The 57,671-nt window shown below is 52.8% G+C and carries 54 protein-coding genes (2 of these 54 cut by a window edge); 42 read left to right on the plus strand and 12 right to left on the minus strand.

Features of this window, described 5'->3' with window-relative positions; genetic code table 11:
- Window positions 1–18, plus strand: partial view of a Crp/Fnr family transcriptional regulator gene (locus EYC87_RS01690; protein WP_007227278.1) — the 3' end only. It extends 630 nt beyond the left edge of the window; 18 of the gene's 648 nt are visible here — the last part of the coding sequence; its start codon lies beyond the left edge, outside the window; it ends in the stop codon at window positions 16–18.
- Window positions 19–93: 75 nt separating this feature from the next.
- Here the strand turns inward: EYC87_RS01690 and xseA are convergent, their stop codons facing one another.
- Window positions 94–1,464: an exodeoxyribonuclease VII large subunit gene (gene xseA / locus EYC87_RS01695; protein WP_279251332.1), complete on the minus strand. Its 1,371-nt coding sequence runs from the start codon at window positions 1,462–1,464 to the stop codon at window positions 94–96.
- Between the two features lie 81 nt (window positions 1,465–1,545).
- On the opposite strand from xseA, the gene guaB reads away from it, so the two are divergent.
- Together guaB and guaA are read left to right on the plus strand one after the other, a co-directional pair.
- Window positions 1,546–3,015: an IMP dehydrogenase gene (gene guaB / locus EYC87_RS01700; protein WP_279251333.1), complete on the plus strand. Its 1,470-nt coding sequence runs from the start codon at window positions 1,546–1,548 to the stop codon at window positions 3,013–3,015.
- Between the two features lie 69 nt (window positions 3,016–3,084).
- The gene (gene guaA, locus EYC87_RS01705; RefSeq protein WP_279251334.1) at window positions 3,085–4,662 is read left to right on the plus strand and encodes a glutamine-hydrolyzing GMP synthase; all 1,578 of its coding nucleotides are present in this window, start codon (window positions 3,085–3,087) and stop codon (window positions 4,660–4,662) included.
- A gap of 278 nt (window positions 4,663–4,940) precedes the next feature.
- On the opposite strand, the gene EYC87_RS01710 is transcribed toward guaA, so the two are convergent.
- Both EYC87_RS01710 and EYC87_RS01715 read right to left on the minus strand, forming a co-directional pair.
- Window positions 4,941–6,167 carry an MFS transporter gene (locus EYC87_RS01710; RefSeq protein WP_279251335.1) on the minus strand — a complete coding sequence of 409 codons (1,227 nt, stop codon included), beginning with the start codon at window positions 6,165–6,167 and terminating at the stop codon, window positions 4,941–4,943.
- A gap of 5 nt (window positions 6,168–6,172) precedes the next feature.
- The gene (locus EYC87_RS01715; protein ID WP_279251336.1) at window positions 6,173–7,129 is read right to left on the minus strand and encodes a fumarylacetoacetate hydrolase family protein; all 957 of its coding nucleotides are present in this window, start codon (window positions 7,127–7,129) and stop codon (window positions 6,173–6,175) included.
- 249 nt (window positions 7,130–7,378) lie between these two features.
- On the opposite strand from EYC87_RS01715, the gene EYC87_RS01720 reads away from it, so the two are divergent.
- The 6 genes from EYC87_RS01720 (at window position 7,379) to EYC87_RS01745 (ending at window position 12,879) form a co-directional block, all read left to right on the plus strand.
- Entirely contained in the window at window positions 7,379–8,047 is a 669-nt protein-coding gene (locus tag EYC87_RS01720; RefSeq protein ID WP_279251337.1) for a TetR/AcrR family transcriptional regulator, read from the plus strand.
- Window positions 8,048–8,111: 64 nt separating this feature from the next.
- Complete coding sequence (locus tag EYC87_RS01725; RefSeq protein WP_279251338.1) at window positions 8,112–9,572, plus strand: coniferyl aldehyde dehydrogenase; 1,461 nt, start codon at window positions 8,112–8,114, stop codon at window positions 9,570–9,572.
- Window positions 9,573–9,747: 175 nt separating this feature from the next.
- Window positions 9,748–10,761 (plus strand): NADP-dependent oxidoreductase, encoded by a 1,014-nt coding sequence (locus EYC87_RS01730; protein WP_279251339.1) that lies wholly within the window; start codon window positions 9,748–9,750, stop codon window positions 10,759–10,761.
- Window positions 10,762–10,781: 20 nt separating this feature from the next.
- Entirely contained in the window at window positions 10,782–11,369 is a 588-nt protein-coding gene (locus tag EYC87_RS01735) for a carboxymuconolactone decarboxylase family protein (RefSeq protein WP_279251340.1), read from the plus strand.
- A 61-nt stretch (window positions 11,370–11,430) separates the two neighbouring features.
- Window positions 11,431–12,375, plus strand: a complete 945-nt coding sequence (locus EYC87_RS01740) for an alpha/beta fold hydrolase (protein ID WP_279251341.1) — start codon at window positions 11,431–11,433, stop codon at window positions 12,373–12,375.
- Window positions 12,376–12,585: 210 nt separating this feature from the next.
- Window positions 12,586–12,879, plus strand: a complete 294-nt coding sequence (locus EYC87_RS01745; protein ID WP_279251342.1) for a DUF1330 domain-containing protein — start codon at window positions 12,586–12,588, stop codon at window positions 12,877–12,879.
- Between the two features lie 124 nt (window positions 12,880–13,003).
- Here EYC87_RS01745 and EYC87_RS01750 read toward each other — a convergent pair whose 3' ends face one another.
- A complete protein-coding gene (locus EYC87_RS01750) occupies window positions 13,004–13,165 on the minus strand; it encodes a hypothetical protein (RefSeq protein ID WP_279251343.1) in 162 nt (53 codons plus the stop codon).
- 316 nt (window positions 13,166–13,481) lie between these two features.
- On the opposite strand from EYC87_RS01750, the gene EYC87_RS01755 reads away from it, so the two are divergent.
- Together EYC87_RS01755 and tadA are read left to right on the plus strand one after the other, a co-directional pair.
- Entirely contained in the window at window positions 13,482–13,643 is a 162-nt protein-coding gene (locus tag EYC87_RS01755; RefSeq protein ID WP_279251344.1) for a hypothetical protein, read from the plus strand.
- A 109-nt stretch (window positions 13,644–13,752) separates the two neighbouring features.
- The gene (tadA, locus tag EYC87_RS01760) at window positions 13,753–14,214 is read left to right on the plus strand and encodes a tRNA adenosine(34) deaminase TadA (RefSeq protein ID WP_279251345.1); all 462 of its coding nucleotides are present in this window, start codon (window positions 13,753–13,755) and stop codon (window positions 14,212–14,214) included.
- A 9-nt stretch (window positions 14,215–14,223) separates the two neighbouring features.
- On the opposite strand, the gene mltF is transcribed toward tadA, so the two are convergent.
- Window positions 14,224–15,651, minus strand: a complete 1,428-nt coding sequence (mltF, locus tag EYC87_RS01765) for a membrane-bound lytic murein transglycosylase MltF (protein ID WP_279251346.1) — start codon at window positions 15,649–15,651, stop codon at window positions 14,224–14,226.
- Between the two features lie 142 nt (window positions 15,652–15,793).
- Between mltF and purL the strand changes: the two genes are divergently transcribed.
- From purL to secF, 3 genes are all read left to right on the plus strand, one after another.
- Window positions 15,794–19,690 carry a phosphoribosylformylglycinamidine synthase gene (gene purL, locus EYC87_RS01770; RefSeq protein WP_279251347.1) on the plus strand — a complete coding sequence of 1,299 codons (3,897 nt, stop codon included), beginning with the start codon at window positions 15,794–15,796 and terminating at the stop codon, window positions 19,688–19,690.
- A 143-nt stretch (window positions 19,691–19,833) separates the two neighbouring features.
- Complete coding sequence (secD, locus tag EYC87_RS01775) at window positions 19,834–21,711, plus strand: protein translocase subunit SecD (RefSeq protein ID WP_279251348.1); 1,878 nt, start codon at window positions 19,834–19,836, stop codon at window positions 21,709–21,711.
- Entirely contained in the window at window positions 21,711–22,625 is a 915-nt protein-coding gene (secF, locus tag EYC87_RS01780; RefSeq protein WP_007227124.1) for a protein translocase subunit SecF, read from the plus strand. The genes secD and secF overlap by 1 nt, the downstream gene beginning before the upstream one ends.
- Before the next feature lie 41 nt (window positions 22,626–22,666).
- Here the strand turns inward: secF and EYC87_RS01785 are convergent, their stop codons facing one another.
- Entirely contained in the window at window positions 22,667–23,461 is a 795-nt protein-coding gene (locus EYC87_RS01785; RefSeq protein ID WP_279251349.1) for an inositol monophosphatase family protein, read from the minus strand.
- A 98-nt stretch (window positions 23,462–23,559) separates the two neighbouring features.
- Between EYC87_RS01785 and trmJ the strand changes: the two genes are divergently transcribed.
- From trmJ to EYC87_RS01910, 25 genes are all read left to right on the plus strand, one after another.
- Window positions 23,560–24,312: a tRNA (cytosine(32)/uridine(32)-2'-O)-methyltransferase TrmJ gene (trmJ, locus tag EYC87_RS01790; protein WP_279251350.1), complete on the plus strand. Its 753-nt coding sequence runs from the start codon at window positions 23,560–23,562 to the stop codon at window positions 24,310–24,312.
- Between the two features lie 105 nt (window positions 24,313–24,417).
- The gene (gene iscR / locus EYC87_RS01795; RefSeq protein WP_040539676.1) at window positions 24,418–24,891 is read left to right on the plus strand and encodes a Fe-S cluster assembly transcriptional regulator IscR; all 474 of its coding nucleotides are present in this window, start codon (window positions 24,418–24,420) and stop codon (window positions 24,889–24,891) included.
- A gap of 23 nt (window positions 24,892–24,914) precedes the next feature.
- Window positions 24,915–26,129, plus strand: a complete 1,215-nt coding sequence (locus EYC87_RS01800; protein ID WP_279251351.1) for an IscS subfamily cysteine desulfurase — start codon at window positions 24,915–24,917, stop codon at window positions 26,127–26,129.
- 18 nt (window positions 26,130–26,147) lie between these two features.
- Window positions 26,148–26,534, plus strand: coding sequence for a Fe-S cluster assembly scaffold IscU (gene iscU / locus EYC87_RS01805; protein ID WP_007227550.1), 387 nt, complete (start codon window positions 26,148–26,150; stop codon window positions 26,532–26,534).
- Window positions 26,534–26,860 carry an iron-sulfur cluster assembly protein IscA gene (gene iscA / locus EYC87_RS01810; protein WP_279251352.1) on the plus strand — a complete coding sequence of 109 codons (327 nt, stop codon included), beginning with the start codon at window positions 26,534–26,536 and terminating at the stop codon, window positions 26,858–26,860. Before iscU ends, iscA begins: the two co-directional genes overlap by 1 nt.
- Before the next feature lie 33 nt (window positions 26,861–26,893).
- The gene (hscB, locus tag EYC87_RS01815; protein WP_279251353.1) at window positions 26,894–27,433 is read left to right on the plus strand and encodes a Fe-S protein assembly co-chaperone HscB; all 540 of its coding nucleotides are present in this window, start codon (window positions 26,894–26,896) and stop codon (window positions 27,431–27,433) included.
- A complete protein-coding gene (gene hscA / locus EYC87_RS01820) occupies window positions 27,434–29,314 on the plus strand; it encodes a Fe-S protein assembly chaperone HscA (RefSeq protein ID WP_279251354.1) in 1,881 nt (626 codons plus the stop codon).
- A complete protein-coding gene (fdx, locus tag EYC87_RS01825) occupies window positions 29,311–29,649 on the plus strand; it encodes an ISC system 2Fe-2S type ferredoxin (protein ID WP_007227155.1) in 339 nt (112 codons plus the stop codon). The genes hscA and fdx overlap by 4 nt, the downstream gene beginning before the upstream one ends.
- Before the next feature lie 27 nt (window positions 29,650–29,676).
- Complete coding sequence (iscX, locus tag EYC87_RS01830) at window positions 29,677–29,871, plus strand: Fe-S cluster assembly protein IscX (protein ID WP_279251355.1); 195 nt, start codon at window positions 29,677–29,679, stop codon at window positions 29,869–29,871.
- A gap of 266 nt (window positions 29,872–30,137) precedes the next feature.
- Window positions 30,138–30,563: a nucleoside-diphosphate kinase gene (gene ndk, locus EYC87_RS01835; RefSeq protein ID WP_007227491.1), complete on the plus strand. Its 426-nt coding sequence runs from the start codon at window positions 30,138–30,140 to the stop codon at window positions 30,561–30,563.
- A gap of 13 nt (window positions 30,564–30,576) precedes the next feature.
- Entirely contained in the window at window positions 30,577–31,752 is a 1,176-nt protein-coding gene (rlmN, locus tag EYC87_RS01840) for a dual-specificity RNA methyltransferase RlmN (protein ID WP_279251356.1), read from the plus strand.
- A 5-nt stretch (window positions 31,753–31,757) separates the two neighbouring features.
- Complete coding sequence (pilW, locus tag EYC87_RS01845; protein ID WP_341474965.1) at window positions 31,758–32,522, plus strand: type IV pilus biogenesis/stability protein PilW; 765 nt, start codon at window positions 31,758–31,760, stop codon at window positions 32,520–32,522.
- Window position 32,523: 1 nt separating this feature from the next.
- On the plus strand, window positions 32,524–33,000 hold the full coding sequence (locus tag EYC87_RS01850) for a helix-turn-helix domain-containing protein (RefSeq protein WP_279251358.1): 477 nt from the start codon (window positions 32,524–32,526) through the stop codon (window positions 32,998–33,000).
- Window positions 32,997–34,127: a flavodoxin-dependent (E)-4-hydroxy-3-methylbut-2-enyl-diphosphate synthase gene (gene ispG, locus EYC87_RS01855; protein WP_007227443.1), complete on the plus strand. Its 1,131-nt coding sequence runs from the start codon at window positions 32,997–32,999 to the stop codon at window positions 34,125–34,127. Before EYC87_RS01850 ends, ispG begins: the two co-directional genes overlap by 4 nt.
- A gap of 25 nt (window positions 34,128–34,152) precedes the next feature.
- The gene (gene hisS, locus EYC87_RS01860) at window positions 34,153–35,439 is read left to right on the plus strand and encodes a histidine--tRNA ligase (RefSeq protein WP_279251359.1); all 1,287 of its coding nucleotides are present in this window, start codon (window positions 34,153–34,155) and stop codon (window positions 35,437–35,439) included.
- 23 nt (window positions 35,440–35,462) lie between these two features.
- Window positions 35,463–36,191 (plus strand): YfgM family protein, encoded by a 729-nt coding sequence (locus EYC87_RS01865; protein WP_279251360.1) that lies wholly within the window; start codon window positions 35,463–35,465, stop codon window positions 36,189–36,191.
- Window positions 36,192–36,194: 3 nt separating this feature from the next.
- Window positions 36,195–37,367 carry an outer membrane protein assembly factor BamB gene (gene bamB, locus EYC87_RS01870; RefSeq protein WP_279251361.1) on the plus strand — a complete coding sequence of 391 codons (1,173 nt, stop codon included), beginning with the start codon at window positions 36,195–36,197 and terminating at the stop codon, window positions 37,365–37,367.
- Complete coding sequence (der, locus tag EYC87_RS01875) at window positions 37,367–38,776, plus strand: ribosome biogenesis GTPase Der (protein ID WP_279251362.1); 1,410 nt, start codon at window positions 37,367–37,369, stop codon at window positions 38,774–38,776. Before bamB ends, der begins: the two co-directional genes overlap by 1 nt.
- Window positions 38,777–38,799: 23 nt before the next feature.
- Window positions 38,800–39,183, plus strand: coding sequence for a group III truncated hemoglobin (locus EYC87_RS01880; RefSeq protein ID WP_279251363.1), 384 nt, complete (start codon window positions 38,800–38,802; stop codon window positions 39,181–39,183).
- 322 nt (window positions 39,184–39,505) lie between these two features.
- Window positions 39,506–39,808, plus strand: coding sequence for a hypothetical protein (locus EYC87_RS01885; RefSeq protein WP_007227539.1), 303 nt, complete (start codon window positions 39,506–39,508; stop codon window positions 39,806–39,808).
- 15 nt (window positions 39,809–39,823) lie between these two features.
- On the plus strand, window positions 39,824–40,630 hold the full coding sequence (locus EYC87_RS01890) for a GIN domain-containing protein (protein WP_279251364.1): 807 nt from the start codon (window positions 39,824–39,826) through the stop codon (window positions 40,628–40,630).
- A 15-nt stretch (window positions 40,631–40,645) separates the two neighbouring features.
- Window positions 40,646–41,017, plus strand: a complete 372-nt coding sequence (locus EYC87_RS01895; RefSeq protein ID WP_279251365.1) for a GntR family transcriptional regulator — start codon at window positions 40,646–40,648, stop codon at window positions 41,015–41,017.
- On the plus strand, window positions 41,017–41,871 hold the full coding sequence (locus EYC87_RS01900; protein ID WP_007227392.1) for an ABC transporter ATP-binding protein: 855 nt from the start codon (window positions 41,017–41,019) through the stop codon (window positions 41,869–41,871). The genes EYC87_RS01895 and EYC87_RS01900 overlap by 1 nt, the downstream gene beginning before the upstream one ends.
- Window positions 41,871–42,935: a hypothetical protein gene (locus EYC87_RS01905; RefSeq protein WP_279251366.1), complete on the plus strand. Its 1,065-nt coding sequence runs from the start codon at window positions 41,871–41,873 to the stop codon at window positions 42,933–42,935. The genes EYC87_RS01900 and EYC87_RS01905 overlap by 1 nt, the downstream gene beginning before the upstream one ends.
- Window positions 42,936–42,948: 13 nt before the next feature.
- Entirely contained in the window at window positions 42,949–44,172 is a 1,224-nt protein-coding gene (locus EYC87_RS01910) for an Nramp family divalent metal transporter (RefSeq protein ID WP_279251367.1), read from the plus strand.
- 33 nt (window positions 44,173–44,205) lie between these two features.
- Here EYC87_RS01910 and EYC87_RS01915 read toward each other — a convergent pair whose 3' ends face one another.
- From EYC87_RS01915 to EYC87_RS01925, 3 genes are read right to left on the minus strand one after another with little or no spacing between them, the layout of a single operon-like run.
- Window positions 44,206–44,994 carry an alpha/beta fold hydrolase gene (locus EYC87_RS01915; protein ID WP_279251368.1) on the minus strand — a complete coding sequence of 263 codons (789 nt, stop codon included), beginning with the start codon at window positions 44,992–44,994 and terminating at the stop codon, window positions 44,206–44,208.
- The gene (locus EYC87_RS01920; RefSeq protein WP_007227136.1) at window positions 44,991–46,310 is read right to left on the minus strand and encodes an O-acetylhomoserine aminocarboxypropyltransferase; all 1,320 of its coding nucleotides are present in this window, start codon (window positions 46,308–46,310) and stop codon (window positions 44,991–44,993) included. The genes EYC87_RS01915 and EYC87_RS01920 overlap by 4 nt, the downstream gene beginning before the upstream one ends.
- A 25-nt stretch (window positions 46,311–46,335) precedes the next feature.
- On the minus strand, window positions 46,336–47,757 hold the full coding sequence (locus EYC87_RS01925; RefSeq protein WP_279251369.1) for an NAD-dependent succinate-semialdehyde dehydrogenase: 1,422 nt from the start codon (window positions 47,755–47,757) through the stop codon (window positions 46,336–46,338).
- A 142-nt stretch (window positions 47,758–47,899) separates the two neighbouring features.
- Between EYC87_RS01925 and EYC87_RS01930 the strand changes: the two genes are divergently transcribed.
- Complete coding sequence (locus tag EYC87_RS01930; RefSeq protein WP_279251370.1) at window positions 47,900–49,408, plus strand: BCCT family transporter; 1,509 nt, start codon at window positions 47,900–47,902, stop codon at window positions 49,406–49,408.
- A gap of 11 nt (window positions 49,409–49,419) precedes the next feature.
- Here EYC87_RS01930 and gcvA read toward each other — a convergent pair whose 3' ends face one another.
- The gene (gene gcvA, locus EYC87_RS01935) at window positions 49,420–50,358 is read right to left on the minus strand and encodes a transcriptional regulator GcvA (protein ID WP_279251371.1); all 939 of its coding nucleotides are present in this window, start codon (window positions 50,356–50,358) and stop codon (window positions 49,420–49,422) included.
- Window positions 50,359–50,746: 388 nt separating this feature from the next.
- On the opposite strand from gcvA, the gene EYC87_RS01940 reads away from it, so the two are divergent.
- A complete protein-coding gene (locus EYC87_RS01940) occupies window positions 50,747–51,775 on the plus strand; it encodes a hypothetical protein (protein WP_279251372.1) in 1,029 nt (342 codons plus the stop codon).
- Window positions 51,776–51,849: 74 nt separating this feature from the next.
- Window positions 51,850–52,914: a hypothetical protein gene (locus tag EYC87_RS01945; protein ID WP_279251373.1), complete on the plus strand. Its 1,065-nt coding sequence runs from the start codon at window positions 51,850–51,852 to the stop codon at window positions 52,912–52,914.
- Window positions 52,915–52,934: 20 nt separating this feature from the next.
- Here EYC87_RS01945 and EYC87_RS01950 read toward each other — a convergent pair whose 3' ends face one another.
- Both EYC87_RS01950 and EYC87_RS01955 read right to left on the minus strand, forming a co-directional pair.
- Complete coding sequence (locus EYC87_RS01950; protein WP_279251374.1) at window positions 52,935–54,428, minus strand: TIGR03032 family protein; 1,494 nt, start codon at window positions 54,426–54,428, stop codon at window positions 52,935–52,937.
- Window positions 54,412–57,671: the 3' portion of a choice-of-anchor Q domain-containing protein gene (locus tag EYC87_RS01955; RefSeq protein WP_279251375.1), read on the minus strand. It continues 406 nt past the right edge of the window; only the last 3,260 of its 3,666 coding nucleotides appear in the window; its start codon lies off the right edge, out of view; it ends in the stop codon at window positions 54,412–54,414. The genes EYC87_RS01950 and EYC87_RS01955 overlap by 17 nt, the downstream gene beginning before the upstream one ends.

Below are 57,671 nucleotides of genomic sequence, written 5' to 3' on the forward strand. Positions count from 1 at the left end.
TTGCCGGCTAAATACTAACGGGAAGTAAAATTAAAAGCCCCGGTCCGGTGATCGGGTTTTTTTGTCTGTTGTTTTACCGAGCCCAGCCGCGACTTACTCTTCTGCCTCTATTTGGTCGACTGTGACCCCAAGCCTGCCCTTGGCCAACCTTGTTTCCAATTGAGTGCCGACTTCGACCTCGCTGGCATCGGTTAAAACTTTGCCATTACTGTCGGTAACAATGGCATAGCCCCTGGCGAGGGTGCTCAGTGGGCTGAGAGAGTCGAGCATCTGCGCCAGATGGGCCAGGCGGCTTTTCGAGTCCTGGAGTTTTGACTGCATCGCCGCTTCCATGCGCTGTTGCAGGTTGCCCAGCTCCTTGCGCATTTGCACAATCCTGGGCAGTGGGGAATGGGCCTGCAGACGAGACTCCAGTAAAGCCAACTCGCTCTTTTTACGGGTCAACAGATTCTTCTGAGCCAGAATCAGCCGCTGTTCCAGATCGTCAAGGCGCTGCGACTGCTCGCGCAGCTGGGCTCCGGGGTGTTTCAGGCGGGCTCGCAAATGATCCAACCGCGTTTGTGCATCGGCTATCTTGCGTCGGATAAGGCGCACCAGTTCCGCTTCCAGTTTCGCCAAGCGCTCCATTTGCTCGCGCTGATCAGGGCTCAGTAACTCTGCCGCCGCGGAAGGTGTTGCTGCACGTTGGTCGGCCGCCATGTCGGCAATGCTGAAATCCACTTCATGGCCCACCGCTGACACAATGGGAAGTGCACTGTCGGCGATCGCTCGCGCCACGATTTCTTCGTTGAATGCCCACAGGTCTTCCAGTGAGCCGCCGCCGCGACCGACGATCAGGGCGTCCAATTGTATTTCTCCGGCCTCTTGCCAGCGATTAGCGCGGTTGATCGCTTCGGCAATTTCACCTGCGGCCCCTTCGCCCTGGACCGCTACTGGCAAAATCGACACTTCGATGGCGGGGCAGCGTCTTTTCAATACGGTGAGGATGTCGTGAATGGCGGCTCCGGTGGGCGAGGTGATCACGCCCAGGTGCGAGACGCTCTCCGGCAATGGCTTTTTGCGTTCAGGCTGGAAAAGACCCTCTGCCAATAGCTTGGCCTTTAATTGTTCAAAAGCCGCTTGTAGAGCGCCGGCACCTGCTTGTTCCATGTGCTCCACAAGGAGTTGGAACTCTCCGCGACCTTCGTAAAGGGAAACACGGCAGCGCATGCGGATGTGATCGCCGTTGCCGGGGGTGAAGCGCAGTCGCTGGTTGCGCCCTTTAAACATGGCGCAGCGGACCTGGGCATTGCCGTCCTTTAGCGAGAAATACCAGTGTCCGGAGGAGGGGGCTACGAAGTTGCTCACTTCGCCCTCAACCCAGACAAAGTCAAAATGACTCTCCAGCAGGCTTCTGGCTTGCCGGTTCAACTGGCTGACGGTCAGCGCAGGGGGCGATGTAGCGGTTTGGAATGAGTTAGACAACGAGAACTTCTATTTACGGACAGAGCAGCAAAAAGTTATAATTACACGTTTAACTCAAAGCTGCCAGCCGGAGACTCCTCAATGCTGCGAATTGCCCAGGAAGCCCTTACCTTCGACGATGTACTGCTGCTGCCCGGCTACTCGGAAGTGGTTGCCACGGATGTTTCGCTGAAGTCGAGGCTAACTCGTGAGATCGAGTTAAATATTCCGCTGGTATCGGCCGCGATGGACACGGTGACCGAGGCTCGCTTGGCCATAGCCATGGCACAGGAAGGCGGCATTGGCATCATTCATAAGAGCATGACAGTCGCTGAGCAGGCAGAGCAGGTTCGCAAGGTCAAGAAATACGAAAGTGGGGTGGTGAAGGATCCTATAACCATCGAACAGGGCGCTACCATCGCCGCTCTGATCGAATTGACAACCTCCCACGGAATTTCGGGTGTGCCCGTGCTCGATGGCGAGGACCTGGTGGGTATTGTGACTCGCAGGGACCTGCGCTTCGAATCAGACCACAGCAAACTGGTTGCCGACATCATGACGCCCAAGGAAAAGCTGGTCACGGTGAAAGAGGGTGCCGGCTCGGCAGAAGTTCAGGGATTGCTCCATCAGCACCGAATCGAAAAGATTCTGGTGGTGAACGACGCCTTTGACCTGACCGGCATGATTACAGTGAAGGATTTCGACAAAGCTGAGAATTTCCCCGATGCCTGTAAAGACTCCTTCGGTCAATTGCGCGTGGGCGCTTCGGTAGGCACCAGTCCCGACACCGATGATCGGGTAGAAGCATTGATCAATGCCGGTGTCGATGTGTTGGTGGTAGACACGGCTCACGGACATTCACGCAATGTTATCGAGCGGGTAAGAATGATTAAAAGCGCTTACCCGTCCATGCAGGTGATCGGTGGCAATATCGCCACTGGTGAGGCTGCAGTAGCACTGGCTGACGCCGGAGCCGATGCAGTGAAGGTCGGTATTGGCCCTGGCTCTATCTGTACCACTAGAATTGTGACTGGCATCGGTGTTCCCCAGATTACTGCTATTGCCAACGTGGCTGCAGCGCTTGCCAGTCGTGGTATTCCACTGATCGCAGACGGTGGTATTCGCTTCTCCGGTGATATCGCCAAGGCATATGCCGCCGGCGCTCATTCGGTGATGATGGGCAGTATGTTTGCCGGGACCGAGGAAGCGCCCGGCGAGGTTGAGCTCTATCAAGGGCGAACCTACAAGGCTTATCGCGGCATGGGTTCGTTGGGAGCCATGTCTCAGACCCAGGGCTCTTCAGATCGTTATTTCCAGGACTCCAGCAAAGGCGCCGAGAAACTGGTGCCAGAAGGTATAGAAGGCCGCGTGCCCTACAAGGGCCCGGTAACTGCAATTGTTCACCAGTTGATGGGCGGCGTGCGGTCTGCCATGGGTTACACGGGCAGCATCGATATGGATACCATGCGTAGTCAGCCAGAGTTTGTGCGGGTGACCTCTGCCGGCATGTCTGAAAGCCACGTGCACGACGTCTCAATCACCAAGGAAGCGCCCAACTACCCGGTGCGTTAACGTTATAAAGGATTTGCTCTCGAGGTGGGGTAACCCGCTTCGGGCTTAATATCCCATTCAGGAAATGCCATGAGCGCAGATATACACGCCCGGAAAATTCTCATTCTGGACTTCGGTTCCCAGTACACCCAGTTAATTGCCCGCAGGGTGCGCGAGGTGGGTGTCTACAGTGAAATCCGGGCGTTTGATATGAGCGATGAAGACATTCGCGAGTACAACCCCAGTGGCGTCATTTTATCCGGTGGCCCCGAATCAGTGGCGGCAGCGGATTCCCCGAGGGCGCCGCAGCTTGTTTTTGAATTGGGCGTGCCCGTTCTGGGTATCTGCTACGGGATGCAGACGATGGCCGAGCAATTTGGCGGTACTGTGGCCTGTTCAAATGTCAGCGAATTTGGTTATGCGCAGATTCGCCAGGTAGGCAATGGCGGTTTACTCCACGATATACGCGACCATATCGATGATCACGGCAAGGGTTTACTCGATGTGTGGATGAGTCATGGGGATAAGGTAGTGGGGCTTCCCGATGATTTCGAATTGATTGCCGAAACAGAAAGCTGTCCTATTGCCGGCATGGCCCACAAGGAAAAGCCGTTTTATGGTATCCAGTTTCACCCGGAAGTAACCCACACCGTGCAGGGTAAACGTATTTTCGAGCACTTTGTGCTGGAGCAGTGCGATTGCGAGCCTCTGTGGACTCCAGCCAATATTGTCGAAGATGCCATTGCCCGGGTGCGGGCAACCGTGGGCAGCGACAAGGTATTGCTGGGACTTTCAGGTGGAGTTGACTCGTCGGTCGTTGCTGCCCTGTTGCACAAGGCTATCGGTGATCAGTTGACCTGTGTCTTCGTTGATAACGGCTTACTTCGCCTGAATGAGGGCGATCATGTGATGGACATGTTTGCCAGCAATATGGGCGTGACGGTTATCCGTGCCGATGCCGAATCGCTTTTCCTCGGCAAGTTGCAAGGCGAGGCCGATCCCGAGAAAAAGCGCAAGATTATTGGCAATACGTTTATCGATATATTCGATGAACAAGCAACCAAGTTGCAGAGCGTTAATTGGCTGGCACAGGGAACAATATACCCCGATGTTATAGAGTCAGCAGGTGCTAAAACCGGCAAAGCTCATGTGATCAAGTCTCACCACAACGTGGGTGGACTGCCAGACGACATGAACCTCGAACTGGTTGAACCACTGCGTGAGTTGTTCAAGGATGAGGTCAGGAAAATTGGCCTGGAACTGGGTTTACCTTACGACATGGTTTACCGCCACCCTTTCCCCGGCCCCGGTCTTGGTGTGCGCATTCTGGGGGAGGTCAAAAAGGAGTATGCAGACCTGCTACGCGAGGCCGATGCTATCTTTATTGAAGAGTTGCGCAGTTCCGGCTGGTACGACAAGACCAGCCAGGCGTTTGCTGTCTTTCTGCCGGTTAAATCTGTCGGCGTTGTCGGTGATGCCCGGCGCTATGAATATGTCATCGCTTTACGCGCCGTTGAAACCGTTGACTTTATGACCGCTCGCTGGGCTCACCTTCCCTACGAGTTACTTGAACTGGTTTCCAATCGCATCATTAACGAAATTTCGGGCGTATCCCGAGTGACTTACGACGTCAGTTCAAAACCACCGGCGACTATTGAGTGGGAGTAGTCGCTTAGTTGTAAATTATTGATATATGGACTTCTGACAAGCAGACAGCATGGCGCCGCTGATCAAAATTTAATATTAAACCCAATCTCGACTGCAACCCTGGCTGAACGTACCTATTGACCATGGCCACAGCCATAACCGCAAATATAGCGCTATTAGTAGCAAACTCTGTGGTTTCATTACTTGGAATATTGCCGGTCATACGGCAGTTTTCTTGATCTCACTAAAGTCGGTTTTTTTGCCCGCTGTGTTTTTTATCTGAGGCTTGCAGAAAATTGCTATTGTTTAAATTTTGGCAGTTTCGCGAACAAAGCCGCCGATACGATCATAAAGGCTGCGGCTGTAAATAAAGATGCGGTATAGGTGCCAGTCGCATCACGCACCGCACCAAGAATGACTGGGCTAAGGCCCGTCGCGATTAAGAACGTGGAGTATTGCCTACCGTAGATCTGCCCATACGCATGTATGCCAAAATATCTAGCGACCAGATAGCCAATCAGATCAACTTCGGCGCCCACTGAAAACCCTATAACAAATGCAGCCGGTACAGCCACAGCAGATCCCAATAGCGCCAAAGCCAAAACGCCACAGATACAGGCGAAAAGAATGGCAATTGCTACCCGTGGCGCAAAGATGCGATCAACGGCAAAACCTACTAAGAGGCGGCCCAGTATCACGGCGATACCAATAACCCCTGCAATCTTGACCGCGGCATCTGTAGTGAAACCCACATCGAGCAGAATGGGTACAAAATGAATCATCAATCCGCCAAGCCCGAGAGACAGGCAGAATATTGCAGCCATGATGGTCCAGTAGGTGCGACTCGCCTTCGCGATTTTGAAGTCCTCGCTCGCTGCTTCTGTGTCGATATTCGTCGATGCTGAGGCGCCCTTGAGACGGGATAAAACGATCACAATGACAGCACCCACTACCAGGGTAAACAGGGCCATTGCATAGTAAGCGCCGCGCCAGCCGAACGCGTCGATAGCGTTACTGATCAAAGTTGGTCCAAACGTGGCTGCCAACCCTGCCCCCGAGAGTGCAACGCCAAGTGCCAGGCCTCGCTGTTTATCAAATACGGTATTGATCGCACGCGTATAAGCCAATGGTGAGGACGCGCTGCCAAGTATGGCCTGCAGCATTGCCAGCATGACAAAGGTAGCGATGGACTGAACGAACAGACCTAACAATACATAGGCGACGGACAGGCCCAATAAAGAAATCATAACGGGGGTTACCAAGCCGTACCGATCAACTATCGAACCTATAAATGGCAACACTGCAGCCAGTGCCAGGGTCGACCCCAAAATGCCAAGAGACGCCTGAGCCCGGGTCCAGCCAAAGTCGGCGATCCAGGCTTCAATAAATAATCCTTGGGTGTAAAAGGGCAGTGCGGACACACCCACGCCGATGCCTACCGCACAGACCAATACTAATAGCCAATGGTGAGAAAACTCGCTGCCGGTGTTTCGATCTTTAATCTCTTGGCTTTCTCGACTACTCATTGAAACTACCTCTTTATCACTTTGTTTGAGATGACACCGATTTTTTCAATTTCTAGCTCAACAACATCGCCATCATTTAAAAAGCGCAGATGCTCCAAACCACAGCCAAGACCGACCGTGCCAGAGCCGATTACCTCGCCGGGATAAAGGGTTTCGCTCATACTGATGTGGGCGATCATGTCTGAGAACTTCCAGTGAATTGTGTTGCTATTGCTATCGCACCAAGTCTCTCCATTGATGCGAGCCTGCATACGCAAGTTATAAGGATCATCGAGCTCATCCTTGGTGACGATAACTGGCCCAAGAATAATTGAATCGTCAAAGTCTTTGCTTTTGGCTGGCCCCAACATGCCTGGAGACTCGAGCATTTGAGCGTCTCGTGCTGAGAAGTCGTTATAAATTGTGTAACCAAATATATGGTCCTCAGCATTGTCTGTACTGATGTCTTTACCTTTTTTACCAATAACGCAGGCCATTTCTAACTCAAAATCCATTACCTCGGAATACGCTGGCCAGACAATGTCTTTGCCACTTGGTGCGACAGAAAAACGGTTGGCTTTGTAATAGAGGGGCTGTTGATACCAGACTTCGGGGGCTGCAAATCGACCACTCGCACGCAATTCTTGTTCAGTTTTCACGGGGTCATCCGCAGTCATGGCGCTCAGCTTAATGGCGCTTTCAAATGCATTTTTTAGATGCTCTTCGAAACCCAGGCAGTCACGTATCTGAGTGGGTATCGGCAGTGGTGCTAACCAATCCACGTGGTCAGATGGTGTGGAGACTGGTCTAGAAGCTAGCAGGGCATAGGCGCGATCAAGGGCCGGCTGACCGGCTTCTATAAATTGTTGCATTGAGGAAAAAGCTAGCGCCTTCGGCGCAGCAGCATTCAGGTTGACGACCCCGGTATCAGTCAAAGCGCCCAGGTATTCTTCGCCTTGCAGTTTGAAGGTGAGTAACTTCATTGTCTATCTCGCTATGCTTTGAGGCTGCGCTTGATCAGTCCGAGCTGCCTTATATTGATGTTATGTGCAGGTAAGTGACCTTAACTGAACGGTGGTCAGTATATAAATGAACGGCGGTCATTGCAATGTTAAATTGTTCCGTCTAAAATGACCATCGGTCAGCTATATTGATTTAGTGGTCAGCGAATGGCCGAGAGCTGTCGATCAATCTTAGCCAGGTATCCAAACGGAAACATTATGGAGACACCCATGAGTTCAGTCGTTGCGATTAATCAGCGAGCGAGAAGCGCAGCACAAAAGGCGCTGCGGCGACACGCAGTACTAGAGGCTGCTGAAACGTACTTTCTTGAGGTTGGGTATGAGGCATTCTCTATGTCCAAGCTAGCCAAGAATATTGGGTTAGCCAAGGGCACGCTGTACCTTTACTTCCAAACTAGGGAAGAGCTTTTCCTGACTCTTTATGAGCAAAGCCTGATTCGATGGAGTCAGGTTTTCATCGATCACTTATCTGATGCCATGACGAGTAAGGTGTATTCCCAAATATTATTTAGCACTGCCTCGGCAGACGGCACCTTCTTACCTTTACTGATCAGACTTGAACATATGATCGAACACAATGTTGCCATCCCCCGGCTCATCAGTTCTAAAAAGGTGTTCATAAATCAGGTGGAGGCGCTTGCTGCGGCCACGTCTATTTCACTCAGTTTGAGTGAAGCGCAAGCGATTGAAGTAGTAAAAACAATGGGCGTCCTTTTAATTGGTGCAGCCCAAGGGGATCAGGGTCCATCACTTGATCACGAAGAATTGCCTGAGGATGTTCAAAATCTTATCGCTAGCTTTTCGTCCGAGCCTCTGTTCATTAAGAATGCTGTTCGCATCATAGAGGGCATTCGCACGGAAGCGGTATCCAAGATTTAAGCGAATCAAGCTCCCTGGCCGCTGCCAAAATAGAACGACTGCATATCAACCAGAGAAAGAAATTATGAGCACAGCCAAACACCAAAACGTCACTGAATTAGATACTCAAAACCTGGAAGCACTAGTCGAACTGCAGAGAAGCAAGTTTCGTGCTGAGGGCGAAGTCACCTATTCGACGAGGATTGACCGTCTAAAGAGACTCAAAGCACTGATTGTTGAAAATAAAACGGAGTTCGCAAAAACAACAAAACGCGAATTTGGTGGGGCTCGATCCTATGAATTCAGTTTGTTTTCAGAATTTGCGTCAAAGGTCGAAGCGATCGACTATTCCATGAAACATTTAAAAGAGTGGATGAAGCCTGAAAAACGGAAAACTAATAAACCGATGAATTTTTTGGGCGGAAACAGCCAGGTTAGGCATTTCCCCAAGGGCGTTGTTGGCATCATTTCCCCTTGGAATCTGCCCTTTGGTTTGACTGTTGCGCCGCTTACAAGCGCGCTTGCTGCAGGTAATCGAGCCTTATTGAAACCTTCAGAGTTCGTTCCTGAAACGGCGGCATTGTTCGCCGAAGTTGTGCCCAAATATTTCCCAGAAGATGAAGTCGCGGTCGTAACTGGTGGCGCAGAAACCAGTCAGCGTTTTGCGGAATTGCCCTTTGATCATCTTCTGTTTACTGGGTCTACTAATATCGGCGCAAAAGTAATGCAATCAGCCTCAAAAAATCTCGTTCCCGTCACGCTAGAACTTGGCGGCAAGTCACCTGTCATTATTGGTCGTAGCGCAAAGCTTGATTTGGCCGGGACACGCCTGACATTCGGTAAGCTTTTGAATGGTGGTCAATTATGCTTGTCACCAGACTACGTTGTCGTGCCGGATGAGCTAGAGGAGCGGCTTATTGCACGGGTGGTTCAGGAAGTACAGTCAATGTATCCGAACATTACTGAAAATGAGGATTATGCGGGTGTTATCAACGAAAGACACTTCGCCAGGTTACAGAACTACATTGATGACGCAGTTGCTAAGGGAGCCAAGCTTACGATTGTTGGTGCTGACAAGACGCGTGCGTCTGAAGACAATCGTCGTATGCCCTTACATATTTTACAAAACGTTAATGAAGATATGTTGGTTATGCACGAGGAAATATTTGGTCCTATTCTTCCCGTACTGACCTACTCTGATGTGGCTGAGGTTCCAGATATGATTGAACCCCGTCGAAATCCGCTTGCCATGTATTACTTCGGTAAAGATAAGCCAGAGCAGGAGTACTTATTAAGTCATGTGCAAAGTGGTGGTGTTTGTATCAATGATATAACACTTCACTACGTACAAGAGGATCTTCCATTTGGTGGTATCGGTGCTTCTGGTATGGGTGCTTACCACGGTCCAGAAGGGTTTAGAGGCATGAGCCACGCCCGTGCGATTTATAGTCAAACCATGATCGACGTCTTGCCTATTATTGGCGCGCGTCCGCCCTTCGGTAAAAAGTTTCGCAAGAATATAAGCAAAATTCTTGGCTCAATCTAACTGTAAGCCCAGCGTATTTTGATCAGGCTAAACGGTTGAGCTTGATTTTCAACGCCATGAAATTGCCCCTGGTTTTATACCATCACGGCAGGTAACAAGTTTTTTGGCTGCCAAATAAGCACAGGTATCTGTAGACAGGAGAAGTAAAAATGAAAAGAGCATTGGGAGAGCTATCGTGAACATAAATCGACAATGGCTATTAGCCGAGAGACCTACTGGAATGGTTGGTCCGCATAATTTTAAGTATGCGGAAACCCCGATTCCTGAGCCAAAAAGTGGTGAGGTGCTAATAAAGAATCTTTACTTATCATTTGATCCGGCACAACGAAACTGGATGGTTGACCGTAAGGCTTATCTGCCGCCAGTGGCCATCGGAGAGCCTATGCGGGCAGGTTCTGTTGGCACAGTAATAGAGTCGCATAATGCAGATTTCCAAGTAGGAGATCTAGTGCAAACCACCGGCTATTGGCAAGATTATGTGGTTGCAGCCCCCGGCGAGGGCCCAATGGGTTTGGTTAAGTTGCCAGCAGGGGTCTCGCCTGAAATGATGCTGTCTGTGCTTGGTATAACCGGACTCACCGCCTATTTTGGCTTGTTGGAGATTGGTCAGCCTAAGGCCGGTGAAACCGTTCTTATTTCTGGTGCTGCGGGCTCTACTGGCTCGTTTGTTGGTCAGATCGCTAAAATTAAGGGTTGCCGTGTTGTAGGTATTGCTGGTGGTCCAGATAAGTGTCGGTGGTTAAAAGAGACTGCTGGCTTCGACGCCGTCATCGACTATAAAAATGAAGATGTTAATGCGCAAATTGCTCATCACTGTCCCGACAAGTGGGACGTATTCTTCGATAACGTAGGCGGCACCATCCTCGAGGCGGCCCTGGATCACCTTAATCTGCGTTCTCGCGTTGTTTTGTGTGGGAGTATTTCTGGTTATAACGCGACTGGACCGATACCTGGACCCTCAAATTTGTCGAACCTGACCATTAACCGAGCGCGAATGGAAGGATTCATTATTTTGGATTACATGCCGCGAGCGATGGAAGCTATTAAAGAGTTAATGGGCTGGATTTCATCTGGCCAATTAATTTATCAGGTCGACTTACAGGAAGGCTTTGAAAATATTCCTGCCACGCTACAGCGGCTTTATGCTGGGCAAAATCTTGGTAAGCAGCTCCTCAAAATAGACTCATAGAAACAAACATAAGGAATGAAATGACACACATCATACCTAAGCCGCGCGAGGAATTACCTGAGTTAGAGCCGATATTGCAAATGGTGGAGGCGTCTATGGGCTTTCTGCCAACGTCCATGATGACGATGGCGCATTGGCCAGAACTTACTCAAGCTTTTGGAGGGCTTGGTGCAACGATTCTGCACAGTGGCGAACTAGACGCTGGCCTAAAGCAAATGATTGCGTTCGCAGTAAGTAACGCAGCGGGTTGCCGTTATTGCCAAGCACATACAGCTAACTCAGCACAAAAAAACAATGTCAGCGAAGAGAAAATAAAAGCGGTATTTGAGTTTGAGAAAAGCGACTTGTTTTCTGACCAGGAGAAAGCGGCGCTTAGCGTTGCAGTGCATGCGGGCATGGTACCCAACGCGGTAGAAGCTGAGCACATGAGTGAGTTGTTAGCGCACTTTAGCGAAAAGCAGGCTGTAGAAGTTGTGGCGGTAATTTCGCTATTTGGTTTTCTGAATCGATGGAACGACACAATGGCAACTACCTTGGAAAACTCACCTAAGAGCTTTGCAAAGGACCAGCTCGCCGCGCACGGTTGGGTTGCAGGCAAGCACGAATAACCGGAGAGAGGTCGCATTTACAAAGGCAGCTGAACACTAATTATTTTGGTGTAAAAGTAATATGAAAAAACTTAACGTCTACGATCAACTCAACGCTGCTGCGCTGCTGTTGGTGTCACCCGAGTGGACAAAAGTGAAAGCAGCCCGTAAGTCGGCGGTATTGTTTGAATCGCCGGACATAACGATTCCAACTGAAACTCGGACAATAGCAAACCGCAATATTCGCCTTGCTGAATCCGGGCCAGCCGATGCACCGCTGGTGGTATTGCTCAGCCCGTTCCCCGAAAGTATTCTGAGTTTCACAGGTTCCTGGGAAGCACTGACAGAGAAATGTCATGTAATTGCCATCGACCTACCGGGATTCGGTGCTTCTGAAGGTGACCGCAAAGATATGTCACCTACCGCTCAGGGTGCTCATCTGGCTGCGATTTTTGATGAGCTTGATCTGTATGACATCCATCTGCTCGGGCCGGATGTGGGCATGGGAGCAGCGCTCGCCTATGTACTCAACCATAAACATCGCGTGGCTAGTTTACCGGTTGGGCATGGTGTCGGTGCGCCTGGCCCCTTCAAGCTGGCGTTTATGATCAATATGTTGGCCAAGTTTGGTTTCATGCGTTTCACTACAGGTTTGTTAGGTGCCGGGCCACTCATCGCTTTCTCGTCAAAACTCGGGGCTATCCGCCATCGGGCCAACGCTAGGCAAGTAGATGATTATAAGCGGGCTTACTCGGGGCGCGCCGCTGAGGTGGTTTATTGGTTTAAGGACTTTAGTTCCAAAGCTGCAGAGCTCGCAGGTCGAGTGAAAGAAATCGATATACCCACCTTGGTTTTCTGGGGTGAGCTCGATGTTATGTTCGACCCCGCTAATGCTGAATACCTCGATGCAGCCTTGCCGCAAAGCAAGCTACAAATTCTGCCGGAAGCAGGCCATCTTGCTTGGGCTGATCAACCAGAATTATTTGCCGATATGATTATTGATTGGGTAGACACAACGCATAGATAAGTTTGGTTTTATGTTTATAAAGCCATGACCAAGATAGAGATTGAGAGAAAGCGGGTTAAAGCCAGATGCATAGTCCTGTAAAAATGAAGAAACGCGATCACGCCAAGTAAGTTCGCTGAAAAATTTGCCCGCGAGGCTCTAGTTATCTGATTGATTATTAGTGCTCACGGTGGGCACTCAAAACTAACACAACATTAGGAGTTAAACAGAATGTCCGTTTATATCATTGCTAGATTTAAGATACATGATCGAAGTGAATACGATAAATACTCAGCTGGTTTCCCAGAGGTGTTCAAAAGGTTCGACGGCAAGTTGTTGAGTGTTGATGAAGACCCCATGGTTTTAGCGGGCACTTGGGATGATACAAGGTCGGTGATTATTGAGTTCCCATCAAAAGAATCTGCTTTAACCTGGATGAACTCCGACGACTATCAAGCGATCGCGAAACACCGTAATGCCGGAAGCACAGTAAGCTCTATATTAGTAAACGCACTAGATGCATAAAAAAGTGAAAGGTTGATCACAGCTATCGCTGCCTTCGCCACGACTGAAAAGGCATTTCGAAAGGGGGAGCTTGCAAGCAATCAGATTTTAATAGGTCATTCTTTTGGCCGGCTAGAATGTTTGTTCAAAGCATATCCAGCTTTTGGTTGACAATATGCTGACCTAGTGGGCGCTGGGCAGCTCTTTCAAATGCAGCATCAATCGCGCCAAATTGTTGTTGCACAACCGGGCGATAATTGGGGTGAGTAAAAATATGCAACTCACCTTCGTTCAGCGCCGCCACCAAAAAGTAGCCCCATAAGGGGCTCTAAAGTGTTATAAAATATTGATTATAATCGATTTTTAAGGTGCACGAAGAATCATCAAGTATGGTAAATATCCATATCAAGACGAAATTACCTTTCGAGGTACTCCGTTTTCAATTTAACATGCTAGTGTAAACGCCAGAATCTGGTTTTCCGAAGAATGCTTTGGCGAGCCGGCGAGGCAAAAATTGGCAGTGCCATCGTCAAGATCGGAAAAATAGCGCTCATAACCTACTGTTTTAAGTGAAGAGAGTATGTGGCTTTTCTGGAGTGGGCATAATTAAAGGAATAATTAACGTGAAGAAAATTATCATTACACAATCAATTCTGTGGGCAGCAGCCATTATCAGCACGGCTATCGTCGCTCCCAGTGAGTTCGGTTGGTTAATATTGGCTGTGCTGGCAACAACATCGATTGGCACCTTGAGACATGAAATCAACGCGATTAAAGATGAGTAAGAGGTGTGATAGTCCCGATAATATATGCGTTAAAAATGGTTCCTTGTTGCGCTTTCGTCAGTGTAAAAAAGGCCTGGTTTGAATAATTTTATTGAGTGGAAATAAAGCGGTGACCTCGACAGCAGAACACGAGCAGTGGATGCGCCGCGCCTTGGCGTTAGCCGATCGCGCTGGCAATGAAGGTGAGGTGCCTATCGGCGCAGTGATTGTAAAAGACGGGCAGCTGTTGGGGGAGGGGTGGAATTCTGTGATCGCGTTTAAGGACCCAACCGCTCACGCGGAGGTGGTTGCTATGCGGGATGCGGCGCAGATGACGGGTAACTACCGATTACCGGGTTCGACTGTCTATGTCACACTGGAGCCCTGCACTATGTGTGCCGGTGCAATGATTCATGCACGCGTCGCTGAACTGGTGTTTGCGGCCAAAGAGCCAAAAGCAGGGGTAGTTTGCAGCACCTGTAGCCTGTTGGATGAGCCTCGTTACAATCACCGAATACGGTGGCAGGGCGGTGTACTAGCCGAAATGAGCAGCGAGCGTCTGCAGGCTTTTTTCCGAGAGCGTCGGAAATAGTTTACTCGGCTATAGTGCCTGTAGCTTAAGCCCTACTATTACTGATGGAAGATAGTCTACTGTCTCGATGGGCGGCAAGGATTTACTGCGGGCGATATCCTGCCACTCCAGAATGCCCCGGTAGTGGCGAATGTTTTGCACGTAGGTTGCCGCTTCCTGACCGCGCGCATAACCGTGGCGAACCGTTTGGTAGTACTTACTGTTTTGCAACTGGGGTAGTCGCGGCATGACATCACTCCAGAGGTGCGGGTCACCCCCTTGGCGATCAGTCAGCAACCTTGCATCCTCCAGGTGACCGCGCCCAATGTTGTACGCGGCCAGCGCCATATAGGTGCGATCAGGCTCGTAAATATCATCTGGAAGGCGCCGCTTGATCTGCTTCAGGTAGCGCGCCCCTCCGCGCAGGCTTTGCCCCGGATCCAGCCGATCGATGACTCCTACTTCCTTAGCGGTCGGTACGGTAAGCATCATCATGCCTCGCACACCGGTAGGAGACTCAGCTTGCGGGTCCCAGTAAGACTCCTGATAGGCAATAGCGGCGAGCAGTGGCCATTCTATTTGGTACTCCAGGGCGACCTGTTCGATCAGTTGCTGATACTGCGGTAAGGTTTTGCGCATGTTGCGATTGAACGTGTGTGAGCCGATTCTGGAAACAGTTTGACTATGCCCAAAGTGCTCCTCTTTCATTTTTTCCAGTGTACCGTCCGCAGCCAATCGGTTGAGGAATTCATTTAGGGCAGCGAGCAGGCTGGCATTATCGGTCTCTGGAGGAAGATACCAGACCATGTCCTGACTGGACCCAAGGTCGAAGGCTACCTTGAGGCGCGGATAAAGGCTTTGCTGAACCTCAAATTCGTTGGAGTCAATGACCGCCAGCTCTGCGTCACCCGTGTTTACCAGCTCCAGTAGCTCCATGGAGTCGACCTCATCGACTTCGCGCCAGCTCAGCGTCGCAAAGCCTCCCTGTTTCAGTGCCTCCAGGGAACGGCTGTGGCTTGAGCCAGCCAGCACCACAATGGACATGTCCTCCACATCCTTTAGCTGGCGTGGCCGGTAGCTGCCCGCTCGATAAACAACTTGTGGCCGCAATTGGTAGTAGGGTGAGCTGTGCGGGTAAAGCGCCTCACGTTCGCCAGTTAATGATAGCCCTGCAGCGGCAAAATCAGCTTCTCCCCGGTCCAGGGTTACAAAAATATCGGCCAGGCTAAAGGCGGGTGTCATCACCAGCTCAACGCCCAGTTCGGCGGCAAACAGGCCAGCGAGGGTGAATTCAAACCCGGTAGGATCGCCCCTGTCGATGAAGAACGTGGTGGGGCTGTTGCGGCTGACAACCTGCAATTTGCCGCTCGCTTTGATGTGCTCCAGGCTGTCCTGTTTGGCGCAACCAGACAGCAGCACAGGCAGGCAGCAAACCAATAGGGAGAGGGCTCGAATCATTACTCTATTCTAGCGCTCTCACAGCGCTCGCAAAGGGGGAGAATTACCGTGGTAATGGACGCTGATTTCGGTTAACGGCATGGGCTCATATACAGTACAATACCGCCTCGATAAATCAGCCTCTTCTGGAGCAATCCAAAGCATGCTTACCCTGCGCGGCGCACCTGCCTTGTCAGCTTTCCGTCTGGACAAACTGGCTCGAAAACTTTCCGCTATCCACCCTGAGATCAAACTCCTGCACACTGAGTATGTGCATTTTGCTGACCTTGCAGAACCGTTGCCGGCAGACCGGGAGGCGATACTGGCGAAATTATTGGAATACGGCCCCACTATCAGCGAGGAGGGCCACGTCGCCCAGGGTAATAGCAGCGAGCTTTTACTGGTTACACCGCGGCCCGGCACGATCTCGCCGTGGTCCAGCAAGGCGACTGACATTGCGCACAACTGCGGTCTGGTCGAAGTAAAACGGGTGGAACGAGGCCTGCTGTATCAGCTGGCGCTTCCCGACGCTGTCGATGATCAAACGCACCGGGAAGTAGTCGATATGCTGCATGACCGGATGACAGAATCAGTATTCAATGATCTGGAGCAGGCCGCCCAGTTATTTATGCAGTCGGAGCCCGCTGCGCTCACCAGTGTGGATGTGCTGGCCGGCGGCAGAGAAGCCCTGCAACAGGCCGATAAGGCACTGGGCCTGGCGCTTGCAGAGGATGAAATTGACTATTTGGTAGCGAGTTTTACCGAATTGGGGCGTAACCCCAACGACGTGGAACTGATGATGTTTGCGCAAGCTAACTCTGAGCATTGTCGGCATAAGATTTTTAATGCCAGTTGGAGTATTGATGGGGAAGATCAAGAGCTGTCTCTGTTCAAAATGATCCGCAATACCAATGAGCAGGGCGGTGAAAACGTGCTCTCCGCCTACTCTGACAACGCCGCTGTAGTGGCAGGGCACCGGGCGGGACGTTTTTATCCCGACCCGGACAGCTGTGAGTACCACTTTTCTCAGGAGAATATTCACCTGTTAATGAAGGTAGAGACTCACAATCACCCCACGGCCATCGCTCCCTTTCCCGGAGCCGGGACCGGTTCCGGTGGTGAAATACGCGACGAGGGCGCCGTTGGCAGGGGTTCCAAGCCCAAGGTAGGCCTGTCGGGCTTTTCCGTGTCCAACCTCAACATACCGGGTTATCAACAGCCCTGGGACAGTGAGTACGGCAAGCCCGGCCGTATCGTTTCAGCGTTGGATATTATGCTGGAAGGGCCGATTGGGGGCGCCGCTTTTAACAATGAGTTTGGCCGCCCAAATCTGTGTGGCTACTTCCGCAGTTTCGAACTCGAGGCGCCCGGCGCCAGCGGCAATGAGATTCGCGGGTATCACAAGCCGATTATGATTGCAGGTGGCTACGGCAACGTGCGTGAAGAGCATGTGCAAAAAGGCGAGTATCGGCCCGGTGCCAAATTGATCGCGTTGGGTGGCCCGGCGATGCTAATAGGCCTGGGTGGCGGCGCCGCCTCATCGATGGCCAGCGGTCAGAGTGCAGAGGACCTGGATTTTGCCTCAGTGCAGCGCCAAAACCCGGAAATTGAGCGTCGCTGCCAGGAAGTAATCGATCGCTGCTGGCAGTTAGGCGAGGCCAATCCCATTGCGTTTATTCACGATGTTGGCGCCGGCGGTTTGTCCAACGCATTCCCGGAGCTGGTCAAAGACGGCAATCGTGGCGGCAAGTTCGAATTACGCAATGTTCCCAATGACGAGCCGGGTATGTCGCCGCTGGAAATTTGGTGTAACGAAGCCCAGGAACGCTATGTCATGGCGGTAGAGCCAGAGGACCTGGCTCGCTTTGAGGCGATTTGTGAGCGCGAGCGCTGCCCCTATGCTGTGGTTGGCGAGGCCACCGCAGAGATGCACCTGCAGCTGACCGATAGCCAGTTTGGCAACTCACCGGTAGACCTGCCCATGTCAGTGCTGTTCGGTAAGCCACCTCGCATGCATAGGGAAGTGAGCCGCCAGACTATTCCTGCTATACCTCTGTCGCTTGACCTCAGCGTTGAGGAAGCAGCGGCCCAGGTGTTGCAGCTGCCCACGGTGGCGAGCAAAAATTTCCTGATCACCATCGGCGATCGCACGGTAACCGGTATGGTGGCCCGTGATCAAATGGTCGGCCCATGGCAGGTACCTGTCGCTGATTGTGCTGTGACGACTGTGTCTTATGACTCTTTTGCGGGTGAGGCCATGTCAATGGGTGAGCGCACTCCGCTGGCGCTGCTCAATGGTCCCGCTTCAGGCCGCATGGCAGTGGCCGAGGCCATCACCAATATTAGTGCGGCCAGCATTGCTGATATTAAAGACATTAAATTGTCTGCCAACTGGATGTGTGCGGCTGGCTACGGGGCTGAGGACGAAGCGCTTTATGACACCGTCCGCGCTGTCGGCATGGAGTTCTGCCCGCAGCTGGGTATTACCATCCCCGTGGGTAAGGACTCCATGTCCATGCGCACGACCTGGCATGACGGTGAAGACAAGGCGGTGACTGCGCCCATGTCCCTGATCGTATCGGCCTTTTCGCCGGTCACCGATGCGCGCCTGTCGGTCACGCCTCAATTACAGTCAAACCCTGACGCCAGTCTGGTGCTAATCGACCTTGGTCGCGGTGCCAATCGCCTGGGCGGCTCTGCCCTTGCTCAGACTTGTGGACAGTTGGGCGATACTGCGCCCGATATGGAAAGTGCCCAGGACCTGAAAGCATTCTTCAACCTGGTGCAGGAAACCCTGCAAGCCGGTAAGTTGCTCGCTTACCACGATCGTTCCGATGGCGGCCTTCTGGTCACCCTGGCGGAAATGGCGTTCGCAGGACACTGCGGCTTCAATGTTGACCTCACCACATTGCCCGGTGACGACATTTCCCGCTTGTTTAACGAAGAAGCAGGAGCGGTATTGCAAATAGCGGAGGCGGACATGCCGGGCTTTATCGCCAGGGCTTCAGCATTGGGCCTGGAAGGCTGCACCCATGTTATCGGTAGCGCTGCCAGCGACGACTCCCTGCGGGTCTGCGACGGTGACCGCGAGGTTTTTGCAAACGATAGGGCGGCGATTCACCGACTATGGGCGCGCACCAGTTACGAGATACAGGCGCTGCGGGATAATCCACAGTGTGCCGAGGAAGAATTTAGCCGCATCGATCAGCAGGATGTTGGGCTTTCGGCGCACCTCAGCTTTGATCCGTCTGAGGATGTGGCAGCACCTTTTATTAATACGGGTGTTCGGCCCCGCATGGCGATATTGCGCGAGCAGGGTGTTAACGGACATGTTGAAATGGCCGCCGCTTTCCATCGCGCCGGATTTGCCCCTTTTGATGTCCATATGAGCGACATTTTGGGTGGCCATCAGTCTTTGGCTGATTTTAAAGGTCTGGTGACCTGCGGCGGTTTTTCCTACGGCGATGTCCTTGGCGCAGGCGAAGGGTGGGCCAAGAGTGTTCGCTTCAACGAGTCGGTGTGCGAGCAGTTCAGTGACTTTTTCCATCGGCAAGACAGCTTTACCCTGGGTGTTTGTAACGGTTGCCAGATGGTCTCTACCTTGAAGGATTTGATACCGGGGGCAGAGCATTGGCCGCGCTTCGTTCGCAATCGGTCTGAGCAGTTTGAAGCCAGGTTTGCTTTGGTGCAGGTGCAGGAAAGCCCTTCTGTTTTGCTTGCTGGCATGGCGGGCTCTCATCTGCCAATAGCCGTGGCTCACGGAGAGGGACGTGCTGAGTTCAGTGACGAACATGCAATCCAGGATTGCGAGGGCACCGGCACAGTGGCCATGCGCTATGTGGAAAACGACCTATCGGTAGCAAGCGCATATCCTGCGAATCCCAACGGCTCGCCCAATGGAATCACCGGTCTTAGCAGCCTGGATGGGCGAGCCACTATTATGATGCCTCATCCCGAACGCGTGTTCCGCACGATACAAAACTCCTGGGCGCCGACTGAATGGCCGGAAGATGCTGGTTGGATGCGTTTGTTCCGCAATGCCCGCACCTGGGTAAGCTAATGGCCGCCGGATCGTCCACTTGAAATAAGTGGCACCGGCCCCATCACTACCCTAACGGCCCCTTGTGGCGAGGAGCCGATTCCTTATAATGACGCCACTTTCGAATCGGGCCCGCTGCCCGCTTCCTTGACTGAGCTAAATACATGCTAAATAAGTATCCTCTGTGGAAATACCTGCTGGTGCTCTCCGTGCTGTGCCTGGGCTTTTTCTATGCAGCACCCAACCTTTATAAGCCCGACCCGGCATTGCAAATTACCGGCGAGAACAGCGCTCAGCTGATTGATAAGGGCACTCTGGTTAGGGCTGAAAAGGCGCTTGGTGAGGCTGGAATCGAGTATTTTGGTGAGACCATCGATAGCGATGGCCGCAACGCACTCATCCGCTTAAAAAATCAGGATAAGCAGCTGCTTGCACAGGCCAAGGTGTCTCGCGCTCTGGGAGACGGCTTCATCGTGGCCTTGAACCTGGCACCAACAACGCCCAGCTGGCTGAGCGATTTTGGCGCTCAACCGGTAAAACTGGGCCTTGATTTACGCGGTGGCGTGCACTTCAAACTGGAGGTGGATGTAAACGCCGCCATTGAGCGCCGCATGGAGTATTACCTCAATGCTGCCAAGCGCGCCTTGCGCGAGGCCCGCATTCGCGGCTACGTCAACGTAGACGACAAAGGCCGCCTGGAGACAAAGTTTAAATCAGAGAGTCTGCGAGAGCAGGCCCGTACCATCATTGCGGAAAATCACCCTGAGCTGGTGCTGGATCGTGTTGATGAGGAAGATAGCTGGAATCTGTATGGCGCTATGGCTGACGCTACCCGCAAGGAATTGGCAGATTATGCGGTCAGCCAGAACTTGACCACGCTCCGCAATCGAGTCAACGAATTGGGCGTGTCAGAGCCGCTGGTGCAGCGTCAGGGTCAGAACCGCATCGTAGTTGAGCTGGCGGGGATTCAGGATACCGCGGAGGCCAAGCGTATTCTTGGCAAGGTGGCTAATCTGGAATTCCGGATGGTGGCTAAGTTGGAAGCGGCATCCTCAGAGAAACAGCGGTTTGAGTACCGCAGCACGGATCGTGCGGGTATGAGCGAATGGCTGGAGCGAGAGCTGATTCTCACCGGTGAGCGCGTCACTAACGCCCAGGCCAGTTTTGACCAGAATGGTCAGCCCAATGTCCAGATCAGCCTTGATAGCGAAGGTGGGTTGCTGATGAACCGGGCTACTCGCGACAACATCAAGCGCCGCATGGGTGTGCTCTTTATCGAACGCAAGTACCGAACCCACTATGAACGCGGTGAAGACGGCGAAGAGGTTGCGGTTAAAGTACCTTACGATGAGAAGAAGCTGCTCACTGCGCCGGTTATTCAGTCTGCCCTGGGAGCCCAGTTTCAAATTACGGGACTGGATAGTCCGCTAGAGGCCTCTGAATTGGCCCTTATGCTGCGTGCCGGTGCGCTGGCCGCTCCGATTACCTTCGTGGAAGAGCGAACAGTGGGCCCGTCTTTGGGCGCCGAAAACATTCGTCTGGGCGTGAAGTCGGTGCAGATGGGTCTGGCTCTGGTGGTGCTGTTTATGGTGCTTTATTACCGCGTATTTGGCATCGCAGCGGTAGTTGCGCTGAGTTGTAACCTGGTGTTGATGATTGCCTTCATGTCCATGATTGGAGCAACCCTTACCCTGCCGGGTATCGCCGGTATTGTGTTAACGGTGGGCATGGCGGTGGACGCCAATGTGCTTATATTCTCTCGAATACGGGAGGAATCAAGGAATGGTATGTCGCCACAAATGGCCATCCACTCTGGCTTCGAGCGCGCCGTAGCAACTATTCTGGATGCCAACATCACTACCTTGATTGTCGCCATTATTCTTTACGCAGTGGGCACCGGACCGGTGAAGGGTTTTGCAGTGACCCTGTCGGTGGGCATTGTCACCTCGATGTTCACCGCCATTCTGGGCACACGTGCCCTGATTAACCTGATCTACGGCGGCCGCCGTGTTGAGAAGCTGTCAATTGGAGGAGGCGTCTAATGAAAATTATCGATTTCATGGGGCAGCGCAAAATGGCCCTCGTTTTCTCCGCCATTCTTTTGGCAATATCCATTGGCTCACTAGCGACGAAACAACTTAATTGGGGTCTGGATTTTACCGGTGGCACGTTGGTAGAGGTGCACTACAGCGAGACCGCGGATCTCACCGCAATTCGAAAAACATTGGGCGCCGAAGGTTACGCCGGCGCCATTGTGGTCAGTTTTGGTACTGACAAGGACGTATTGATTCGCTTGCCCAAGGGTTACTCAGACAGCGAAGGCGCTCAGCTGCTCGCCGGTTTGCAGCGCGCCTACAGTGGCAACGTGGAGTTACGGCGGATCGAATTTGTCGGCCCTCAGGTCGGTGACGAGCTGCGCGAACAGGGTGGCCTCGCCATGCTGCTGGCGTTGGGCTTGGTGATGCTCTATATCGCGTTTCGTTTTCAGCTCAAGTTTGCGGTAGGTGCGGTGGTGGCATTGGTCCACGACGTTCTGGTAGTGCTGGGGTTCTTCTCGGTTACCGGGGTCGAATTTGATTTGACCGTGCTCGCAGCGTTGCTGGCGGTTATTGGTTATTCACTCAATGACACTATCGTTGTGTCGGATCGCATTCGAGAGAATTTCCGCAAACTACGCAAGACAGATCCGGTCGAGGTGATCAATATTTCCCTGACAGAAACTCTTGGCCGTACCCTGGTAACGTCCTTGACGACAATGCTGGTGCTGGTAGCGCTTGCTGTGTTTGGTGGCGAGATGATCAACGCCTTCGCAATTGCATTGCTTGTCGGCGTATTCATCGGTACTTATTCTTCTATCTATGTGGCGGCAAATGCACTGCTGATGATGGGTGTGAGTAAAGAAGACTTGATGATTCCAGTGAAGGAAGGGGCCGAGCAGGAAGATTTGACTCCCTGAGGCGCGCTAACTAGCCTGGCTCGATCAAGCGCTCAGTTCGGTCAGCCGAGCAGTGGCTTGGTCGCCTGTAAAACAGCTTTGAAGCACTTGGGGCTGCCGCAAACGATATTCCCGGACTCCATGTAGCGATCCGAGGCATCGATATCAGCAATCAGGCCGCCAGCTTCCTTTATAAGGAGTGCGCCAGCTGCAATGTCCCACTGAGCCAGGCCAATTTCCCAGAACGCGTCCAGGCGTCCGGCGGCTACGTAGGCCAGATCAAGCGATGCCGCGCCAGCACGTCGGATGCCGGCACATTGTCCCGCCAGCACCTCCACTGACTTAGCGTAAGGCTCCAGTTTTTCCTCGCAATGGCCTTTGAAAGGAATGCCAGTGCCCAGTAGGGCGCCTTCCAGGCTGGTGCGATTGGAGACTCGAATACGACGGCCGTTGAGTTGGGCGCCGCGGCCACGGGAGGCAGTGAATTCTTCCTGACGAACAGGGTCCAGAACGACCGCGTGCTCTAGTTTGCCTTTGAACAGACAGGCTATGGATACCGCATAGTGCGGAATGCCACGAGTAAAATTGGTGGTGCCGTCCAGTGGGTCGATGATCCAGCGATAATCCGCGTTTTCATCGCCGGTCAGCCCAGTCTCTTCACCGAGAATTGCGTGATCAGGGTAAGCTTTTTGCAGGTGATAAATAATTTCCTGTTCAGCATTGATATCGACTTCGCTGACGTAGTCATTGACGCCCTTGGCCACGATGTCGAAGCGATCGAGATCATCGGAGGCGCGCACGATGTTTTCTCCGGCCTTGCGGGCGGCGCGCAGCGCTATGTTGATCATCGGTTCCATGGGGTCGTCCTTGGTCGGTCTCGGGCGCGCGATTATAGAGCAACTGCCGCAAAAAATCTGCTAAACTTCGCGCCCCAAAAAAGCGTCGTCTGTCTGTTATGAATCTCAACAATATTCGGATCGTTCTGGTAAACACCAGCCATCCCGGCAATATCGGCGGTGTGGCCCGTGCCATGAAAAATATGGGGCTATCGCGGCTGTATCTGGTCGAACCCAGGCAGTTCCCGGACGAACAGGCGGACTGGCGAGCCGCGTCTGCTGCAGATGTGCTGGATACGGCGGTGGTCACTGAGTCGCTTGAGGAAGCGATTGCAGACTGTCAGTTTGTGGTGGGTACCAGCGCTCGAGGCCGCCGAATATCCTGGCCGTTATTGGACCCCCGCCAATGCGCGGAGCGAATGGCGTTAGCTTCGAATGACGAGCAGGTGGCGGTGCTGTTCGGGCGCGAGGACAGGGGACTTACCAACGACGAGCTAAAGTTGTGCAACCTGCACCTCAATATTCCGACCTCAGAAGATTACAGTTCCCTGAACCTGGCGATGGCTGTGCAGGTCGTTTGTTATGAATTGCGCATGTTACTGAACAGCCCATTGTTGCCTAAAACCGAGGATGAGGAGTGGGATACACCATTTACCACCGGAGAAAACATGGAGCGCTTCTACTCACATTTGGAAGAGACGCTGACCGATATTGAATTTTTGGACCCTGCAGCACCCCGTCAGCTCATGGTGCGCTTGAGGCGTCTATACAGCCGGGTTCGCCTGGACGAAATGGAGCTGAATATTCTCAGGGGGATTCTCACTGAGACCCAGAAATGGGTCAGTAAGAGCAAAAAAAAGTTGCCCAAGTAAAGTCCGGGTTTGCGCTAAAGACCAAGTAAATCAGTTGGTTTTATAGTTGACCAAAATAGTAGGTTATTGCATAATTTCAGGCTCGGTATTAGAAGAGTTAGAGGTATGCGACTCACAACCAAAGGGCGGTACGCTGTGACTGCGATGTTGGACCTAGCGCTGCATGGCAGTAGTGGTCCGGTCAGCCTGGCCGATATTTCCGGGCGGCAAGATATTTCCCTGTCTTACCTTGAGCAGTTGTTTGCCAAGCTTCGCCGCAATGACCTGGTCACCAGCGTTCGCGGGCCTGGCGGCGGCTACCGTTTGAGTCGGCATACGGGTGAGATTTTCGTCGCCCAGATCGTCGATGCCGTGAATGAGGCAGTCGACGCGACCGGCTGTGGTGGCACCAGTGACTGTCAGCAGGGTGAAGTCTGCCTGACCCATCACCTGTGGTGCGACCTGAGCGACCAGATTCATGGTTTTCTCAGCCAGATAAGTCTGGCAAACCTAGTTGAGCGTAAAGAAGTAAAGCATATCTCTGCCCGCCAAGACGCGCGTGCGGAGCAGGACGAGGCGCTGGTGCTCAGCGAAGTCTGAGTGCAGTAACGGAGTTGTTAAAAATGCAAAAACCGATCTATTTTGATTATCTGGCCACGACACCGGTAGATCCTCGGGTCGTCGATAAAATGGTCCACTGCTTGTCGGTAGAGGGGAACTTCGGTAACCCGGCTTCCCGCTCACACCTTTATGGCTGGAAGGCGGAAGAGGCAGTGGAAAATGCCCGCCGCCAGGTGGCTGATCTGCTTAACGCAGACCCTCGCGAGATTGTGTGGACGTCTGGTGCGACCGAGTCCGATAATCTGGCAATCAAAGGCGTTGCTCACTTCTACCAGAAGCGAGGCAAGCACATAATTACTTCCAAAATTGAGCACAAGGCCGTTTTGGATACTTGCCGTCAGTTGGAGCGAGAAGGTTACGAGGTCACGTATCTCGATCCTAACAAACAGGGTCTGGTGACACCTGAAGCCGTCGCCGAAGCCCTGCGTGAAGACACCGTACTGGTGAGTATCATGCATGCCAACAATGAAATTGGCACGGTCAATGACATCGCCGGTATCGGCGAGGTCACCCGCAACGCCGGCGTGTTGTTCCATGTAGATGCTGCACAAAGCGCGGGCAAGGTTGAGCTGGATATGGAGGCCATGAAAGTGGACTTGATGTCCTTGTCTGGCCATAAAATGTATGGCCCCAAGGGAGTCGGAGTATTGTTTGTGCGTCGCAAACCTCGCGTTCGCCTGGAAGCTCAAATGCACGGCGGTGGCCACGAACGCGGAATGCGCTCAGGTACGCTGGCAACGCATCAAATTGTAGGCATGGGTGAAGCAGCTCACGTTGCCAACGAAGGCATGGCAGATGAAGCTGTGCGGTTAAAAGCCCTGCGACAGCGTTTCTGGGACGGAATAAAAGATATCGAAGAGGTGCACGTCAACGGCGACATGGATCAGCGTTTGCCTGGCGCTATCAACGTGAGCATTGCATTCGTGGAAGGCGAGTCGTTGATCATGTCACTGAAGGATCTGGCCATTTCCAGTGGGTCAGCCTGCACTTCTGCCAGTCTCGAGCCTTCTTACGTGCTGCGCGCCCTGGGCTTGAATGACGAGCTGGCGCACAGTTCCTTGCGCTTCAGCTTTGGCCGTTTCACCACCGAGGAAGACGTTGATGTGGCCGTGGCGCAATTGCGCGGTGCGGTCGGTAAATTGAGGGAGCTTTCGCCCCTTTGGGATATGTATCAGGACGGTGTCGACTTGAGCACCATCGAGTGGGCTGCCCACTAGCGGTAAAGGAGAAAAACCATGGCATATAGCGATAAAGTACTGGATCACTACGAAAACCCCCGTAACGTCGGCAAGATGGATGCTGCTGATGAAAGCGTAGGCACCGGCATGGTTGGCGCGCCGGCATGTGGTGACGTGATGCGCCTGCAAATCAAGGTGAATGACGAGGGGGTTATTGAGGACGCCAAGTTCAAAACCTACGGCTGTGGCTCTGCCATCGCCTCCAGCTCGTTGCTGACTGAGTGGGTAAAGGGTAAGAACCTGGACGAGGCCGAGCAAATTAAAAACACAGAGATAGCTGAAGAGTTGGCTCTGCCACCGGTGAAAATCCACTGCAGCGTGTTGGCTGAAGATGCTATCAAGGCAGCGGTAAAGGATTTACGCGACAAGCGAGGAAACGCTTGATGGGTAGTATCTCCATCTCTGAGTCTGCGGCACGACACGTGGCATCGCAGCTGGAAGGGCGTGGCAAAGGGCTCGGCATTCGCTTAGGGGTGACTACCTCTGGGTGTTCTGGTATGGCCTACGTTTTGGAGTTTGTCGATGAGCTGGCGGCCGAGGACGAAGTGTTTGAAAATCATGGCGTGAAGGTGTTTATCGATCCTAAAAGCCTGGTCTACCTGGATGGCACCGAACTCGATTTTGTGCGCGAAGGCGTGAATGAAGGCCTCCAGTTTCGCAACCCCAATGTCTCGGCAGAATGCGGTTGCGGCGAAAGTTTTACCGTATAATCCCCAGCCCGAAACCAAAGCGGCCACGGCGGCATGTCAACCCCTGACTTTACTCAGACCTATTTCCAGCTGTTTGATCTCCCGGTGCGGTTTGCGGTCGATACCGTCGCCTTGGGCGATGTTTATCGACAACTGCAGCGAGAACTTCACCCCGACAGGTTTGCCAGTGCGGCTAATCACGAGCAGCGCATAGCGGTGCAGTACTCGGCTTTCGTCAATGAAGCCTATGCGGTGCTCAAAGCGCCTTTGCCCAGGGCCTTGTATCTGCTTGAACTCAAAGGGATGAGTCAGGAGGAGATTTCCCGTCAACAGGTAGACGGCGGGTTCCTGATTGAGCAAATGGAGCTGCGCGAGAAACTGGAGACCATGCACGATCTGGTTGACCCCGACACAGTGCTGGATCATCTGGTCGGTGAAATTTCTGCCGATATCAAGTTGCATCACGCGGAGTTCGAAAGCGCTTACACCCATTCTGATTTGCCCGCTGCCGCCAGTGCCTGTGTAAAGATGCAGTATCTGGAAAAATTGCTGCAGGAAGCGGAGCAGATCGAATCAGATCTGATGGATAACTAAATGGCGCTATTGCAAATAGCCGAACCCGGCCAGTCCCCGGTACCCCACCAGACCAAGCGTGCGGTGGGTATAGACCTGGGTACGACGAATTCTCTTGTCGCCACCGTGCGCGGCGGCCGTTCCGAGGTGCTCTCCGATGCCGAGGGTCAGGCCATGTTGCCTTCGGTGGTGAATTACTCCAGTGCAGACGGCGCACGAGTAGGGGCGGTGGCTCAGGCTTTGTCCAGTGAACACCCTGCCGATACACTGGTTTCGGTCAAGCGCTTTATGGGGCGCGGCAGGGCAGATGCGCAACAGGAGGCGGAACGAGCTCATTATCAACTCGCTGACAATGAGGAAGGTATGGTGAGTTTTGTCACTACTCAGGGCACTGTCAGCCCAGTTCAGGCCTCGGCCGAAATTTTATCGGTCCTTGAGACTCGCGCCCGGGAGGCGTTGGGTGGCGAGATCGAAGGTGCGGTGATTACCGTGCCTGCGTATTTTGATGACGCCCAGAGACAGGCGACTAAAGACGCGGCAACACTTGCCGGATTGCCGGTCATGCGGTTGCTCAACGAACCAACGGCTGCTGCGGTGGCCTACGGCCTCGATTCTGGAGAAGAGGGCGTGATCGCGGTTTACGATCTTGGCGGTGGCACCTTTGATATATCGATATTGAAGCTGCATCGAGGGGTTTTTGAAGTGCTGGCAACGGGTGGAGATACCGCTTTGGGCGGCGATGACCTGGATGCGGCGGTCGCCGGCTGGGCACTGGAGCAACGACCCTGTGCCCCGTTATCGGGTGGCCAACATCGAGCCCTGCGGAGTATGGCCAGGAAAGCAAAAGAGGCGCTGTCTACAGGGAACAGTGTCGACCTGCCCATAGCCGAAATTGTGGCCGACGCCCAATCCCTAACCTTGTCACGCGTCGATTTTGAGGCGTTGATACAACCATTGGTAAAACGCACTTTGCGCGCCTGTCGTCGCTGTCTGCGTGATGCGGGTATTGCAGCAGTGGACAATGTGGTGATGGTGGGCGGTTCCACTCGAGTGCCATTGGTTCGCGCCGCTGTGGCGGACTTTTTTGAGCGCAAACCACTCACTGACATTGATCCCGATCGTGTGGTTGCGATGGGTGCAGCAATTCAGGCAGATATTCTGGTGGGAAACCGTCCGGAGGGCGATCTGTTGCTGCTGGACGTTATCCCGTTGTCGTTGGGCCTTGAGACCATGGGTGGCCTGGTGGAGAAAATTGTTCCCCGCAATACGACTATTCCTGTGACCCGGGCACAGGAGTTCACTACTTTTAAAGACGGCCAAACGGCGCTCGCGGTGCATATCGTGCAGGGAGAAAGAGAGCTGGTTTCCGATTCACGCTCCCTCGCTCGGTTTGAACTGCGCGGCATTCCGCCAATGGTGGCGGGCGCTGCGCGAATTATGGTCACGTTTCAGGTGGATGCAGACGGACTGTTGAATGTCTCGGCGCAAGAGGCGGCTACCGGGGCTGAAAGCAGCGTCACCGTAAAGCCCTCCTTTGGCCTCAACGATGAACAAATCACCCAGATGTTGCAGGCCTCATTCAGCCATGCTGCTGATGACAAAAATGCCAGACAGCTGGCGGAGCAGCGCCTGGATGCCGAGCAGTTGCTGGACGGCTTGGAGGCAGCCCTCGCAGCAGATGGCTCTGAACTACTCAGCCAGCCGGAGTGCGAGGCTCTGCATCGTCTGATGAAAGAGCTGCGTGAGCAGGCGGCCAGTGAAAGTATTGACGATATCCGCAAACTGACTGAGCAACTGGGTCGCGCCAGCGAAGCATTTGCCGCCAGACGCATGGACAAAAGCATTAAACAGGCCCTTTCAGGCGTGAGTCTGGAAGCGCTTGATCAGGAGGTAAGCGAATGACCCGCATAGTGGTCCTGCCCAACGAAAATTTGTGCCCCGAGGGTGCCGTCATCGAAGCCGATCCAGGCGAAACGGTCTGTCGAGCACTGCTGCGCAACCATATCGATATCGAACATGCCTGTGAGATGTCCTGTGCTTGCACGACCTGCCATATCATTGTGCGTGAAGGCTATGATTCCATTGAAGAGCCCGATGAGTTGGAAGATGATTACCTCGATATGGCATGGGGCCTGGAGCCCGATTCGCGCCTCTCTTGCCAGGCTGTCATTGCCGACGAGGACCTGGTGGTAGAAATTCCCCGATATACGATCAATATGGTGTCCGAAAGCCATTAAAGATCCCGCAACCACAGGGAGAAAACCATGCGCTGGACCGACATAAGTGATATCGCTATCGAACTTTTCGAAACACACCCCGATGTGGACCCCTTGGCACTCAATTTCGTCGATCTTCGTCAATGGGTGCTTGCCCTGCCTGATTTTGACGATGATCCCAATCACTCAGGTGAGAAGATTCTTGAGGCGATTCAGGCGGCCTGGATCGAAGAACTGGACTGAGCTTTCTGGTTCAGGTCAGCTCGGTTGCCCTCATCTCGATGGCCGAAATGGCGCCCGCGGCACACTCTGGGCGTGTGTATTTTCCCATCTTCGTTAAGTTATTGATTTAACGAAAGATTAATATCGTCCACATCGGAAGATCAGGGTGAAACCAACACCTAAAGTCCGTATAATTCCCCGGCTTATTTCGCACCTGTCTGGGCGGGGCCCAAAAGGCTATCCGCGGGGCAGTTGTTTATCCTTGAAATTCCAATTGGAGAACTCCCATGGCTGTAGAACGCACCCTGTCCATCATCAAGCCCGATGCTGTCGCCAAAAACATTGTTGGCAAAATTTACTCTCGCTTCGAGAGCAACGGTTTACACATCGTAGCTTCCAGAATGCTGCGCCTTTCAGACGTTGTTGCTGGTGGTTTTTACGGCGAACATCGCGAGCGTCCTTTCTTCAAGGACCTGGTTGAATTCATGACTTCTGGTCCCGTTGTCGTACAGGTTTTGGAGGGCGAAGGCGCCATCGCTAAAAACCGTGAGCTAATGGGGGCTACCAACCCACAGGAAGCCGCTGAAGGCACCATCCGCGCTGACTTCGCGTCCAGCATCGACGCTAACGCAGTTCACGGGTCGGATTCACCCGAATCGGCCGCCCGCGAAATCGCTTACTTCTTCGCTGCCAGCGATATCTGCGAGCGCTAGGAGCTTATAAGCCGTGACCAGCCTCATCGCCAGCACTGTAGACGCAACCCAGCAGGAGCCTGAAAAGGTGAATCTGCTGGGCTTGCCTCTGGCTGCGATGGAACAGTACTTCCTGGAGCTCGGAGAGAAGAAATTCCGTGCCCAGCAGGTATTAAAGTGGATTCATCACCACGGAGTCACGGATATTGATGAGATGAGTAATCTCGGCAAGGTCCTCAGAGAAAAGCTCAAGTCCGTTGCTGAGATTAAACCTCCCGAAATTGTGAGTCAGCATGATTCCAACGACGGTACCCGTAAATGGGCAATTCGGGTTGAAGGCGGCGGCCTGGTAGAGGCTGTTCTCATTCCAGACGGCAAACGAGCGACGCTGTGTGTGTCGTCGCAGGTCGGGTGTAGTCTGGATTGTAGTTTTTGTTCCACCGGCAAGCAGGGATTCCAGCGGGATCTCTCAGCCGCAGAAATTATTGGCCAGGTTTGGCTGGCGATTAAATCCTATGACGCCTTTCAGTCTGCCAAGGGTCGCATAGTCACCAACGTGGTGATGATGGGCATGGGTGAACCCCTGCTCAACTTTGACAACGTCGTCGCGGCCATGGACCTGATGATGGAAGACAATGCCTATGGTATTTCCAAGCGACGGGTCACATTGAGCACCTCTGGTGTGGTGCCTGCGCTGGATAAGTTGGCCAAGGTGAGTGAGGTTTCCCTAGCGGTTTCATTGCACGCTCCCAACGATGCGTTGCGCAGTGAACTGGTGCCAATTAATCGCAAATACCCCATCGCGGTGCTGCTACAGAGCGCTCGGAACTATATTGACGCCCAGAGCGACAAAAAACGTGTTGTTACTATCGAATATACCCTGATAGCTGGAGTGAATGACCAGCGAGAGCATGCTCAGGAACTTGCCCAGTTGCTCAAGGGTTATCCCTGCAAAATCAACCTGATTCCTTTTAATACCTTTGACCAGTCCGATTACCGTCGTCCCAGTGGTAATGCTGTATCCAGGTTCTGGCAAGTACTGGTGGATGCAGGATATATTGTGACTGTGCGAACTACCCGCGGAGACGATATTGACGCCGCCTGCGGTCAATTGGTCGGCCAGGTAGTGGATCGCACTCGCCGCAGCGAGCGCTATCGAGATGCTGCGCAACGACAAAACAATGATGTGCAATCGGGGCAGGGACAATGATGGGCATGGAGAAAGGAATTCGAATTCTGGCAACGCTGTTCATGGCATTGATGCTAAGCGCCTGCGTTACCACTACGGAGAGCGTTTTTACCGACAAAGCTGACCCGCAAAAAGCACTGGAGCGCCGGGTTGAGCTCGCGCGTAAGTACATTGGCGAAGGTGATTGGGAAAACGCCAAGCGCAACCTGAAGCTGGCTTACGAAATGGAGCCTAACAACGCTGAAGTGCACGAGGCTTTTGCACTGGTGTACCAGAGCACGGGCGAATTTGAGCTGGCCGAGCAGAGCTACAGAACAGCCATCAAACTGGATAGAAATTTCTCTCGCGCTCGCAACAATTACGCCACGTTCCTCTATTCGCAGCAGCGCTATGAAGAGGCAGCGGCACAACTGGAGTACGTGGTAAAAGATTCACTCTATAAGGCGCGGCCCCAGGCTTTTGTGAACCTGGGCCTGTGTCGCATTCAATTGTTTGACAATCAGGGCGCAGAGGAAGCTTTTCGTCGTGCCCTGACCATGGAACGCACCAATAGCATTGCCCTTCTGGAAGTTGCCCAGCTGCGTTTTGATGCAGGCGATGTCAAAAGTGCGGAATCCTATTACGACACCTATCGCCGGGTGTTAAGACAGCAATCCGCGCGTGGCTTGTGGCTGGGTATTCGGATCGCCAGGGAAACCGGCGACCGCGATGCCGAGGGCAGCTACTCATTGGCATTGGCTAACCTGTATCCAGCTTCGGCTGAGTACGAGGCTTTTAAGCGGACCAAGTGACGTGACCAGCGATGTGTTATCACAGGTAGATGCGTTTGTGACACCGGGAACGTTGTTGCGCAAGGCGCGACTGAACGCTGATTTTACCCAGCGGGAAGTGGAAGATCGGCTCAATTTGATGCCCGGCTATGTGGAGTTGCTGGAACGAGATGACTATCAGTCACTGCGCAGCCCTGCCTTTGCCCGCGGCTATGTCCGTGCCTATGCCCAGTTGATGAAACTGGAAGAAGCAGCAGTATTGGCGGCCTTTGATGAACAGCGCGAGACCTGGGAGCAGCAAAAGCAGCGAGTTGAGACCCAGTCACTGCAGCTTCAGAGCACTGGCGTGGGGGTGATTGTGGGTTTAGTGACGCTGCTTTTATTATTTTTTGCCCTCTGGTGGTGGTCGGGTCGCGATCAGGGTGGAGTTGAAGCTGCATCCCTGTATTACAGCGAAGTTACGGTAGCCGGAATCGATATCCCGGCAGGTGAACCATGAAAACTGAATCTCCGATCAAGCGCCGTGAATCCCGAAAAATTTACGTTGGCGATGTGGCCGTTGGAGGCGATGCGCCGATCAGCGTGCAGAGCATGACCAATACTGAAACCTGTGACGTGGCGGCCACGGTGTCTCAGGTTCAGGCGATTGCTGACGCCGGCGCCGATATTGTGCGCGTTTCTGTGCCCAGTATGGATGCGGCGGAAGCCTTCAAGCAGATTCGCGCGCAGGTCTCTGTGCCATTAGTGGCCGATATACATTTTGACCATAAGATTGCCCTCAAAGTAGCTGAGTATGGCGTCGATTGCCTGCGTATTAATCCTGGCAATATTGGTCGCGATGACAAGGTGCGAGAGGTGATCAATAGCGCCCGGGACAAAGGTATACCTATTCGTATTGGCGTGAATGCAGGGTCGCTGGGCAAAGAGCTGCAGCGTAAATACGGTGAGCCTACGCCGGAAGCATTGGTGGAATCAGCGATGCACCATGTTGATATTCTCGACAAGCATAACTACCCGGACTTTAAGGTCAGTGTAAAAGCGTCTGAGGTATTCATGGCGGTCGCGGCGTATCGCTTGCTTGCAAAAGAGATCGATCAACCCCTGCATCTGGGTATTACCGAGGCGGGAGGGTTGCGCGGTGGCACCGTGAAATCGTCCGTGGGTCTGGGAATGCTGCTGATGGACGGCATTGGCGACACTATCCGTATTTCCCTGGCAGCCGATCCTGTCGAGGAAGTGAAAGTGGGCTTTGATATTCTCAAGAGCCTGAAATTGCGCAGCAATGGCATTAATTTCATCGCCTGTCCGAGTTGTTCAAGGCAGAATTTTGATGTGGTAGGCACCATGAACTCGCTGGAACAGCGCCTTGAGGATATCCGTACGCCTATGGATGTCGCCGTCATCGGCTGTATCGTCAATGGTCCCGGTGAGGCCAAAGAAGCCGATGTTGGACTCACTGGAGCCTCGCCCAGCAATCTCATTTACGTAGACGGCGAACCCGATCACAAGATCAGCAACGAAGCGTTCATCGATCACCTGGAAGAGGTCATTCGTGACAAGGCGACCAAGCTGGAACAACAACGCGCTGAGGAAGCTGAAAAGCTAATCCTCAAGAGCCCGGCCTGAAGCGGCCGAATTTATTGGAGTAGTTGTGAGCAATATTCGAGCCATCCGCGGGATGAACGATATCCTGCCGGATGTAACACCCTCCTGGCAGTACGTGGAGACCGTGATTGGCAGCCTGATGGCCAGCTATGGCTACAGCGAAATGCGGATGCCTATCGTTGAGCAGACGGATTTGTTTCGTCGCGGAGTCGGCGAAACGACCGATATTGTTGAAAAAGAAATGTATACCTTCCTCGACCGAAACGAGGAAAGCCTGACGCTGCGCCCCGAGGGAACCGCAGGTTGCGTTCGCGCGGCCATCCAACACGGCTTGCTTAACACTGTTCAGCGCCTCTGGTACACCGGCGCTATGTTTCGTTACGAGCGTCCGCAGAAAGGCAGACAGCGGCAGTTCCACCAGGTGGGTGCCGAGGCGTTTGGGGTAGCCTCTGCGGATATGGATGCAGAGGTCATTCTGCTGACAGCCAGGCTATGGCGGGAGCTGGGTATAGCGGAAGATGTGCAGTTGCAGTTGAATTCCATCGGCAATGCGGAATCACGCAATGCCTATCGCGACGCACTCGTGGCCTACTTGCGTGAAAGAGTGGACGCGCTGGACGAAGACAGCCAGCGACGCCTGGCCAGCAACCCCCTGCGTATCCTCGACAGTAAGAACCAGGAGACACAGGCGGTGCTTGATGGCGCTCCCTCCCTGGTGGACTTTCTCGATGAGGAGTCCGCCGCCGACTTTAGTCGTTTGCGCGAGCTGCTGGACGCGGCGGGAGTTGCCTACAGCTTGAACCCCAGGCTGGTACGCGGCCTTGATTACTACAACAAGACTGTCTTTGAGTGGGTCACAGATCGGCTTGGCGCCCAGGGCACTGTCTGTGGCGGTGGACGTTACGATGGTCTGGTTGAACAGTTGGGCGGCAAATCTGTTCCCGGTGTGGGCTTTGCCATGGGTATTGAACGTCTGGTGCTGCTGCTTGAAGAATGCGGACAGTTACCGCCAGCAGAAGCCAGTGCCGATGTCTATGTGGTGAGCTTCGGTGATTCCGCCCAGACAGAAGCCTTGGCGGCAGCTGAGCAGTTGCGTGATGCCCTCCCTGGCCTCAGAATCGTGCAGCATAATGGCGGTGGCAGTTTTAAGAGCCAGATGAAAAAAGCCGATAAAAGCGGCGCTCGCCTGGCACTTATTTGGGGTGATGACGAAGTGGCCGCAAATACGGTTAGCATCAAGCCCCTGCGTGAGCAAAATAATGAGCGAGTAGGGCAGCAGTCGGTGGCCCGGGCCGAATTGGAACAAACCCTGCGGGCATTGCTCGCAGTTTGATTGGTTAAGAGGAAAAGTAGAACGTGGAACAATACCGTACAGAAGAAGAACAGGTTGAAGCATTGAAACGATGGTGGGACGAGAATGGTCGTTCCACGATGGTAGCAATTATCGTTGCCCTCGGACTTGGCTTTGGTTGGCAGGGTTGGCAAAAGTATCAACAGGATGAGCTGGAAGGCGCCTCGACGAGTTATCAATCTATGTTGCAGATGCTGTCTGAGCAGGACGATGAGGGTGCAGCCGCAGTCGCGGTAGACATCAAGAAAAACTACAGTCGCAGCACCTACGCGCAATTTTCAGCCCTTCATTTGGCTCGTATCGCCGTCAATGAAGGTGATCTCGCGACGGCTGAGTCGGAACTTCGCTGGGTATTGGGTCGCGCTGACAAGGGCAGTGATAGCGCACAGCTAGCTCAGCTGCGCCTGGCTCGTGTGCTGGCATCCGGAGACGATGCGCAGCAGGCCCTCACCATATTGGACAGTACTGACCCTGGTGCCTATGCGTCGGCTTACCAGGTCGCCCGAGGAGACATTCTATTATCACAGGGCCGCAGTGATGAAGCTCGGCAGGCGTACTCGTCAGCTTTGATGCTGGCATCCCGTGGAGAAGGCCAGGTGAATATGGCCATGCTGCAGCAAAAGCTGCAAAGCCTGAGTCAGCGAGCACCGCGAGAGTTGGCAGCTCCTCTGGAGCCCTCTGTACCTGCCTTGAGTGAAGCTCCGGCTGATACTGCCGATAGCGAAAAGGAGTAGTTTATGCGGCCCATGCAGTGGTTAATAACGATCCCCCTCATACTTAGCCTGGGTGCCTGCAGCACCGTTAAGGGATGGTTCGAGATGGACGATGACGATGACCCGACCGCGCCGGTTGAACTGGTTGATATAGAGCAGACGGTAAAAATCAAAAAGCTCTGGTCGGTAGGGGTTGGCGATGGACAGGGCAAAGGGCTTTATCGCCTGCAACCGGTAATGACAGGTGACACTCTTTACGCAGCTTCTGCAGACGGCGAAGTCAAAGCTATCGGCCGGAACAAGGGCAAGGCCCTGTGGAAAGTTGACCTGGAAACGAAGCTTTCTGGCGGTGTTGGTCATTACGGCGACGCGGTGTTTCTTGGTAGTTCTGACGGTTCGGTGTTGAAGCTGTCTGCTGCCACTGGCGAGCTGCTGTGGTCTACCCGATTGCAGGGAGAGGTGCTTGCGCCGCCGCAGGGCAATGGCCAGGTGGTCGTTGCACAAACCTATGACGGTAAGCTTCAAGGGCTTGATGCGGACTCCGGCGAAAAGCTGTGGACCTATGACAGTGACGTGCCGGTGCTGACAATTCGCGGTACTAGTGCGCCGATTCTGAATGGCAATACGGTCTACGCCGGCTTTGCTAACGGGAGAGTCGTCGCTTTTAACGCAGACACGGGCGGTGTTATGTGGGAGGTGCGTGTTGCGATCTCACAGGGGCGCTCGGAAATCGAACGCATCGTCGATGTGGATGGGCACATGGCCCTGATCGGCAATGAATTATATGCCGCGAGCTATCAGGGCAGGGTTGTAGCAATAGACGTGGCCTCAGGTCGAAAACTGTGGCAGAAGGACGTGTCCTCGTTTTCTGGAGTTTCTCAGGGCTTCGGCAACGTTTATGTCACCGATGAAGACGGCACAATAAGCGCTTATCTTCGCAATGGCCAGGGCCTCCGTTGGGAGCAAAGCGCTTTGGGTTACCGGGAATTGTCACGGCCCACACCGGTCAGTAGCTATGTGGCAGTGGTTGACCTCGAGGGCTACCTGCACCTTGTTTCGCAGGTTGATGGTGAGTTTGTCGGTAGGGTGAAAGCTGGAGGCGGTGGCGCGAGGGCCGATATGATTGCTAATGGTAACCTGCTGTACGTATTCACTAACAGTGGCAGCTTAATCGCCTATGAGATCACTGCAAAGTAATGATTCCAGTGATCGCTCTGGTAGGGCGCCCCAATGTTGGCAAATCGACGCTTTTTAACCAGCTGACGCGCAGTCGGGATGCCTTGGTCGCGAATTTACCCGGTCTCACCCGGGACCGTAAGTATGGCGAGGCAAGTCTGGGCTCGCGGCCTTATATGGTTATTGATACTGGCGGCATCAGCGGTGATGAGGATGGTATAGATTCAGAAATGGCAGACCAATCACTGGTCGCCATTGAAGAAGCTGACGCGGTACTCTTTTTGGTAGACGCCAGGGAGGGGCTTAATCCTGCAGATCAGGCTTTGGCCAAACACCTCAGACAACGCAATAAGTCATTTCATCTGGTCGTGAATAAAATCGATGGTCTTGATGCAGATATAGCTAGCAGCGACTTTTACGCTTTGGGTGTTGAGTCCATGTTTGCTATTGCTGCGAGTCATGGACGGGGTGTGCGCAACATGATCGGTGAGGTCATGGCGAACTTTCCCGAGGAAGAGCGTACAGAGGAGGATGAAGCCTATCCTAACAGCACCCGCGTCGCTGTCGTTGGCAGGCCCAATGTGGGTAAGTCCACGCTGGTCAATCGCCTGCTGGGTGAGGACAGGGTTGTTGTTTTCGACGAGCCTGGTACCACCCGGGACAGTATTTATATCGATTATCAGCGCGATGAGCAGGAATATACGCTGATCGATACCGCAGGCGTGCGGCGCCGCAAAAACGTGAAACAGACGGTGGAAAAATTTTCTATCGTTAAAACCCTCAAGGCGATTGACGACGCCCATGTTGTTGTTTTAGTCATGGATGCACACGAAGGTATCGTCGACCAGGATATGCATCTGCTGGGACACTGTATCGAGAAGGGCCGCGGCCTGGTATTGGCAGTTAACAAATGGGACGGCATTGAGCCGGATCAACGGGACTGGATTAAGAGTGAACTAGGGCGTCGCCTGGCCTTTGCAGATTTCGCGGACACTCATTTCATTTCTGCACTGCATGGTACCGGCGTAGGGCATCTCTATAAGTCGATTAATGCGGCCTTTGAGTCGGCTACCCGAGAGCTTTCGACTAACGCTCTGACCCGGATACTTGAGGGCGCAGTATTTGATCATGCGCCCCCGATGATAAACGGCCGTCGAATTAAAATGCGTTATGCTCATGCCGGGGGTCGCAATCCACCGCTGATCGTCATTCACGGCAACCAGACCGGAAAGGTGCCCACCAGCTATGCTCGCTATCTGGAAAAAATCTATCGCCGGGAGTTGAAGCTCGTTGGTACGCCCGTTCGTATAGAGTTTCGCACCTCGGATAACCCTTACGCAGAAAAGCGTAGCAAGCTCACCCAGAGACAGGTCCAACGAAAACGCCGGCTGACGTCGCACGCCAGCAAGAACAAGAAAACCAAAAAATAGGTTCGACTTTTCGGTGGCGGCATATGAGCGATGACCCCAGACCTGACCTAAACTGCCGCGAGAACGTAGAGCGGTTTGTCGACTGCTTTTATCAGCGCTTGCTTGCAGACGAGCAACTTGCACCTATTTTTCTCGACGTTGCCCGGATAGACCTCCAGGTACATCTCCCACTGATTAAAAGTTACTGGTGTAAATTGTTGCTGGGTGAGAATGCTTATCGAAGGCACACCATGAATATCCATCGCCAACTTCATGCCAGGCGCAGTCTGGGTTCTGCGGACTTTGAGCGCTGGTTGAACTTGTTTTGTGACACCTTGGATCGTTCCTTTACCGGGCCTTATTCTCAAAAAGCCAGGCGTATAGCGGGTGCTATAGCAGCTAACATGCAGCAAGGTCTATCTATTTAAATATCTAACCTATTGATATAGTTGAATAAATAAAATATTTGCTGTTTTCTTGTTGTGCAATCAAATTATGGTGTTATAGTTACGTATAACACCGTATCAGTGAGATTGTGAAAATGAGCTTCAAGCTAAGAAAACAAGTTTTAAACCGCAGGGACCATCGCATTATCGTGCACCTTGGGTTGCTACTGATTTGTGCAATGCTCAGCTTGGTGGGGGTGGGTGCACTGGCCTTTTTGTGCTTCCTGCCCGCTGCTGGCCTGGTTGAAGCTTTGTCAATAATCTCACCCACTCCAGCCACGCAACGCATATAGAGGGCCAGATTATGTTTCGTGTATTCATACTGTTATCACTGATTGTTATAGTCAGCACAGTGGTGAAGGCTGAGGTCGATCCAGGTCAGGTCAGCAGCATGGCCCTGGCACAGATTCAGCACTGTTTGGACTTGCGCGTCACTGGTGTGGCCTCGATGCCTGTAGCAAGCAATGAAATCGGCTTGTCCTTTCGTGGACTGGGTGCCACGCTGGGAATTGGCTTGATGACACTTCTCTTCTTTGTGCCCGCCGCATTGTTTTCCGAGTTCCTGATGCGCCGCGGTGAACAAAGCGACCAGACAGAGACGGCCTAAATAGAGGGAGCAACTATGAAAGCGTTAGCAATATCAGTAATGGCCCTGGCAAGTTTTAATGTGCAGGCGGAAACGCTGAGAGTCACGGATCTTGAGGTTGAAAACGTTTCAGTTCAGGGCAGTGTAGAGGTGCAGATTGAACAGGGGGAGACAACTGAACTCCTGATTCGGGGTGACCAGGACAAGCTGGATATGCAACCGTTTTATACTCGGGGCGAAACGCTGGTGCTTGGACATTCCGCGCAGCACAAAGGCACGAGTTTTTCTTCCGTCAAATACATGCTTACTTTGCCCGACGTTAATGAGATTTGGCTCAGTGGCAGCGGCGATATCTTTGTGAAACCCTTTGAAACCGACGAGCTCCTGCTAGCCGTTGATGGCTCGGGAGATATCAATTTGTTTTCTGTCGTTGCCAGAGAAGTTAAAGCCCGAGTACGAGGCTCAGGTGATATCAAGCTGGCGGAAGTAGAATCACCCAATGTTGAGCTACTGGTTGCGGGTTCTGGTGATGTGGCTGTTGGCAAGCTGACCGCAGAGGCGATTGAAGCCACTGTTAGTGGGTCTGGAGACATCAGGGTAAAAAAGGCGTCAACCAAAGTGTCTTCTATTGAAATTAATATAGCGGGCGGTGGCGAAGTTGATCTCAGCGCCGTGGCTGTCAGCGCTGCAGAAATTAATATCATTGGCTCGGGAGATGCTCGAGTAGGCGAGGTGAATGACCTGGAGGTCAACATTATCGGCAGCGGCGATATTTACTACGCTGGAGACCCAGACATTGATAGTAACGTACTGGGATCTGGCGACTTGAATCGAGAGCGGTAATCAGGAGACCAACCTGTGACTGTTGAATGGAACGATAAACAGCCGATTTACCGCCAACTGCGAGACTTGGTGGCCGAGCGGATTATGGACGGCAGCTTTCCCGAGGGCGAAGCCATTCCCTCGGTGCGTCAAGTCTCTGCAGACTATAAGATCAATCACCTGACAGTTGGTAAAGCCTACCAGGAACTGGTTGACGAGGGCTTGCTGGAGAAGCGCCGTGGTCTGGGCATGTTTGTGACAGTAGGAGCATGTTGTGCGCTTACGAGTAATGAAAAACAGCAGTTTATCGACGAAGAAGTGAGCGCATTCCTCGAAAGAGCGAAAGTGCTGGGAATGGATACTCAGGAGGTAGTGGGATTGCTACTGGAAACAGGGGGAAGACGCTAATGGACCATATTGTCGAAGCTAAGGGATTAACGCGAAAATTCGGCGACCTTAATGCTGTTGATCATGTTGATTTTACTATTCCCCCCGGTGCTGTGCTGGGGTTGATCGGTCCCAATGGTGCGGGCAAAACCACTTTGCTCCGGGCACTGTTGGGCCTCACGGAGTATCGGGGAGAATTGAATGTTCTGGGGAATAGCCCCAGGACCCAGCGTTCTCGCTTGATGGAGGAAGTGTGCTTTATCGCTGATACCGCGGTGCTTCCGCGGTGGATGCGCGTAGAGCAATTGCTCGATTATGCCAGCGGTATTCACCCCCGCTTTGATCGCAGTATCGCCCTAAGTTATCTCAAGGATACGGACGTGCGTCTTAACGGACGCATCAAAAATTTGTCCAAGGGTATGATGGTTCAGGTTCACCTAGCTCTGGTAATGGCTATCGACGCTCGCCTGTTGATTCTGGATGAGCCGACCCTGGGCTTGGATATTCTGTTTCGTAAGCGCTTTTTTGAGCAGTTGATATCGGACTATTTCGATCAGGAGCGGACCATCATTATTTCGACTCATCAGGTGGATGAAGTCCAACATATTCTCACTGATGTGATGTTTCTTAATCGCGGCAAAAAGATCTTGCAGCGCTCCATGCTGGAAATTGAAGAGCAATTTGTGCAGCTTAATGCCGTCGGCGATTCCGCTGCCAAGGCACAGGGTATTCCACATTTAGGCTCACAGAGCATTTTAGGTGGCAAAGCCGTTATTTATGAGGGCATTGAACGGGAGTCCCTGGCACCATTGGGTGAACTTCGAACGCCATCGGTGGCTGACCTGTTTGTGGCAATGATGGGAGGAGACAAGTAATGGCATCTACCGCTTCGCTCCGTCGATTTACCCTTCTGCAAAAAGAGATACAGGAGTACAAACTGTCGTTTGTGTGGACGCCTGTTATTGTCGCAGTGGTCCTCACCTTGCTGATGTTCGCCAGCGTGTTGGTGGCGGGCAGAATTTCCGCGATGGGAGACACTATTCTCGAGGTCATTATGGCAGAGAAAACCAATGTCTCTCCGACCATTACTATTAACATTGATGATACCGAGATTACATCGGGAGATTCCTCTGCCGCAGAACCGGTTTACGAGGTTGAAGTTGCCTCGGCCGATGATGCGCCCTCAGAGGAAGACTGGAACTTCTCACGAAGCTGGCGCTTCGAACCAGAAAAACGGGACAAGCCCGATTACGAATCATCAGAAGTTGGCAGCCTGAACCCGGTGTTGAATGTAATCAATGGATTTTTCCTGCTTCTGGGAATATGGGTCACAACCAGTTATCTACTGGGTTCTCTTTACAATGACCGCAAGGATCGCAGTATTCTTTTTTGGAAGTCGATGCCGGTGTCTGAGTGGGAGGAGGTGCTTACCCGGTTTATAGTGGCGCTGGTTGTTGTTCCCGCCTTGTACATTGGTGTCTCGATGCTATTGCAATTGTCTTTCGTGTTGCTGGCGATGCTGATGGTGTGGCGTATGGATATGGATCCCTTTGTCACGGTGTTGGCTAATATTCGTTTTGGTGATCTTTTACTGGATCAGGTCGGAGGCTGGCTGATGACAGCTCTCTGGGTGGCGCCAGTGTATGGCTGGTTTCTGTTGGCCTCTGCATGGGCCAAACGAGCACCCTTTATTGTGGCCGTTGCGCCCGTTATTGGCATTATGCTGCTGGAAGGTTTTTTGCTGGGAACCGATTATGTCTATGCCGCTGTGATTAGTCATATTCCTCACTATGTTGGTGGCGAGAGTGTGGTGGGCTTTTACATCAATGGCGTGTTTTGGCAGGAAGTGGATCTTTTCAGTATGTTTTGTGGCTTGGTTTTCGCGGCGATAACCCTGATAGGATCCATCTATTTGCGACGCTATCGATTTGACATCTGACGACAGCCTGACAGTGAGAGCAAAGCGCCCTGGTCCGTTTGGTCCGGGGCTTCTTGTTACTGCTGCTTTTATTGGTCCTGGTACGGTGACGACTGCCAGCATCGCCGGTGCGGGCTTCGGCTATGCATTGCTCTGGACGCTGTTGTTTTCGGTAATTGCCACCGCGGTCTTACAAGAAATGTCCGCTCGCCTTGGCCTGGTCACGCGCCGGGGCTTATCCCAGGCGATTCGCGAGACTTTTGCCGGACGCTGGTATGGCCCTCTGGCAGTTTTTCTGGTGGTGGCTGCGGTCGGCTTTGGGAATGCGGCTTACGAGGCGGGCAATATTACCGGTGCGGCTCTGGGACTGCAGGGTTTAAGCGGTATTCCCAGTGGGATCTGGGCACTGGCGGTTGGCTTATCCTCGGGGGCCTTGTTGTTAAGCGGCCGTTACAGTTTGATCGAACACGTGCTGGTCGCCCTGGTGTTGCTGATGAGCACGGTGTTCCTGTTAACGTTTTTGATGGTGCGCCCCCCGTTAGAAACGCTGGTCGCTGGAATGTTGCAACCCAGTTTGCCCGAGGGGTCTTTGTTAACTGCAATTGCGCTTATTGGCACCACCGTGGTGCCTTATAACCTGTTTTTACATTCCAGTGCGGTGCAGGAAAAATGGCGGGAAGACTTGCCGATTGCAGCTTCACTAAGGGCGGCGCGAGTCGATACCGGCTTGTCTATTGGTCTTGGCGGCTTGATTACTTTGGCGATTATGAGCACTGCTGCTGCCGCTTTTTTTGGTTCTGGTGCCCAGGTGTCTGCTGCCAATATTGCCCAGCAACTGGAGCCTTTGCTGGGCCCAGCGGCGCGCTACTTTTTTGCTGCCGGGCTATTTGCAGCCGGACTTAGCAGTGCCGTAGCAGCACCATTGGCAGCGGCTTACGCCGTATGCGGGGCCTTGGGCTGGGAACGTGAGCTGTCTTCCTTGCGCTTTCGTATGGTGTGGTTGCTGGTACTGGCCAGTGGTACTTTTTTTGCTGTGATTGGAACCAGTCCCCTTGCGGCGATACTTTTTGCCCAGGCTGCCAACGGTTTATTGCTGCCTGTTTGTGCCGTATTTCTGCTGCTGGTAATGAATCGCTCACAACAGTTGGGCGACTACCGTAATGGCATCGCCAGTAACGTGCTGGGAGCTTTTGTGGTGCTGGTGACCCTCGGGCTGGGCGGACTCAAACTGTTAAAGGTTTTCGGGTTGGTTGGTTAGCGCCTTGGGGTCCCAAAGCGCTGCGTTAAAACGCTAAAGTACTTTATGTAGCGCTGTTAACAGGGTGTTAGGCTCTTCCACCATAATGGTGTGGCCGGCGCCCGCTAACATGACGACTTCAACTTCGGGCAGGGCCTCTTGTAAGGGACGGGTACCTCGGCTGGGGGTCAGTCGATCTTCCACGCCCAGTATCATCAGCGCCGGACATTGCACTTCTTCAGCTCGGTCCAGTCCGGTGGTGTAATCGTTGCAGGCGTTCATGTCGTTGAATAACACACCCGGTGCCGCTCGTTCATAGAGGCGCAGGGTATTACCGATCATCCATATTCCCGAATTGCGGTTGCCGCCGTACTGGTGTCGTTTGCTGTAACCCCACTGGGTCAGCATGTCGAAAGCGGCGTGGTCGTTGTTGCGCGCGGCATCAAGTATGGCGTCGGAGACTGGCATCGGCGCAGTTGTTCCCACTAGCGCAATGGCCCTGATACGTTGCGGGTAACGCGCCGCGCACTCCAGTGACACCAGACTGCCCAGGCTGTGGCCAGCGAGCGCCGCTCGATCTATTTTCAGCGCATCGAGTAAATCTATTATCCACTCCGCCATAGCCTCAATGCTGGGGCGCAGTGCACCCGTTGAGCGACCATGGCCGGGCAGGTCGACGGCAACGACATTGCGTCCATGGCGGGCAAAATGTCGGGACGCCAGCGTCCACACGGTATGATCCATACCCGAGCCGTGGATGAACACCACGGTCTCCTTGTTTGGATCTATCTGCCGGTTGTTGGTGTAGCAATAGCTGCTATCGCTATTTACATCTGTCCTCATCGTTGACCCTCCTGTCGTTCCATGGCCTTGCCCGCTGCACGCAGCCCCTGTTTCAGGTCGCCTATCAGGTCATCGCAATCTTCCAGGCCAATGGAAAGGCGTATTGTGCCCTCGCTAATACCACCGGCCGCCAGTGCTGCAGCGTCCATACGATGGTGAGTCGTGCTCGCCGGGTGGATAACCAGCGACTTGGCATCGCCTACATTGGCCAGGTGAGAGAACAGGTCCAGAGCGTCGACAAAGGCAATGCCTGCACCGCGACCACCCTTGAGGTCAAAGCTGAATACGGCGCCACAACCTCGCGGAAGTAGCTCGCTGGCCAGGCTCTGGTCAGGATGGCCGTCCATTTCCGGATACGACACCTTAGCGACAATGTCCTGGCTGTGGAGGAATTCAACGATGCTACGAGTGTTCTGTACGTGACGCTGCATGCGCATCCCCAGAGTTTCTATGCCCTGCAGGATATGAAACGCTGAGGTAGGGCTCATGCAGGCGCCGAAATCCCGCAGGCCCTCTTTACGTGCTCGGGTAATAAATGCCGCAGGTCCAAACTCTTCTGTAAATACCATTTGGTGAAAACCGTCATAGGGTTCGCTAAGCGTTGGAAACTTACCCGAGGCCTCCCAGTCAAAGCAGCCGCTGTCTACCAGCAGTCCGCCTATCACCACACCGTGGCCACTGAGAAACTTGGTGGCTGAGTGCTGGATCAGGTCGGCACCCAGCTCAAAGGGTTTTATCAGGTATGGGGTGGTAAACGTTGAGTCCACCATTAGCGGCAGGCCTGCATCGTGGGCTACCGCTGCTACTTCAGGGATATTTAGCACATCCAGTCCGGGGTTTCCCAGGGTCTCGGCAAACACCAGCCGAGTATTGTCTTGTATTGCAGCTGCAAAAGACTGGGGATCCCTGGGATCAACGAAGGTGGTTTCAATACCGAAGCGGGGCAGGGTGTAGGCCAACAAGTTGTGCGTGCCACCGTAAACTGCAGCAGAGGCCACGATATGGGAGCCGGCACCCATCAGGGTGACGATTGCCAGATGCAGGGCGGCCTGGCCGCTGGCAGTAGCAATGGCTCCAACGCCGCCTTCCAGAGCGGCAATGCGTTCCTCAAGAACAGCATTGGTGGGGTTGCTCAGGCGCGAATAAACGTGGCCAGCGCGTTCAATATTGAAGAGCGAAGCCGCATAGTCCGAATCGGGAAAGGTGAACGAAGCGGTCTGGTAGATGGGCGTAGCGCGCGCACCTGTCGTCGGGTCAGGTTGGGCGCCAGCGTGCAGCGCCATGGTGTCCAGTCCAGGGTATTTAGGTCCAGCCATTTTTTTCTCCTATGCGGTGCGCGGTTTAAACGCTAAAGCCGCCCAGTTTGGTTTCCAGGTATTCCTCGATACCCTCGCGGGCACCCTCGCGTCCCAGCCCGCTTTCCTTCATGCCGCCAAAAGGTGCGGCGGCGCTGGTTGGGTTGATGTCGTTAATGCCGATAATGCCGAAGTGTAACGCTTCAAAACTGCGCACGGCACGAGACAGGTTTTGAGTGTAAACATAGGCGGCCAGCCCATAGCTGGTATCGTTGGCCATGGCGATAACGTCGTCTTCATCGTCAAAAGGCACCACTGCAGCTACCGGTCCGAAAGTTTCCTCGCGGTAAATCAGCATATCTGGAGTAATAGCACTGATCATCGTTGGTGCGTAAAAGTGTCCTTTGTCGAGACCTTCGCCCTGCAGGCGCTGCCCACCTGTATGCAATGTGGCACCCTTGGCCAGCGCGTCCTGCACCTGTTTATCCACTTTCTCTACGGCGGCTTCATTTACCAGCGGACCGATGCTGTTGGCAGGATCCAGCCCGCTGCCCGCACGCATTTTCTCGATGCGGGCCTGCAGGGTTTCAAGGAACGGATTGAGGATCTTGCGCTGCACGAAAATGCGGTTCGGACTAATGCAGGCCTGGCCCGTGTTCAGGAATTTCACCAGAGATAAGCCCTTGGCAGCGTGCACCGGGTCTGCGTCATCGTAGACTATGAAGGGCGCATGACCCCCCAATTCCATGGACACTCTTTTCAGCTGTGCAGCAGCATCGGTTGCCAGTTTCTTGCCGACCGCCGTAGAGCCAGTGAAAGTGAGTTTTCTAACGCTGGGGTTGGTACAGAATTCCTCGCCGATAGGGCGGGGGTCCGAAGCGGTGACAAGGTTGACCACGCCAGCAGGTAAGCCCACCTCGTGGAGAATTTCGTAGACGGCTATAGCGCACAGTGGTGTAGCTTCAGCGGGTTTGAGAACGACTGTACAGCCTGCCGCCAACGCCGGTGCCAATTTACGAGTAAGCATGGAAATCGGGTAGTTCCACGGTGTCACTGCAGCGACAACACCCACCGGTTGTTTTTGCACCAAAAAGCGCTGGTCGCTGCGGGCAGATGGAATGGTCTCGCCGTAGATGCGTTTTGCTTCCTCTCCAAACCAGAGCAAAAAATCGGCCGCATATTTCACTTCGTTCAGCGACGCCTTCAGTGGCTTGCCCTGTTCTTTTGTCATTAATTCTGCGAGTGCGGGACGGCGCTCCATCATGAGTTGGTGGGCCGCATACAGTTTCGCCGAGCGCTCATAGGCGCTGCTGGCAGCCCACGAGGGCAAGGCAGCGGTCGCTGCCGCAATGGCCGTCACCGCATCTTCCCGTTCACCGTTCGGGACTTCGCCTATGACCTCGCCGTTGGCAGGATTGTAGACAGGGAATGTTGCTTCCCTGGTTTGCCACTCACCGTTGATATACACGCCGTGCTCCTGTGCAAAAACACTGTAAATCTCGAATAAAATTCAAGCGCACTGAAGAAAAACTAAAGGCTATGCATTGCTTGCAGTGCGCGCGCAAGGATAGCATGATTGTTCGCCTGAACTGCAGGCTTGGAGTAGTTTCTTGGACGCCAATCTCGATAAGACTAATTTTACGGCGACGCTGTTTGTTATTTTTCTGGTTTCGGTGCCCCTGGTCCTGAACCCCGAGGGAGGCGCTGCGCTGGTGCAGCAAAGCTATGCGTTTATAGCCACCAACTTCGGCTGGCTTTACGCTCTTGCAGGCATTGGCGCCATACTGGTTTTAGCTTGGTTGGCCTTTGGTCGCTATGGCAAGGTTAGACTCGGCGCGGCGGATGAAACGCCGGAATACAGCACTTATAGTTGGATCGCCATGTTGTTCTGCGCAGGAGTCGGTGCAGGATTGATGTACTGGTCTGCGATTGAGTGGGCGTACTACTACGATGGCCCTCCATTCGGTGCTGAACCTCATTCAGTGGAAGCCGCCAAGTGGGCCTCGTCTTATGGTATTTTTCATTGGGGCTTCACCGCCTGGGCATTTTATTGTCTTCCCACGCTGGCAATTGCTTATCCGTTTTATGCGCAAAAAGTACCGGTGCTGAAATACAGCGTCGGCTGTCACTATTGGTTGGAGGGTAAAGAGGAGAGTTTGCCGGCTAGGGCAATGGACTTCCTTTTCATGATTGCCATGATCGGCGGCGCGGGCTCTTCGCTGGGTTTTTCAACGCCCCTTATTGCCGCTTTGATTTCTCGACTTACCGGCATTGAGACTGGGTTTGGTCTGGAGGTTGGCGTCGTCCTGCTGTGCGTTATCATTTTTGCTACCAGCGTGTATTTGGGGCTTGAGCGAGGCATTAAACGCCTCAGCGATATCAATATGTTTGTGGCACTGGTGCTGTTGGCGTTTGTTTTTGTTGCGGGTCCCAGCCTGTTTATTGTCAAAACATCGCTTAACAGTATCGGCACAGTGATCCAGAACTACGTGGCGATGAGTTTCTGGACGGATCCCTTCACCGAGTCCCGATTTTTTGAGGACTGGACCGTGTTTTACTGGGCCTGGTGGATAGCCTATGGTCCTTTTGTCGGTATGTTTGTTACCCGCATCTCGCGCGGCCGCACGATTAGACAAGTCATTGGCGGCATGTTGCTCTATGGAACTCTGGGTGGTGCTTTGTTTTACATGGTACTGGGGAATTTTTCTCTGGGCCTGCAAATGAGCGGAGAGTTGGATGTGTTAGCTGTCATGGCACAGAGCGATGGTAATCAGGCTATTGTCGCCAGCTTCGATCAGTTGCCGCTGGCGGGCCTCGCCATAGGGTTGTTTTGTTTTGTGAGTATCATCTTTTCCGCCACGACCTACGATTCTGCATCCTACATCCTCGCTTCCAGCGCCAGCCATCGCTTACATCCCAGTGAAGATCCACCTCGATGGCATCGCAGCTTTTGGGCCGTGGCCCTGGCAATATTGCCGCTCACGCTGATGTATATTGGCGGCATCAAAGTGGCCCAGACTTCGGTGCTGGTGGCATCTCTGCCTATTCTATTGACCGGGGTATTGTCGACGATCGCACTGATTAAGTCTCTGCAGCGCGATCATAGTGCACAGGAATAGCGTTCACGGGTCTAGTTCGCGTCGTGATCGAGTTGCAATTGCTGGTCCAATGCTACTTGTTTGAGTAGCCATGCTCTAAAAACTTCTATTTTGGCTTGTTCCCGTTGTTCCTTGCGACAGGCCAGGTACCAGCTGCGCGGATTTAGTACTCTCAGCCCCGGGAACATTTCGACTAATGCTCCGTTGGCGAGGTCTCGAGAAATATAGGGCTGCTGCGCCAAAGCGATGCCCATGCCCTGGGCGGCGCTGCTTAGTGCCAGGTCATAACTTTCCAGTTGCAAGCCTTGTGTCATATCAACGGCAGTAATGCCCTGCGTTTCCAGCCAGGTTGGCCAGTCGTTGGCGGAAGGGTAAACCTGTAGCAAATCTCGTGGCGGGATATCCTGTGGCTTGCTCAGCGTATCGTGATTCTTTTTCAGGTAGCTGGTGCTGCAAACTGGAAACATCTGCACATCGAACAAATGGTCGTAGTGCAGCCCGGGGTTGTCCGCAACGCCAATCATTATTGCCGCATCAACATCGTCGTGCTCAAAGTCCGCATCCATTTGCGCAGTGGTCAAGCGAACCTGCATGTCTTCGTGCGCCGCTTGAAAGCTGGGTAGTCGCGGCAGAAGCCACCGAATGGTGAAGGTGGAATAGACCTGCAAAGTTAATACTGTCACTGGCGAACTGCTGAGTATGCGCTCAGTTCCTTCGGCGATACTGTCCAGGGCATTTCTAAGAATAGGGTAGTAAAGAAGTCCCTTGCGCGTGAGTTCTATACCCCTGGTGCGACGAGTGAAAAGAACCAGCCCTAAATGTTCTTCCAGCGCTTTGATCTGGTGACTGACCGCGGACTGGGACACGCTCAGTTCGCTGGCCGCGTCCTTAAAACTGAGATGTCTCGCCGCTGCCTCAAAAGCACGTAGGGCGTTTAAGGAGGGGAGGCGACGCCGTTTGTTTTGGGGCATGCAGTCACCCTTTATTAGTCTTATAGATGTAAGGGTTTATACAGCGCATGGATAATTGTGTCTATGTGTTGATCAGCCTAGATTCGCTCTGGTGGCCAGTGGGATCAATCTCGACACATAGCTTCAGTCTGAAGAGGGCAGATTAGCGACCGCTTCAGCTTATATTCAATATTGCGGTGACTCACAGGCTGTCTCGATAGTAGAACCAGACAGAACAGGCAGTGATGTCAGGGAGGGTCGTGTGCCGCGTGTATATATCGATGACCAGATTTTGATGATTCAGCGAGTTAATTTCGCATTACTGCGACGACAATAATAAACACTTAAAAATAGGCAGGGCTTTTGAATCTGGTTTATCATGAAGCACCGATGGCCAGTGTTGTTAAGCATGCATGAGTTTCGCATAACGCCAGTATCAGCTCCTCTAGCCAAAGCGCAGCGAGATAAAATTACTGCATTTTGGGAGAGTGAAAATGCGCAGGTAACGAACCCAGAAAAACGCCTCGAGGAAGTAGCGTATTGCGCCCACACAGAGGATGGCAAGTTAATCGCGCTTTGCTCTTATCATCTTGGACGCGGAATATATAACGAACTCCCTCTTTATTTTATGCGAGTTTTCGTTGCAAAAGATTATCGACAGACGTTATTGGCGTTTAATTTACTCGCGCACTTGGCCGAGTCTCTTGCAGATGAGGCGAAAGGAAATCTAATCGCGAAAGGTGTCGGCGTTGCTGCAATTCTCGAGACAGATATCGTAAAGAACCGAGGCACGATAGAGTGCTGCCGAACGTTTCAGTTTCCCATTAATAAGCGTCCTCTCACTTTTATGCTGACAGGATATACTCCTAAGGGGAGTCCCGAATATTGTCATTTTTTTGAACGCGTTATTAATAGCAGTAAACAGCATAACAATGGAGAAAAGCATTCGTCAGACTCTCTGACTTACTCGGCACTTCGCAGGGTAATTCCCGGCCAAAATTCCTCGCTCGACGCTAGTATTGCATCGTTTTTGGCAAAAGAAAGACAGCTCGAGCTGGAATCTGCACAGGCATATCTGCAACAAAAAATCATTTATATACGCCACGACGATGAGGCAATCATTACCCTTGGTCTTCTTGCACCTAAGTTTTTGCCTGAGATTAACGCCACCTTGTTTGGCTTAAATCTTGTGGCCGCGTCTGAAGAAGTCCACAGAATCAACTCAGGCGCCTCCAGTTTTATTGAAGATATTTTCTCCGATATGAATGTGCGACACAGCGGTAAACTCGAAGAAGCCGTGGGTCTTTATAATCTTCATTCTGGAAAAACGAGCTTGCCACTCATAAATTCTCACACCAGATTTCACTTTCAGGGACTAGACGATGAGGGTCGAGAGTTGAGAATTCGATATTTCGATGGCGCAAAGTTAGTCGTTTAGTGGCTTAAAATATTGTCCAAACTCGCGCCGTTCACAATAATAACCGTAGCAGCTGAAAAACAGGAAACGTCAATATGGCACATCCCACTGTAATAATTCTGGATGAACACCGGCCAATAAGCACATTGCAAGCTGAGCAAGTCAATGAGTTATGGCGTGCTGAAGAGGCCGTGATTCACGATGTCGCTCAGCGACTCTCTGAGGTAAGGGCCTTGGCCTACGCTGAAGATGTTTTAATTGCAATTGGGTCACTCCATTTGATGAACCACAATGCCACCGGTAAACCTGTTTATGCCTGCGCAGCCATAGTTTCATCTGAGTTCCGCAGTCAGGGACTGGCGACTGATATATACCAAAGTATTATTGAATCTGCCGAGGAGCAGTTCGATGCAGGCACCGACACAAGCGCAATAGGCATATTCATAGAGTGGCAAGCGGCCGTGGTGCGCACTTGGGAGGAAACCATATGCTCTTTTTCTTTCGAGCATTCAAAGCAACAGCGGCCCATGCAGTTTAATCTCACTGGCATCACCGAGGATGGGTTGCCTCAGTATGTTTACTATTTCAAAAACGCTTCACTATTTACGAAGGGTCCGGTATTTGAAGACGAGCGGAACTTGGACAGCGGCCAATCAGCCACGAGCGACCTTAGCTTTTGCTGGCAAAGTCTAACTCACCAGGAACAAGAAGCAGTGACAGACTTATGGCTGTCTCATGGCGTGATAAAAGATAGGGAGTCATGTCAACGACGGTTGCCAGACGTAGCTGGGCTTGCACGGATTGGCGAAAACATTGTTGGAATCGCTTCAGTTTTCAAGGCGCCCTACGAGCCGGCTAATGCAATGTTCATGGGATACAGAAGCTTCGTTAGTCCAGATGCTCGCGGCGGTTTCACTGCAACAAGATTACTGAAACACACTTATTCTGAATTCAATAGAATTTACGGCGAAAGTAACACTATCGATAACATGCATGGAATGGCTTACGTTCTACAAAACGACAAACTAAACAGGTATGTACACAAGCCAATGGGTCCCGATGTAGGGAGTTTTCTGATCGGGTATATCAACGATATGCAAATGAGAGTGAAGTATTTCGACGGCGCAAAGGCTCGCCTCCACAGAGACACATCAAACTAGCCTTGTGGAAAGAAAAAATCTCATTGCGGTTGCTCACTGGCGTATTTCAGCGCTTTATTTAACGCTTCTTCAGCGGCCACAAATTGGGGCCTTATCTTTAGTGCCTGCCTGAAATAAGCTATGCATTGTTGGGTCTGCGATTCTTGTGCGGCGATATTCCCCAATTGATACAGTGCTTCGAAGTGGCCTGCCTCCCGCCGAACGACGTCGTTCAATGTATTCCTCGCTTCAGCCAACGACCCATCTCTGAGTAATGCCAAGCCAAGGTTATAACGTGCAGGGAGGTAGTTTTCATCAACGGCCAACGCATCGCGATAACTCGCCATAGCGGTCTTTAAATCACCGCTGTTGAAGTGCTCGTTCCCGGCTTCAAAGTACTTCTCAACCGGCTTCCAACTTTGATCTACGGTTGCTACATTTGCCAGACATTCATCTGGCACCACGAAAGTGCCAAGCATCAGATTCTCGTCTTCACTGCCAATATCCGGAAAGGCGTGGGGAAGCACAGAAACAGCGAAAATTTCTCGAACTCCACCCGTAAATTTAAGAAATGCAACCACTGTCTTGGTTCTGATATCTAAAACCCAAACACCGCTTTCACGTACCGGCGTATTCCGCGTTATTTCAAGGTCTGAAAACACTGCGGTTTCGCGTACCTGCGATGTGCCGACAAATGCATAATGATCAAAGAAATCCAGGCCTCTTGTAAAGCCTGGCAAGTTCAGTCTCAAGATCTCCTCACCGGTATCAGGGTTGCAAGCGACAACATCGCCCTTACCGGACTCCAGATACCATAGGTTGTCTGCGTACCATCGAGGAGAGTGCGGCATAGAGAGCCCATCTCGAATGATCTTGTTTTCCAGAATATCGATCACTACGCCGCCGCTTGTTTTGTTGTTCCGCCAGCCACCGGGTTCATCTGAAGTGCCCAGCGCAGAAACATATCGGACTTTGTGATCTCTCACGGCTAAGCCATTTAAATGGCAACGATCCCTAGGGTCGTAGGCAGAGATAAAATCAGGCTTCCATATGGGCTCGAAACTGTATTTGGAATTGAGGCGACAGAGGCATGAAAACCGAGTATTTACAAAGATGACCTCGTCCTCAATGATCGCCATCTCATGAATATCAATGTCGCCGGTGTTATAGACCGCGCGCGGCATATAGGCAGCGGTATGCTTGCCTTCGGGCTCAATTTTTTGCGCTGCAGAAGGTACGTTACGAAGATCGAAGATCTGGCCCTGGGTGCCTAGAATGAGCCTGTCAGCACTCGCAGTCACTCCCATTGGTTTTTTGAAAGCCCGAAAATGCGTGTTTGTGACGCCATCGTCAACGCGAGCAATGATTACCTTGCCCGCTTGATATGTGCTGATGCAAAGGGAGATGCTTTGGTTCGAGAGGATTTCGCTTAAGCTGCTGGTGTGGACGCTCTCGAGTGAATTTTCGCCCGCCGTAGCGGGCGATCCGGTGGCGTCTTGTCCGTGGGCACCGTTACTGCTACCGGTCTCGATCACGACGCCTACGCAAACCAAACATACCGAGCAGACTAACCATTCCAGACATCAAAACCGTCACTAACCAGGGCATTACCGGTACCGGTGTTGGCACTGATGGTACAAATCGAGCTATGTACGCCGGGTCAGATATATTGGCGTCTTCGCCATTACAATCTTCCGGGCCATTTTCGTTAAGCTCGAACAAGAACTGAACGCGACTATCACCGAAAGCATCGGGTGAATCGTCGAGCACAAGAAGCGCCGGCTCCTCTCCATCTTCCAAGAGGTTGCATTGTTGCTTAATAAGGGCGAGCCCACTGAAGGATGCGGGTGTAATCAGCTCTAAATTCACCTTGCTCGGGTCGCCTGACCCAGGGACAGCCGTAAAGCTAACGCCAGTGAGGGTGACATATGCTCCGCCCTCTACTTGGATAGGTTCGGCCATGGCGGGAAGTGTAGAGATACCAGTGAGGGAGTAGCTGCTGGAACCAGCAGGGTTGCCTTCCTCATCAACCACCGCCAAGGTGTATTGACTGGTGTCGGAACTAAAGCTCGCCACACTGTTCTGGTCAACGTCAGGGATACCATCGCTATTGCCATCGTTCGGTGCAATGATATACGCGTCCAGGGGCGAGCTATATTGCTGTCTTCTGAGAAAGATCTCCGGGTCTGTAGCGGGAGCCGCAAGCTCCGCGTCATCTACAAGCCCATCACCATCGCGCTCAGCTGACCATTCGTAAGCACCTATATCACTGCAGGAATCGCGTGGGTAGCCGCGCTGATCAGGAAAATCAGTCACTTCTGTTGCGCACACCAAGTTGGTCTCGGTGGGTATTTCTGGATCTATAGCGCCACTGCCCTCTAGCAGAGCTATAGTTTTCACAGCGGCGAAAAAGCCATATTTAGGATCGTCATCGTCAAGGAGCGCGGACCCATTGAACTGCAAAGGCCCCAGGTCGTCAGGATTAGCCAGCTCGCTCGGCAGGAATCCGCTATCAGACGGCACGCCACCGTGGAAAACAGCGGACCCATTGCCAACAATCTCACCGTAGCCGACGTAGAGGTCATCAACGCCCTGCGCTTCATTGCCCGAGATCAGCGTGTTTATGATGTTCAGGTATTTAGCATCGAGGAAGACTTGCCCCCCATTTGCGACACCATTGACACTGGATGTATTGCCGACTACCGTCGTATCAAGCACGCCCAGCGCTGACTGGCCCTCATCATCCTCAGACGGCTCACGAGCCTCTAAAAACAATCCCGCACCAGTCGGGACATCGCCTTCCGCTGTAGCTATAAACAACTGATTACTCGCAATAGTTGACGCCACCACCGTGGTTACCGAGGTTTCTCCTTCTGCGTATTTGTTGCCAATGTTGTCGGCGAAAATGCCGCCGCCTGCAGCTTCGGATGAGTATTCAGCCCCAACTGAAATATCGATCATATTGCCTGACACAGTCGAGCCTATGACCCGAAGGTTGGACTCAGCGTCAGCGTATTCGCTGCCCTTGGAGCTAGGCTGTGTGCTTAGACCAATTCCGCCACCTAACGCTGAAGAGTCAGTAGCCCCACTAATAGTGATTGAATTATCAGAAATATTGCTCCCTTCAGAGTAGAGGGCTAAGAAACCCTCCCCGTATTTTAGGCGTTGCCCGACGCCTCCACCGACCGCCTGAATCAAGCCGCCAGCGCTTTTGTTCGCCGAAATCTCATTTCCGGTGATGGAGGCCCCCGATAAAACGGCTACAGAGTACTTCGAACCAGCCCAGAGGCCGCCTCCAGTGAGGAATTGCTCACCGCCGGAGGTGTTCGTTAGTTCCACTGAGTTGTTGGTAACGCCACCAGGGTCTGTCAGCACTGCAACAGGAATGGCGAAACCATCTTGTTCGCTGGTGACGTCCACAGGATCGACAGCCAACTCAAATTCGGGTTTCTTAGCGCCAATAAGGGTAAAGTTCGCGCTCACTCCGCCGCCACCAACGCCGGCGTCAGTTATGGACGATACTGAAACTGTATTACCGCTATTGCCAGATCCATAGCCGTAATATCTTCCATATTTAAGGCCTGCGATCCGACTAGGAGCGTCAGCATCAAATATTAAATTGCCTACTGCCAGACCACCACCAGCTGCGTGTGTATAAGCCTCCGAGTAGTCGTTGGTTCCGCCGCTAACAACAACGGTATTTCCTGATACGGTGGACGCGAGAGACAGCAGCAACAGTGACTCACTGTAATTGGTGCCGACAACGGCAACTCCACCGCCTACCGCAATCTGTGCATTGTTTCCACCTTCGGCATAATCTGACATGGAGAGCTCAACGGTATTTCCACTGACCTCGCTCGAACTCAACGAGCTAAAAACACCAGATTCTGAATAGCCTTCTCCTCCTCCTAAAGAATCGAGCCATCCTGCCGATAAATTTCTTAGCACGTCGCTTTCAGAGGCAGCCAGACCGCCGCCCATGGCCAGTGCCCGCCTAGCCCCGCTTCCAGTAAGCGATACCGTGTTATCTCGAACCTCAACATATTTAGATTCGATGAATGTGCTTGTGTCATCCATGGCCGAATCTATGCCCGCAAAAACTCCACCCCCGGCACTGACAACATACTTAGGCGCGAGAAGTTCACTGTTGTTGGTAAAGGTTACGGTGGCCGCGTTATCTGCTATCACCGCCTGCCAGAGGGACAGTCCTCCGGAGCCCTCCCCATATTTGCTGCCAGCCGAAATCGAGTTATCGCGAGCAACACCATCCCCAAAACTGGCTATGCCACCACCCAGGGCAGCAACACCGGCATCTTCACTGGGGCCATATTCGAGTTCGCTGATATCCAGATCAACAAGCGCGCTGTTCCCCGTAATCTTACTTGCTATGATGTTCATCCCGGCGGGGTGATTGCCGGCTAAAGCCGCAGCGGACTCATTGAATCCCGCTGACACCGCTGTAAAAATTGCTTCTGCGCCCGTTCCTGTAAGGCAATCGTCAGGTGGTGTATTGCCCGGGAATTCAAAGTCTGCAGCGAAAGAGGGTTTAACCAGGGTTGAGCCATTAACGGCAGCACCGCCACCCACGGCAGAGGCACTCTCAAAAACGCTAAAGCCATCAACGTCAAAGACGTGAGTAACCGTGTTATCAATTAGCTCAGAGCCTTGGAGACAGAGTTCCCCCGCTACATAAATGCCGCCCCCGGCGCCCACGGCTGAGTTTTCACTGATTACGCTCTTATCAAGCACAAGGATGTGGTTATTGGCATTAATTGCCC

This window comes from Candidatus Seongchinamella marina (assembly GCF_026262685.1).
Classification (GTDB): domain Bacteria; phylum Pseudomonadota; class Gammaproteobacteria; order Pseudomonadales; family Halieaceae; genus Halioglobus; species Halioglobus marinus.

Bases quoted from the DNA above. Each gene is read 5' to 3' on its own strand.
- guaB (WP_279251333.1), top strand. From the start codon at position 1,546: ATGCTGCGAATTGCCCAGGAAGCCCTTACCTTCGACGATGTACTGCTG.
- guaA (WP_279251334.1), top strand. From the start codon at position 3,085: ATGAGCGCAGATATACACGCCCGGAAAATTCTCATTCTGGACTTCGGT.
- EYC87_RS01710 (WP_279251335.1), bottom strand. From the start codon at position 6,167: ATGAGTAGTCGAGAAAGCCAAGAGATTAAAGATCGAAACACCGGCAGC.
- EYC87_RS01715 (WP_279251336.1), bottom strand. From the start codon at position 7,129: ATGAAGTTACTCACCTTCAAACTGCAAGGCGAAGAATACCTGGGCGCT.
- EYC87_RS01720 (WP_279251337.1), top strand. From the start codon at position 7,379: ATGAGTTCAGTCGTTGCGATTAATCAGCGAGCGAGAAGCGCAGCACAA.
- EYC87_RS01725 (WP_279251338.1), top strand. From the start codon at position 8,112: ATGAGCACAGCCAAACACCAAAACGTCACTGAATTAGATACTCAAAAC.
- EYC87_RS01735 (WP_279251340.1), top strand. From the start codon at position 10,782: ATGACACACATCATACCTAAGCCGCGCGAGGAATTACCTGAGTTAGAG.
- EYC87_RS01740 (WP_279251341.1), top strand. From the start codon at position 11,431: ATGAAAAAACTTAACGTCTACGATCAACTCAACGCTGCTGCGCTGCTG.
- EYC87_RS01745 (WP_279251342.1), top strand. From the start codon at position 12,586: ATGTCCGTTTATATCATTGCTAGATTTAAGATACATGATCGAAGTGAA.
- mltF (WP_279251346.1), bottom strand. From the start codon at position 15,651: ATGATTCGAGCCCTCTCCCTATTGGTTTGCTGCCTGCCTGTGCTGCTG.
- purL (WP_279251347.1), top strand. From the start codon at position 15,794: ATGCTTACCCTGCGCGGCGCACCTGCCTTGTCAGCTTTCCGTCTGGAC.
- secD (WP_279251348.1), top strand. From the start codon at position 19,834: ATGCTAAATAAGTATCCTCTGTGGAAATACCTGCTGGTGCTCTCCGTG.
- secF (WP_007227124.1), top strand. From the start codon at position 21,711: ATGAAAATTATCGATTTCATGGGGCAGCGCAAAATGGCCCTCGTTTTC.
- EYC87_RS01785 (WP_279251349.1), bottom strand. From the start codon at position 23,461: ATGGAACCGATGATCAACATAGCGCTGCGCGCCGCCCGCAAGGCCGGA.
- trmJ (WP_279251350.1), top strand. From the start codon at position 23,560: ATGAATCTCAACAATATTCGGATCGTTCTGGTAAACACCAGCCATCCC.
- iscR (WP_040539676.1), top strand. From the start codon at position 24,418: ATGCGACTCACAACCAAAGGGCGGTACGCTGTGACTGCGATGTTGGAC.
- EYC87_RS01800 (WP_279251351.1), top strand. From the start codon at position 24,915: ATGCAAAAACCGATCTATTTTGATTATCTGGCCACGACACCGGTAGAT.
- iscU (WP_007227550.1), top strand. From the start codon at position 26,148: ATGGCATATAGCGATAAAGTACTGGATCACTACGAAAACCCCCGTAAC.
- iscA (WP_279251352.1), top strand. From the start codon at position 26,534: ATGGGTAGTATCTCCATCTCTGAGTCTGCGGCACGACACGTGGCATCG.
- hscB (WP_279251353.1), top strand. From the start codon at position 26,894: ATGTCAACCCCTGACTTTACTCAGACCTATTTCCAGCTGTTTGATCTC.
- hscA (WP_279251354.1), top strand. From the start codon at position 27,434: ATGGCGCTATTGCAAATAGCCGAACCCGGCCAGTCCCCGGTACCCCAC.
- fdx (WP_007227155.1), top strand. From the start codon at position 29,311: ATGACCCGCATAGTGGTCCTGCCCAACGAAAATTTGTGCCCCGAGGGT.
- iscX (WP_279251355.1), top strand. From the start codon at position 29,677: ATGCGCTGGACCGACATAAGTGATATCGCTATCGAACTTTTCGAAACA.
- ndk (WP_007227491.1), top strand. From the start codon at position 30,138: ATGGCTGTAGAACGCACCCTGTCCATCATCAAGCCCGATGCTGTCGCC.
- pilW (WP_341474965.1), top strand. From the start codon at position 31,758: ATGGAGAAAGGAATTCGAATTCTGGCAACGCTGTTCATGGCATTGATG.
- ispG (WP_007227443.1), top strand. From the start codon at position 32,997: ATGAAAACTGAATCTCCGATCAAGCGCCGTGAATCCCGAAAAATTTAC.
- bamB (WP_279251361.1), top strand. From the start codon at position 36,195: ATGCGGCCCATGCAGTGGTTAATAACGATCCCCCTCATACTTAGCCTG.
- der (WP_279251362.1), top strand. From the start codon at position 37,367: ATGATTCCAGTGATCGCTCTGGTAGGGCGCCCCAATGTTGGCAAATCG.
- EYC87_RS01880 (WP_279251363.1), top strand. From the start codon at position 38,800: ATGAGCGATGACCCCAGACCTGACCTAAACTGCCGCGAGAACGTAGAG.
- EYC87_RS01885 (WP_007227539.1), top strand. From the start codon at position 39,506: ATGTTTCGTGTATTCATACTGTTATCACTGATTGTTATAGTCAGCACA.
- EYC87_RS01890 (WP_279251364.1), top strand. From the start codon at position 39,824: ATGAAAGCGTTAGCAATATCAGTAATGGCCCTGGCAAGTTTTAATGTG.
- EYC87_RS01900 (WP_007227392.1), top strand. From the start codon at position 41,017: ATGGACCATATTGTCGAAGCTAAGGGATTAACGCGAAAATTCGGCGAC.
- EYC87_RS01905 (WP_279251366.1), top strand. From the start codon at position 41,871: ATGGCATCTACCGCTTCGCTCCGTCGATTTACCCTTCTGCAAAAAGAG.
- EYC87_RS01915 (WP_279251368.1), bottom strand. From the start codon at position 44,994: ATGAGGACAGATGTAAATAGCGATAGCAGCTATTGCTACACCAACAAC.
- EYC87_RS01920 (WP_007227136.1), bottom strand. From the start codon at position 46,310: ATGGCTGGACCTAAATACCCTGGACTGGACACCATGGCGCTGCACGCT.
- gcvA (WP_279251371.1), bottom strand. From the start codon at position 50,358: ATGCCCCAAAACAAACGGCGTCGCCTCCCCTCCTTAAACGCCCTACGT.
- EYC87_RS01940 (WP_279251372.1), top strand. From the start codon at position 50,747: ATGCATGAGTTTCGCATAACGCCAGTATCAGCTCCTCTAGCCAAAGCG.
- EYC87_RS01945 (WP_279251373.1), top strand. From the start codon at position 51,850: ATGGCACATCCCACTGTAATAATTCTGGATGAACACCGGCCAATAAGC.